The sequence below is a fragment of the Pseudomonas sp. A-B-19 genome (assembly GCF_019947515.1).
Classification (GTDB): Bacteria; Pseudomonadota; Gammaproteobacteria; order Pseudomonadales; family Pseudomonadaceae; genus Aquipseudomonas.
In genome coordinates, this window is record NZ_JAGYGN010000032.1 from 1 (window position 1) to 56552 (window position 56552).

Below are 56552 nucleotides of genomic sequence, written 5' to 3' on the forward strand. Positions count from 1 at the left end.
CCTCCGGCCTGCGCATCGGCACCCCGGCAGTCACCACTCGCGGCTTCAAGGTGACCCAGTGCGTCACGCTGGCCGGCTGGATCTGCGACATCCTCGACAACCTCGGCGATGCCGATGTCGAGGCCAATGTCGCACGACAATCGGCAGCCCTGTGCGCCGACTTCCCGGTCTACCGCGACTGAGCACACCACACAAAAAACCTGTGGGAAAAAACCTGTGGGAGCGAGCTTGCTCGCGATGAGGCCATGACATTCAGCATTGATGTTGAATGTAAGTCCGCCATCGCGAGCAAGCTCGCTCCCACAGGTTCCGTGCCCTGCCTGATTAGCTGTCTGCACAAGGAAAAACCATGACTGTCATTGCTGAAGCGGCGCAAAAAGGCCCGGCCAAAGTAGAAATCGGCACCAAACTGCGCGGCGCAGAAAAGGTCGCGCGGATTCCGGTGAAGATCATTCCCACGGATGAACTCCCGCGCAAACCCGACTGGATTCGCGTACGCATGCCGATCTCTCCCGAGGTCGACCGCATTAAGCAACTGCTGCGCAAGCACAAGCTGCACAGCGTCTGCGAAGAAGCCTCGTGCCCGAACCTCGGTGAGTGTTTTTCCGGTGGCACCGCAACCTTCATGATCATGGGCGACATCTGCACACGCCGTTGCCCGTTCTGCGATGTCGGCCATGGCCGGCCCAAACCACTGGACGCCAACGAGCCGATGAACCTGGCCGTGGCCATTGCCGAACTGCGCCTGAAGTACGTGGTGATCACCTCGGTGGACCGCGACGATTTGCGCGACGGCGGCGCCCGGCATTTTGTCGATTGCCTGCGGGAAATCCGCAGGCTGTCGCCCGGCATTCAATTGGAAACCCTGGTGCCGGATTATCGCGGGCGCATGGATGTCGCTTTGGCGATCACCGCCTCTGAACCGCCGGATGTATTCAACCACAACCTGGAAACCGTACCGCGCCTGTACAAGGCCGCGCGGCCGGGTTCGGACTTCGAGTGGTCGCTGGACTTGCTGCAGAAATTCAAGCAAGCGGTGCCCCATGTGCCGACCAAATCCGGCCTGATGCTGGGCCTTGGCGAAACCGACGAAGAAGTCATCGAGGTCATGCAACGCATGCGCGAGCACGATATCGACATGCTGACCCTCGGCCAATACCTGCAACCTTCGCGCAGTCACTTGCCGGTGCAGCGTTTTGTGCATCCCGACACCTTTGCCTGGTTCGCCGAGGAAGGCACGCGTCTGGGCTTCAAGAACGTGGCGTCCGGGCCGCTGGTGCGTTCGTCCTATCACGCCGATCAACAACTGCATGGAGGTACGGACGGTTTCAAGCCATGATGGGATGACTGGTCATGCATGGAGCCGTTTCCGATGTCGCGTTCACCCTGTCTGTTGTTGCTGTGCCTGAGCCTTGCTACACCGTGCCTGGCCGACGAGCCGAAACCCGGGCACATGGTGTATGTGCGCAGCGTCGATCCGGGCATTGAGCAGGACATCCGCTACGCCAGCGCGCACAATTTCACCGGGCATCCGCTCGATGGCTACCAGGCAGCGGAGTGCCTGCTGTCGGTGGATGCTGCGAAGGCGTTAGCCAGAGTGCAAAGCTCACTGAAGGCCGAAGGCTATGGCTTGAAGGTGTTCGACTGCTATCGCCCGACCCGCGCGGTGGCGGACATGGGTCGTTTCGCCAGCGAACCCGGCGACCCACTCAAGACCGAGTTCTATCCACGGGTCGACAAGCAAGACTTCTGGCGCCTGGGTTATGTGGCCCGGGTGTCCAATCATTCCCGGGGCAACACTGTCGACCTGACGCTGACCGGCCCCGACGCCCTGCCTGCCGATACCTGGACGCCTTCCGTCAAACCGGTGGATTGCACGGCGCCTTATGGCGAGCGCTGGCACGACGGCGCGCTCGACATGGGCACCGGTTTCGATTGCTTCGATGAGCGGGCGCATACCGACTCGGCGTTGATCAATGCCACGGCCAAAACCAATCGTCAGCGCCTCAACCGCGCCATGGAGAAAGAAGGTTTCACCGGTTACTCGGCCGAGTGGTGGCACTTCACATACAGCGGGAATCCGCCGAAGCCGGACGTCATGGACTTCCCCATCACGCCGCTTGCACCATGAACATTCTGCTCAAGACCCTGTTGGTGGCGTTTTTTCCGCTGGCCGCAATGGCCCAGGGACTCGACGGCAGCGATCAACTGATCGTGGTCACCAGTAAAGGCTGGGACGACATCCAGGGCACTGCCCAGCGCTATGAACGGCAGGGGCAGAGTTTCCAGAAATTCGAAGCGCCCTTTGCAGTGGTGCTCGGCAAGAACGGCATGGGCTGGGGCAAGGGGCTGCTCGATATCGGGCAGCCTGAAGGGCCGGTCAAACAGGAAGGCGACGGCAAGGCGCCGGCTGGCATGTTCAAGCTGGGTACCGCGTTCGGCTACGAGCCTTCGGCCGACACCCGCCTGCCCTATCTGTCGCTGACGCCGACCATCGAATGCGTGGATGACAGTCAATCCACGCGTTACAACGAACTGGTCGACGTAGCGGTCGTCGAAAAGGACTGGAGCAGCTCCGAACGGATGCGCCGCTCGGATGAGCTGTACCGCCAGGGCATCGTCATCCAGCACAACACCCCGGCCACTCCCGCCGCCGGCTCGTGCATTTTCTTCCACATCTGGCGCGGCCCCACGACGCCGACCCGTGGCTGTACGGCCATGGACCCGGCGAACATCGCACGGCTGTTCAACTGGCTGGACCCGAGCAAATCCCCGGTGCTGGTGCAGTTGCCTGAAGCGCAGTACGGATGGTTGCGCGAGCGCTGGAAGCTTCCCGAACGCCAGTAAACACTGGACTCTGTGGCGAGGGAGCTTGCTCCCGCTGGGGCGCGAAGCGGCCCTAAAATATGGGACTGCTGCGCAGTCCAGCGGGAGCAAGCTCCCTCGCCACAAAAACTCGCTCGCCACACGTGCGGGTATTACCCCCGCTCAACCACCACGCCACTCATCGACGGCTTGGCCAGCGCGTAATAGATCACACCCGGCACCAGCAGCCCGACGATCCAGGAGATGTCCACCCCGCCCAGTTGCGCAACCATCGGCCCGGAGTAGAAATGGGTGTCGACAAAAGGCAGCTGGATCAACACGCCGATCACATAGACGCTGATCCCCAGCACGTTCCAGCGACCGTAGCGCCCGTTCGGGTCAGACAGCGCCGGGATGTCGTAGCGCTCCTTGTTGATGAAGTAGTAATCCACCAGGTTGATCGCGCTCCAGGGGGTGAAGAACGTCAACAAAAACAGGATGAAGTACTTGAACGAGTTGAGGAACGAGTACTGCCCCAGCAATGCCAGCGCGGTGGACGCCGCGACGATCAGCAGCACAAACAGCATGCGCTGGCGGGCGGTGATTTCCAGGCGCCGACGAAAGCCGCTGATGATGGTGGCGATGCACATGAAGCTGCCATAGGCGTTGAGGGTGGACACGGTGACCTTGCCAAAGACAATGCTCAGGTACAGCAAGGACGCGATCACCCCGGTGCTGCCCAGGCCGACAATGGTCGCCACTTCGTGCCCACGGAAATTCGCCCCGGCCAGTGCGGCGGCGAACACCCCCAGCACCATCGAAGTCTGAGCGCCCAACACCGTGCCGAGACCGACAGCGGCGAAGGTTTTCCACGATGAGGTCTTGCTCGGCAGGTAGCGCGAGTAGTCCGCCACGTAGGGGCCGAAGGCGATCTGCCAGGACGCCGAGAGCGACACCGCCAGCAGGAAGGTGCTCCAGCCGAAATGACGATTGTCGAGCAACAGGCCGATGTCGTTGAGGGTCATCAACCGGGTGAACAGGTAGGCGAAGGCGATGATGCCCAGCACGCTGGCCACCCGCCCGACCAGGTGAATCACCCGATAACCGAAGATCGTCAGGAACGCGATGCACGTGGCGAAAATCAGGATGCCGGTGCTGTCGCTGACACTGATCAACTGCGCGATCGCCTGCCCCGACAACACCGCGCCGGTGGCGCTGAAACCCAGGTACATCAGGCACACCAGGACAATCGGGATCGCCGCGCCATACACCCCGAACTGCACTCGGCTGGAGATCATCTGCGGCAGCCCGAGCTTCGGCCCTTGCGCCGCATGCAACGCCACCACGGCGCCGCCGAGCACTTGCCCGATCAGCAAGCCGATCAGCGACCAGAACACATCGCCGCCCAGCACCACGGCCAGGGCGCCGGTGACGATGGCGGTGATCTGCAGGTTGGCGCCGAGCCACAGGGTGAACTGGCTGTAGAGACTGCCGTGGCGCTCAGCCTCGGGAATGAAATCGATCGAGCGAGCCTCGATCAGGGGACTGCGTTGCGCACTCATGACGGTGTTTCCTTTGTGGAACTGTTTTTATTGTCAGGGACGGAAATTAAAAGGTCTTGGTTGCGCTGGCTACAACTGTTGCCGAGCAAAGGTCGTCATAGCCGTACCAACTGCTGCACTCGCTTTTCGACAAGTCGGTGTCGACATAGCTCAGCCCCCAGGTCACACCGACGAAGTCGCGGGTCAGCTTGGCTTCCCACTCGTAGTAAGACTCACGGCTATCGCCATTGGCGGACCAGAACGCAGGGTCATTCACATCATTGCGCCCAAAGCGCAAATCCAGACCGACTTCGGCCGGCAAATCGATTTTGTAGCCCAGGTAGGTGTAAAGGGTGTCCTGGTCCTCGCCGAAGAAGTTCGGCGTGTCCTTGGAGTAATAGGCACCCAGCTTCACGCCGTACAGATCGAGGACGGCGTAGATTTCGCTCAGGTTGAATTCGGAGTTTTTCGGGTAGTCGTATTTGATGTAGCCCAGATCCAGGCTGATCGCGTCCGTGGCCTGCCAGTAGTAACCGGCGTAGTACTCACGCTCCTGGCGGGTGTCGAAGCCGCCGCCGAAATCGACGTTGGAGGTCCAGGCGCCGATGTACAGCCCGCTGCTATGCAGCAGCGTCGCGCCGCCCTGCACCGCCGGATCGCCCTGGGTCTGTGAAATGCCCCGGGTGCGGTAGTCGCTGACGACGCCCAGGGTCATGTCCAGGCTGAAGTCATCGTTGAGGGTCAGGGCCTGGCTGGTCAGGGGGGCCAGTGCGAGTGCGGCGAGGGTCAATGCTGAAAGTGCGTTCATACAGTTCTCTTGTTGTTATGGCGTACGGGGAATTTCAGGCATGGCGATGCCAGGCCCCTCGCGCTACGAGGGGCTGGCGGTTTGTTGCCGGTGCTGGGTGTACGCAGGTCAGGACGCGGGGGCGTAGACCTGTTTGCCGGCGAAGAAGGTGTTCAGGACTTTGGTTTCGAACAGCTCGTCATCGCTGACCTTGAACACATCGCGGTCGAGGATGATCAGGTCAGCCTGCTTGCCCGGTGCCAGCGAACCGATCTGCTTGTCCAGGCGCAGGGTTTTCGCCGCGTTGAGGGTGTAGGCGTAGAACATGGTCTGGCGGTCGATGCTTTCCTTGGCATTGAGCACACCCAACGGCCCTTTGCGCGTACTGGCCTGGGCAATGGCGTTGAACGGATTGGCGCTCGACACCGGCCAGTCGCTGCCGCCGGCAATCGTCGCGCCGGCGTTATGCAGGGACCGCGCGGGATACTGGTAACCATAGGCGAAGGCACTGATGTAAGGCTTGACCAGTTCGACGGTATAGGACTCGCCGGTGGCCCACAGCAGTTGCATCGAGGCGATCACGCCCAGTTGCTTGAAGCGTGGAAACTCCTTGGGGTTGACCAGTTGCAGGTGCGCGATGCTGTGGGGCACCGGCGTCGGGCTGAGTTTACGTGCATAGGCCACGCCATTGAGCGCTTCACGCACCGCGCGGTCGCCGACGGCGTGCATGTGCACGATCCAGCCGCGTTTTTCCGCCGCCACCACCAGTTCGCCGAAGTGCGCCGGGTCAGTCAGCAGTTGACCGTCCTTGTGGCTGTTCTTGTACGGCACCACGACCGCTGCGGTTTGCCCCGGAAACTCGAGAATACCGTCGACAAACACCTTGATGCCGGGGAACGTCAGGTTAGGCACGCCCTCGAATTGCTTCATCACCGTGGCGATCACTTCCAGATCGACAGGTTTGCTCTTCGGGTTGGTGACCATCAACGCGGCGACGTGGGCACTGAGTTCGCCGTTCTGCGCCAGCTCCTTGTACAGTGGCAGTACGCCGACACTGTCGGCGGTGGCATGGAAATCGAACAGCGAATCTTCACTGCCGCCGTTCGCCGCCGCGTCCATCCAGGCGGTGACGCCGAATTGATTGTTGATCTTCACCGCCTCGCGAGCGGCCTTGAGCATGGCCTCCGGGGTGGGCGCGGGAATACCATTGCGCACCACATCCCAGCGGGATTCGGCAAAGTAGCCGTTCGGCGTGAAGTCCGCTTCATGGCCGATGTAACCGCGTTCTTTTTCCGGCAGGCTTTTCACCAGTGCCGCATCGATCTTCAGACGCTTGAGCATCGCGGTGTTGGCCCAACCGGTGTGCCCGTCGATGCCGCTGAAGACGATCGGCTGATCGGCCCAGCGTCCCTGGTTGAACACCTTGCCCAGTTCACGGCTCTTCTCCCAGTAAGCCGAACTGACCCCGGCCACGCTGATAACATCACCGGACCGGGCACGTCCGGCCTTGTCTTCTTCGATCAACCATTGCTCCAGCTCCGGCAAAGCTTTGACCTCGTCCAGCAGGTTGGCCTTCATGCTGTCGAACGCCGCCACCACCGGGTGGCTGTGGGTGTCGATCATGCCCGGCATCAACACCTTGCCCGCCAGGTCTATGCGCTGGGTCTTGGCATCGGCCAGGGCATTGATTTGGGCATCGCTGCCCACTTTCAGAATCTTGCCGTCTTGCACCGCAACAGCCTGCACCAGTGCCTGGCCGGGTTCGGCGGTAAAGACCTTGCCGTTGAACAACACCAGGTCAGCGGCGGCCATGGCCTGCACAGACGACAGGGCCAGCGCGGCGGCCAACAGGTTTGGAATCAATCGCATCGGAACGCTCTCTGGTTTTTATGGGGCGGATCGGGAAGTAACTGCTTGGGAAGCCACGTGTGGCGCAAGCCCGAGGAATGGTGCCTTGGCCCACACGACCTTGCCGCCGACCAGCGTCAGCAGCACGTCGTTGCGGCCCAGTTCCTCCTCGGGCACCTGCATGAAGTTCTTGTCGAGCACGATCAGGTCAGCGAATTTGCCGACTTCGACCGAACCCAGCACCGCCTCCAGCTTCAGCTGTTCGGCGGAACCGAGGGTGATGCTGCGCAGCGCTTCGGCTCGCGACAGCGCAGGGTCAGCGTTGAGTCGCCCGGCATATTTGGGGCCATAGCTGTGCGGATTGGTCGGGTCGCCGGAACGGGTGACACCGACTTTCAGCGCCAGGAACTCATCCAGTGGATCGACCGGCCAATCGCTGCCAAACGCCACTCGGCCGCCGGCATGGGCGATGCTGCCCGAGGGTTCCATGCGCTCGAATCGCTCGGCGCCAAGGTGATCACGGGTGCCATCGACCGTGGAAGGTGCCTGTTGTGCCCACTGGAACGACATGGTGGCGGTGACGTCCAGCGCCTTGAAGCGCGAATAGTCGGCAGGGTCGACCGACTCGGCGTGAGCGATGGCCGGGCGGAAATCAGTACCGGGCAGCTCCTTGCGCACATAGGCGACGCTGTCCAGAGCATCCCGTACCGCGCGCTCGCCGGTGGCGTGCAGGTGCGGGTCGAAACCGGCCTTGATCGCTTGCAGCAACAACGGATTGAGCACTTGCGGCGGGAAGTACAGTTCGCCCAGGTTCTTGCCTGGCGTCCACTTCGGCGCCTGGTCGGTACCGCTGTTGTGCAGGTACGGGGTCAGCATGGCGCCGGTGTCCGCCGGGGCATTGATGATGCCGTCCATGAACAGTTTGACGTGACGCATGTTCACGCCCGGCGCGACGTTCACGTCGCCCTGGTCGTAGGTGCTGGCCAGAGCCTTGGCCTCAGCGATGGTTTTCACCGGGTCGGCGGCAGCGGCGGCCGGGTCCAGTTTTATCGCCAGCAAGGCCCGGGCGGTCAGCTCGCCGGACTTTTGCAGGCGGGTGAAGGCCTTGCCGTTTTCAGGTCCCGACAGCGCATCCATGAAACTGGTGATGCCTTGCTGGCGCATGGCGTCGAGGGCTGCGCGAACCTGATTGAGTTTTTCCGCATCGGTGGCAGGCGGCACCACGGCGGCCAACGATTCGGCGGCGCCGTCTTCACAGATGCCGTTCGGGTTGCCGGTGCTGTCGCGGCGGTATTTGCCGTCCTCCGGGTCGGCGGTGTTCTTGCTGATGCCGGCCAGTTCCAGGCCGCGAGAGTTGGTCAGCACGGTGTGGAAGTCGGTGGAGCGCACCTGGATCGGACGCTTGGTCTTGAGCGCGTCCAGGGTCGATTTGTCAGCGTCGCCGTCGAGCCCGGTCATGCCCATGCGGTCCCAGCTGCCGACTTCCAGCCACACGTCCGGGCCCTTGTCCTTGTCGGCATCGAGGCAGGCCTGGATGTTCGCCTGAAACTGCGCGCGGGTCATGGTCTGGTATTTCAGATCGCACAAGGTCATGGCGCGACCGCCATCCCCCGGGTGCATGTGCGCATCGACGAAGCCCGGCATCAGCATGCGCCCGGCCAGATCGATCAGTTGGGTTTGCTTGCCGATGTAACCGTCGACCCCGGCATCGCTGCCGACATAGACGATCTTGCCGCCCGAAATGGCAATGGCCTGCTGCACGGAATTCTGGCCATCGACGGTGTAGACGTAGCCATTGCGCATGACCGTGTCGGCGGGTGTCGCCGCCAGCGCCATGCCGGAAAATGCCGTCGTCGCCGCAATGGCGACAAAAAGCCTGGAAAGTCTCAAATGCCTCACCCCTGTTCTTATTGTTTTGAAGCGGCCCGAAGCGACTGCGCCAGCCCCTGATAGACAGGGCCTACCCTATAGGGCGCAGCGCGCGAATGGACCTCTGCAAATGAGGAGGGGTCAGGCAAATAGTTGAAACGGCTGGGGTTAATCCCGGCGCACGGACTCCGCCAGCGCACCCGGCGAACGCAGGACCGAACCCAGCTCCACCTTGCTTTTCACACCGAGCTGCAAGTAGCAATTGCGCAAATAGGTGCGCACGGTTGCCGGGCTCAGGGCGAGCATTTTGGCGATCTCCTTGTAGGAGTGGCCGGCGGCGAACAGCATCGCCGCCGTGCGCTCGCGAGGTGCCAGGCCATCTCCGCCTGATGGCGCATCGAGGGAAAGGATGACGTGTCCGGCGTTGGGAGTGAGGGTCAGGGCGCAGCGGCCCAGACGAATCACACAGGGCGCCTTTGGCAATTGCGCGATCACCTCGCCCGGCAGCATTGAACCGCTCCAGCCGGGCAGTTCGCGTTGAATGGCGGTGCACAACCTGGCCCCGATATACAGCAGACTGCCGTCCATGCGCGCGACGCCAAAATCACTCGCGCCGTTTTCGCTGTCGAAGCGAATCATGTCCTGCACCTGAAACCGCCACAGCTGGAACAGGTGGTCGCAGAATGCCGAAAACAGCTCGGCTTCGTTCTCCTCGAACGCCCGTTCATCCTGGCCACGGTAGAGGCAGACGAAAAACATCAAGCCGCTTTCGGGCAACTCATAGGTGATGCTCATCAAGTGGTAGAGATCGTAACGCCGGGCGAAATCGTTGACCGCCTCGCACGGGTCGTTGAAACCGTTGTCGCGCACCACCTCACCGGGACGGTTGAGCGTGGTGTGGGAGAACTGATCGTTGGCCGCCACCGGATGCCATTCGGCGGCAAAGGATTCGGGGAGATTGATGCTGCCGTGCATCCAGCTCTGGGGAGGAACATCAGGGCCAGGCGTCGACATCTCGCCCCACCAGGCAGACGCGAAGGGCACCAGTTGACCGAATGCCAGCAGGCCATCGGCGATGAATCGCGACGCCCCGCTCTCCCGCGCCAGCCGGCCAAGGTGCAATACGCAGTGATTGAACGCCTTGAGCGTGACCGCCGTTGCGTCACCGTCGACTTTATTTCCCTCCCCCATCATGGCGATCCTGTTCACAGCATGGTCTGTTGCTTCGACGATGCCATAGGGCCGGGAATGGCGTCCAGCTCGCTGTGACATCAGCAGTTACAAACAGCCGCTCAACCGTACAACTGCGGCCTGCGGTCCCGATGCAGGTCATTACGCGCACTGATGCGTTTGTTGCGCGCCTCGCCGAGGTTCAGCGTGGCCAGCAACATCTGCTCGCCCCCCTGCTCCGCCGGCCCGGCCAGCGGGTAGCCGTCGGCATCGACGATGACCGAGCCCTGGACCCAGCCGACACCCCGTTCATGGCCATAGCGATCACAGGCGGCGATGAACATGCGGTTGACCGAGGCATTGGCCTGTACCCGCAGCACTTCGGCCGGGCGCTCGGTCTGCGGCCGCGGACCGTCGGGCCAGTTGACCGGCGCGCACAGCAGATCGGCCCCGGCCAGCGCCGGCAGACGCACCCACTCGGGGAATTCCAGGTCGTAGCAAATCAGCATGCCGAGCCGTCCATGCACCGTTTCGACCACCGGCGGTGGCGCATCGCCGGCCGTGAAGATGTCCTTCTCGGCATCCCACAGATGCGCCTTGCGGTACACCGCGCGCAGGCCGTTGGCGTCGATCATTGCCGCGCTGTTGGCTAGTTCATCACTGGGCAGGCGCTCGCAGAATCCGCCGACGATCACCAGGTTCAGCTCACGGGCCAGCACCTGCCAAAGCTGCACTATCGGGCCTTCAGTGGTCTCCGCAAGCGACAGCGCCTCAATGCGGTCGGCGAACAGATAACCGCTCTGCACCAGTTCCGGCAGCACCACCACTTGCGCGCCCTGTAAGGCTGCCTGGCGAATCGCGCGTTCGGTGAGCGTGCGGTTGTAGGCCAGGTCGCCGATTTTCGGTGCCAGTTGGCAACAGGCGACCACGGTATTTTTTACGCTGTTCAACGCCCTGCCTCCGCAGATGAATGGGTCATGGCGACGATGTCGTTTTCACTCAGCGCATCGATCACCCGGCGTTCGGCGGCCAGATCAAGCGAACGACTGAGCAGGTAATAGGTCAGCCCCGAGACCACCAGGCCCACCAGCCAGGCGATGTCCACGCCTTCCAGCACCCGTGCCAGCGGGCCGACGAAAACTTCTTTGCCGGCGGCCGCATCGAAGATGTAGAAGAACGGCACCATGGCGGCGAAACCGATCAGGTACGAGACGATGCCGCGAAATTGCCAGGCGCCGTAGATGCCTTTTGGCGTGAAGAAATGCGGGATCGCATAACGGCCCTTGCGCACGAAGAAGTAGTCCACCAGGTTGACCGCGGTCCACGGCACGAGGAAGTACAGCAACAGCACCAGGAAGGTGTTCAACAGTGCGATGCCGTCACCTTTGATCGACAGCACGCAGGTCAACAGAATGACACTGATCACACTGATCGACAGCACACGGGCGCGGGGTGTCGGGGTGATTTTTTTGATCGAGTCGACACCGGTCAGCAGCGTCAGCATGGCGCTGTAGGTGTTGAGCGCGATGATCGGCAGGAAGCCCGCCACCGAGACGATCACCAGCAGATTGCCCAGCCCCGGCACCATCGAGGAGCCGACCTGATTCAACGCCACCAGCGCGTCTGCGGCTTTCAGCTCCTGCGCCAGCCAGGCACCGAGGCCGATCATCCAGCTGCCAGACAACGAGGCGCCGATGAACACCGCCGCGATCAGTTTCGCCCGGCTGGTGTTTTTCGGCAGGTAGCGGGAATAGTCAGACACGTAGGGTGCGTAGGAGATGTTGTAGCTGGCGCCGATGGCGAACAGTGTGGCGAAGGCCACCCAGTTGAAGCCCAGGTCGGCGGCCGGTGTGATGCCTTCCTGGCCCGCACCGAACATCAGGGCAATGGTCACCAGTGCGTACAACGGCAAGGTCGCCAGCAAGGCCCACTTGAAGGCCTTGTGCATCAGGTCGTGGCCGTAGATCGACAACAGCGCGCCGATCAGCACCACGGCCACGGCGACGAGGGTCGGGTCAATGCCAAACACATGTTCAAGGCCGTTCATGATCAGCGAGATGTTCACCACGTTGAAACCGACGAACACGAACATCGTCGCCATCAACGCCAGGATCACCCCGCGATAGCCGAACTGGGCGCGGGACTGGATCATCTGCGGCAGGCCCATTTCCGGGCCCTGGGAGCCGTGGAACGCCATGAAAATGGTGCCGAACATGATGCCCAGGGCACCGGCGAGCATGGTCCACAGTGCGGACAAGCCGAGGCTGGGGCCGACAAAGCCGATGGAAATGGTGAAGAAGTGGAAATTGCCGAGAAACCAGAATGGCCCCTGGCTGCTGAGCTTGGCGTGACGTTCGTTTTCCGGAATGTAATCGATGGAGTGGCCTTCGATGGCCAACCCGCCGCTCGCCTCGGTGGCGTGCGCAGACACTGGGGAACCTGACATACGATTGTTCCTATGCTGTTGATTGTTGTTTTTGTGGGTACAGCGCTCGCTACGACGTCCAGATCAGGTGAAACTCCAGAATAAGCTGACGATGGCGCTGGTTTCACAGCAATGTAGGGCGTGAGTTCCGGCAATAAAATATCGCAGGCACACTGTTCACATAGATCAGAATCTATGTAAGCGAGAATCGGGAGCCCCCATGCTGGGAACTGTAACGGAGCTGGATCTGCGTCTGATCCGGGTATTTCTGACCGTCGTCGAGGCGGGCGGCATCTCGGCGGCGCAAACCGCCCTCAACACCACACAACCCACGATCAGCGCGCAGTTGGCGACGCTGGAAGCCCGGGTTGGTTTCCGTCTGTGCGAACGCGGGCGCGGCGGGTTTTCGGTAACGCCCAAAGGCACTCAGTTCATCGAGGCGGCCCGGCGCTTGCTGGCGGCAGCCGAAGGTTTCCGGGTCGAGGTGCAGCACATCAACCGCAAAGTCTCGGGCAGCATCAACATCGGACTGCTGGGGCAAATCGATCCCGTGGCGAACAGGAAAATCGGCCAGGCCATTGCCCGTTTACGGGCGCGGCACGAGGGGCTGTACTTCCATTTCACCGAGCTGTCATCGTCCCTGCTGGAAGAGAAAATCATCAACGGCCATATCGACCTGGCCATCGGTTACTTCTGGCATCGCTTGCCCGGCATCGATTATTTCCCGTTGTTCCCGGAAACCCAGATTGCCTACTGCGCGCCTTCGCATCCGCTGTTCGACAAGGTCGGCGCACTGACTCGGGAAGATGTCAGCGGGTTCGACTGGGTCTGGCCGAGCCATCCGCTGCCGGAAATGCCGGCCCCCACGTCCATCGAACGCCTGACAGTGCTCACCGACAGCATGGACGGCGCGGCCCTGCTGATCCTGTCCGGCCAGCACCTGGGGTTTCTGCCGCAGCACTACGCGACCCGCCATGAACAACTGGGGCAGTTGCACCCGCTGAACCCGGATCTGTTGCGCTATGAGGTGAGCTTCCATGCGGCCGTGCGGCATTCATCGCGGCAGCGGGACCTGGTGAGTGCGTTTCTCAATGAGCTGATGGAGATTTTCGGAGCGCCGTAGGTCCTGTGGGAGTGGTGGGTCAGTCAACGTCAATGCTGGCTGTAATGACGCCATCGCGAGCAAGCTCGCTCCCACAGGGTTAGTGGGTGTACGCAAAATCTGCCAGCAACCGGGATTACTGTGGGAGCGAGCTTGCTCGCGATAGCGGTGGGTCAGCCGATATCAATGTTGAATGTGCTGACCTCATCGCGGGCAAGCCCGCTCCCACAGGGTTGGTGGGTGTACGCAAAGTCTGTGCTCGACCGAAATTACTGTGGGAGCGAGCTTGCTCGCGATGGCGGTGGGTCAGCCGACACCGATGCTGGCGGTAATGACGCCTTCGCGAGCAAGCTCGCTCCTACAGGGGGATGTTGTGGTTTCAGAAGTGGATGTCTTTGGCCGGTATCACATCGATCCGTGCCACGGAACCGGTCAGGTGCGCCAGGTCCTTGTTGTGCTCGGCAATGATGTCTTCGGCGCTGAGGTTGCCGTTGTCGACGGTGGAATGGGCGTCGCCCGCCAGCACCACGTCATAGCCCAGTTTCAGCGCCTGGCGCACGGTGGCATTGACGCAATAGTCGGTCTGCAGGCCGCAGATGACCAGGCGCTCGATGTCCTCTTTCGCCAACAGTTTTTGCAGATTGGTCTGGTAGAACGAATCCCCGGTGGTCTTGCGCACGCGATGGTCCTTGGGCGAGGTTTGCAGCCCTTCGGCCAGTTGCCAGCCGGCAGCGCCATGCGCCAGCGGGCTGCCGGTTTCTTCGTGCTGGATCAGCACCACGGGAACGCCAGCCTTGCGCGCCCGGGCAGACAGGTCATTGATGGTGTTGATGACCCGTCCAATCTCGAAGCACTCGTACTCACCGGAACACAAAGCCTGTTGAACGTCGATGATTAGCAACGCAGTGGTCATGATTTCCTTCCTTGATATGCCGAGTGATCAGGGGACGAACATAAGCCCGTCCCCCTCCGGACACAACCCTCAATAACCCAGCGACAACCCGGTGTTACGCCGTGGGTCGTTCGCCCCGTAGAAACGGTTCTTGCCGACCGGTTTGCCGCCCAGGGATGGCGCACCGACCAGGATCGCCGCCAGGTGGTTGGGATCCTGGGGACCGGCGAACTTGTGACCCCAGCTCTCGAGGATTTTCACCGTGTCCGGGCTGGTGGTGAAAGCTTCCAGGTTGGTTTCCTCCGGCAGCCACTGCTGATGGAACCGCGGTGCATCCACCGCTTCCTGGATGTTCATGCCATAGTCGATCACGTTGAGCATGGTCAGCAAGGTCGCTGTGATGATGCGGCTGCCACCCGGCGTACCGACCACCATCACCACTTTGCCGTCCTTGGTGACGATGGTCGGGCTCATGGACGACAGCGGCGCCTTGCCGGGCGCGATCGCGTTGGCCTCGCCCTGCACCAGGCCGTACATGTTCGGCACGCCGATTTTCGAGGTGAAGTCGTCCATTTCATCGTTGAGGATGACCCCGGTCTTGCTCGCCATCACGCCAGCACCGAACCAGTCGTTGAGGGTGTAGGTCACCGACACCGCGTTGCCCCACTTGTCGACGATGGAGTAATGGGTGGTGTTGCTGCCTTCATGGGGCGCTACACCAGGCTTGAGTTCGCTGGATACCGCGGCTTTTTGTGGCTTGATCGCTTCGCGCAGCTTGGTCGCGTAGTTTTTATCCAGCAGGTGGGCAATCGGGTTCTTCACGAAGTCCGGGTCGCCCAGGTAGCTGTTGCGGTCCACATAGGCGTGGCGCATCGCCTCGATCTGATAGTGCATGCCCTGGGCCGAGTGATAACCCAAATCCTTCATCGGATAACCTTCGAGGATATTCATGATCTCGCAGATCACCACGCCACCGGAGCTCGGTGGCGGTGCGGAAACCACGTGGTAGCCACGGTAGTCGCACTCGATGGGTGCCAGTTCGCGGGTCTTGTATTTGTCGAGGTCGGCCTGGGTGATGATGCCCTTGTTGGCCTGGCTGGAGGTGACGATGGCGTCGGCCACCCAACCTTTATAGAAACCGTCGGCGCCTTTCTCGGAGATCTCCCGCAGGGTCTTGCTCAGGTCCTTTTGCACCAGTTTCTGGCCGACCTGCATCGGTTCGCCTTTGCTCAAGAAGATCGAGCCGGAATCCTTCATGTCCTTTTTGAACATGTCGGTGGCGTAGTCCAGCAGATCGACATCGCCCTGCTCCAGCACGAAACCGTCTTCAGCCAGCTTGATGGCCGGGGCCATGATTTCCTTGCGCGGCTTGGTGCCGTATTTGGACAGCGCCAGCTCCATGCCCGAAACGGTGCCCGGCACACCCACGGCCAGGTGGCCACGGGTACTCAGATCGGGGACGACGTTGCCCTCCTTGTCCAGGTACATGTTGGCGGTTGCGGCCAGTGGGGCTTTTTCACGGAAGTCGAGGAAGGTCTTGCGCCCGTCCGCCAGTTGAATGGTCATGAAACCGCCACCGCCGAGGTTGCCTGCCGCGGGATACACCACCGCCAGCGCATAGCCGACCGCGACCGCCGCATCAACGGCATTGCCGCCTTTCTTCAGTACATCCACACCCACATGGCTGGCCAGGTGCTGGGCCGTGACCACCATGCCGTTTTCCCCGGTAGCCGGGGCCACAGATGCTGCGTGAGCTGTCAGGCAGCTGAGCACCAACGAGGTCGCAATCAGCGATTTGGCAAAAGGTTCGTACTTCATCAGTCGGTCTCTTCTTGTTATTAAACAGGGAAACATTTCAAAAGCCGTTGCCAAGTATGGTCGGGATTACGTATTGCGCCTCCCCGTCGAGACAGTATCCTTAACGCCTGTTCAGCAATTTTGCGCGAGCCCTGGCATGACCTATACCTGCACCACCGTGGCTTCACCCGTGGGCCAGTTGAAGCTGGTGGCGAACGGTTCGCGACTGGCGGCCATCCTCTGGGAAAACGACAAACCGGGCCGGGTGCGCCTCGGCCCGATGAGCGAAGCGCCGGACAACCCGATCCTGGTGCGCACGGCTGCGCAGTTGCGCGAATATTTTTCCGGCACTCGCGATCGCTTCGAACTGGAACTGGATTTTGCCGGTACGCAATTTCAGAAAAAGGTCTGGACGGCGCTGCTGACCATCCCGTTCGGCGAGACCCGCAGCTACAGCCAGATCGCCGAACAGATCGGCAACCCGGCGGCGGTCAGGGCGGTGGGGGCGGCGAATGGCAAGAACCCGATTTCAATCGTGGCGCCGTGTCACCGGGTGATTGGTGCGTCGGGCAAGTTGACCGGGTTCGCCGGTGGGCTGGAGGCGAAGGCGTTGTTGCTGACGCTGGAGGGTGGGCAATGGCCCGGCACGGCACGCCTGCCAGGCTTTTAACCCTGTAGGAGCTGGCTTGCCAGCGAAGGCGGTCTTTGAGTGCAGCATCGCAATTGAGGACGCCATCGCTGGCAAGCCAGCTCCTTCAGGCCGCCTTCGCCGGCAAGCCGGCTCCTACAGGTTCGGGTCTATCGGGATCGGGCGAAGAGGTTTTTCATCGCGGCATACTGCAACAGCATGATGGTTTTGGCGTCGCAGATTTCGCCACGGTAAAACGCTTCGAGCGCGTCCTCGAACGCCCACTCCAGCACTTCCAGCTCTTCGGTTTCCGCCTCCAGTCCACCACCGTCGCTGACTTTCGACTTCGCATCGTACTCGGCAATGAAAAAGTGCAGCTTTTCCGTCACCGAACCCGGGCTCATGTACGCCTCGAACACCTTCTGCACATGGTGCACGCGGTAACCCGTCTCTTCCTCGGCTTCATCGCGGATGCGGTCTTCAGGCGCCGCGCCTTCCAGCAGCCCCGCCGCCACTTCGATCAACAGGCCATCGTGGCCATTGACGAACACCGGCAAGCGAAATTGCCGGGTCAGTATCACGGTTCTCTTTTCGCGGTTGTACAACAGAATCGCCGCGCCATTGCCCCGGTCGTAGACCTCTCGCGTCTGGCGTTGCCACTCGCCGTTGTTGCGTTGGTAATCGAAGGTGATTTTCCTGAGCAGGTACCAGTCGTGGGACAACACCTGAGACTCAAGGATGTTGACCCGCTCGGCTGTGTTCGACATGACAACGTGTCCTGTTTTTTTGTCAGAGGGTGCACATGTTAAGTGAAAACAGACAGCCTTTGCCCCCTCAGGCAAGCTGCGCGTTGGCGACGGTTCAACTTTTCCGGGGATGGAACAATCGCTGCGACCGGGATAGGCTGCGGTTTCACTGCCATAAGGATATAGCCATGAACCTGCGTATTGAACTGTCGCAAAACCCCACGGAAGAACAACGCCTGGCCATCCTCAAGCCATTGCGCGCGTACAACGGCTCGAAGGCCGAAGGTAACGTGCCTGAGCACATCGCCTTGCTGGTGCGCGACGACAACGACGAGATCCTCGGCGGCCTGCATGGCCGATTGTTTTACCAGTGGCTGTACATTGACTTGTTGGTGGTGCCGGAACAGGCGCGGGGACAGGGCCTGGGTTCGAAACTGATGCAGATGGCCGAAGACCTGGCGCGGGAACGGCGCTGCGTCGGACTGTGGCTCGACACCTTTGAATTCCAGGCCCCTGAGTTCTACAAGAAATGCGGCTACAGCGAGATCGGCCACATTGCCGATTACCCGCCGGGGCACAAGCACTTCTTCTTCCAGAAGCGCCTGAATTACTGACTCGACACAAAACCTGTGGGAGCGAGCTTGCTCCGGGCGGCGATCCGACGATGGCGTCAGGTCAGTCGACATCTATGTTGAAGACAATCCGCTATCGCGAGCAAGCTCGCTCCCACAGGGGACTTGAGCTAGCCATCAGATCAGAGGCAGGTCGCCAACGCCGCCAACCGGCGCTTGGCCACGAAATCATCCTTCTGGGCGTAGTAGCTCAACGCCGTGCCAGAGGCATCGGTGGTCACGTCCACAAACGACTCTGCCGAACGTGTATAAACGGTCGTGCCGCCCTTCTCGCCAGGCTCCAGATACGCAGCGGCATCGACACCGAACACGGCCTCGTCCTGCCAGGAAAACTGTACGCACTGGGCAACGTCTTTGGCCGGTTTTTCCGAGTTCAGGGTCTTGTACGGGGCCTTGGTGCGGGCATCGTTCATCGCCGAACCCACGCATCCCGCCAGCAACGTCACGGCCAGCGCCACCATCAGAATTCGCATTGCATTCACTCATCGGGAAAAAGCGGACTTTATCACCCTGGCAGGCCGTATCGTTCTGCTTTACTGCATTTATACCGCGACAGCGCGCGACGATTCGCGCACCCTGTCGCGCCAATAACGCCGCATCGCGCCCATGACTGGAAATCTGATGACACCTAATGCCGAGTTCTACAAACCGAGCACTGAATATGCCGACAAGCTGATCAGCCAGATCGGTCAGACGCCTTCCTGGATCGCCAAGCGAATCGGCGTCACCGACAAGCGGATTCGTTACATCCTCGACGGCGAAAGAACCGTCAAAGGCGAAACCACGCCGATCCAGATGACCTACACCGAACAGTTTGCCCTCGAATGCCTGGCGGCAGCGGCCAAGGCCAGCAAGAAGCAGTCTTCGTAATCCCCACTCAAGGAGCGACCATGGCGGCAACCGAGCAGCAACATGAGCAGGCATTGAAGCGTTTTCTCGACGAACGCCCCCAGTTGCGCCACGACCTCGACCATCTCAACCCGTTGCTGGCCCAGGCCAAGGGCGAAACCCCGGCGCAGTATCGTGACGAACGTTTGCATGAGGCCTTCGAAGCCGAGGCAGAACGGCAAGGATTGTTCGCCTGGGAGCTGACTCTGCAACTGACGGCTGCCACGGCCGAAGACTACGAAACGCAGCGCCGGGAAGTGCACCGGGAAGTGGCGGAGATGGCCGGGATGGATTGGCTGGAGTATTGCGACTTGTATGGGATAGAGCCGTAGGCAGATTATCCCTGCCGGGCTTTGTGTTGTTGTATCGGGCGCCTTCGCGGGCAAGTCGAATCGCCGCCCCGCCGATAAAGCATTATCATGGCCGCAGTTTCGCTGATCGAGTGCACCATGAAGTTCGCCATCGCCGTGTTTTGCGCCGCCCATGCGCCCTCCTCGCGCCGCGCCCTGCTGTTCGCCCAGGCCGCGCTGGCCGGCGGGCATGAGATTGTCCGGCTGTTTTTCTACCAGGACGGCGTCTACAACGCGTCTGCCAGCGTGGTCACGCCCCAGGATGAACTGGACTTGCCCAGGCAATGGCGCACCTTTGTCAGCGACCATCAGCTAGATGGCGTGGTGTGCATCGCCGCCGCGCTGCGTCGTGGCGTGTTGAACGAGGAAGAAGCCAGGCGCTATCAGCGCGAGGCGATTGCTGTCGGTGCGCCGTGGGAGTTGTCCGGCCTGGGCCAATTGCATGACGCGGCGCAGGATGCCGACCGCCTGATCTGTTTCGGAGGCGCATGACATGGCCAAATCCTTGTTGATCATCAGCCGCCAGTCGCCCTGGTCCGGCCCGGGCGCGCGGGAAGCACTGGATATCGTGCTGGCCGGGGGTGCCTTCGATCTGCCGATCGGCCTGTTGTTTCTCGATGACGGCGTGTTCCAGTTGGCCGCCGGCCAGAACGCCAAGGCACTGCAACAGAAAGACCTGAGCGCCAATCTGCAAGCCCTGCCGATGTTCGGTGTCGAGGAACTGTTTGCCTGTGGCGACAGTATCGCCCAGCGTGGCCTGGATCCGGACGGCCTGTCGCTGGAAGAAGCCCAAGTGTTGGCCGCCCACGAAATCACCGCCCTCATTGACCGTTACGACCAGGTGATCACCCTCTGATGTCGACTTTGCATGTGTTGTCTCATTCCCCGTTCGGCGACGAACGCCTGACCAGTTGCCTGCGCGTGATCGGCGCCAACGACGGGTTGCTGCTGTCCGGAGATGCCGCCTATGCGCTGCAGCCAGGCACCGCACCGTTCACGGCGCTCAGTGCACGCGGCCTGAAGTTGTTCGTCCTGGCCGAAGATGCCCAGGCCCGTGCGCTTGCGGTTCCAGACTGGGCTCGCGCCATCGATTACCCGGCCTTCGTCGAACTGTCGACTCACTACGACAAGGTCAACAGTTGGCTATGAATGCATTGACGGTCGGCGCCCGAGCCATCGAACTGGACAAGGACGGTTTCCTGGTCGAACTGAGTGACTGGTCAGCCGATGTGGCCAGTGCCCTGGCGGCTGCCGAAGACATTGAGTTGACACCCGAACACTGGGAAGTCCTCGAACTGTTGCGCAGTTTCTACGCCGAATTCCAGCTGTCGCCGGCCACCCGCCCTTTGATCAAGTACACCGCCCTGAAACTCGGCCCGGAAAAAGGCAACAGCCTGCACCTGAACCGACTGTTCAAAGGCACTCCCGCCAAACTCGCCGCGAAACTGGCGGGCCTGCCCAAACCGACGAATTGCTTATGACCGATTACCCAGCACTGACACTCGAAACGCCCGCCGAGCATCCGTTCGCCCAATTCGTGCGGATCCTTGGCAAAGGCAAGCGCGGCGCCCGTGACCTGACCCGGGTCGAGGCCCGTGAGGCCATGGGCATGGTGCTCGATGAAAAGATCGAGCAAACCCAGCTCGGCGCGTTTCTGATGTTGTTGCGACACAAAGAAGAAAGCGCCGAGGAAATGGCCGGGTTCACTGAAGCCTTGCGTGAGCGCCTGAATCCTCCGGCGCTGGCAGTGGATCTGGACTGGCCGACCTACGCCGGCAAGAAACGGCACCTGCCGTGGTATCTGTTGGCGGCCAAGTGCCTGGCGCAAAACGGCGTGCGGATTTTCATGCATGGCGGCGGTGCCCACACGGCCGGCCGGCTGTACAGCGAGCAATTGTTGGGCGAGTTGAACATCCCGCTGTGCCGCAATTGGCAGCAGGTTGGCGAGGCGTTGGATAACGGCGGGCTGGCGTTCATGCCATTGATGGACTGGGCGCCACAGCTGCAACGCATGATCGACCTGCGCAACACCCTGGGCCTGCGCTCGCCAATCCACTCGCTGGCGCGGATCCTCAATCCGCTGGGCGCCCGTTGCGGCCTGCAGAGTATTTTCCACCCGGGTTATCAGGCCGTACATCGCGACGCCAGCGGACTGCTCGGCGATACCGCCATCGTGATCAAGGGCGATGGCGGCGAAATCGAGATCAACCCGGACGCCGACAGCCACCTGTACGGCACCACCGGCGGCGAGAGCTGGGACGAGGAATGGCCGCAGTTGTCCGCGCAGCGTCACGTCAAACCCGCATCGCTTGATCCCGAGCACTTGAAAGCGGTGTGGCGTGGTGATGTGGTCGACAGCTACCCGCAAATGGCCCTGATCTCGACCATGGCCCTGGCCCTGCGTGGCCTGGGCCAGAGCCGCGAACAGGCCTTCGAAACCGCTGAAAAATACTGGGCGGCGCGGGACAAATCGATTTAATCGATCATTTGCGCCCGATCTTTGCGCTTTTTGTTCGAACTCATCGGAATAGACTCAACCCCAACGATTATGGGTTTCTGGAGTCTTGAACATGGGATTGTTAGTTGATGGCCGCTGGCAGGACAAGTGGTACGAAAGCAGCAAGGACGGCGCTTTCCAGCGTGAACAGGCGCAGCGTCGCCACTGGCTGACCGCTGATGGTAAACCGGGACCCACCGGCGTCGGTGGTTTTGCGGCCGAACCCGGGCGCTATCACCTGTACGTGTCCCTGGCCTGTCCGTGGGCTCATCGCACACTGATCCTGCGCAAACTCAAAGGCCTGGAAAACCTGATCGACGTTTCGGTGGTCAGTTGGCTGATGCTGGAAAACGGCTGGACCTTCGACCAGAACCTGGGCTCTACCGGCGACAAGCTCGATCACTTCGACTTCATGCACCAGCGCTACACTGCCGACACCGCCGACTACACCGGCCGCGTCACTGTGCCGGTGCTGTGGGACAAACGGCAAAAACGCATCGTCAGCAATGAATCATCGGAAATCATCCGCATGTTCAATGGTGCCTTCGATGATTTGACCGGTAACGACCTGGACTTCTACCCGGCGCCGCTACGCGGTGAGATCGATGCATTGAACGAGCGGATTTATCCGGCGGTGAACAATGGCGTGTACCGCGCCGGCTTTGCCACCTCGCAACAGGCTTATGAACAAGCCTTCGATGATGTGTTTGCCGAACTGGACCGCCTGGAGTTGCTACTGGGCGCCAACCGCTATCTGGCCGGCGAGTACCTGACCGAGGCGGACATCCGCCTGTTCACCACGCTGATTCGCTTCGATGCGGTGTACTACGGACACTTCAAGTGCAATCTGCGGCGGATCGCCGATTATCCGAATCTGTCGAACTGGCTGCGGGAAATCTATCAGTGGCCGGGGGTTGCCGAGACGGTGGACTTCACCCACATCAAGCACCACTACTACGCCAGCCACCGCACCATCAACCCGACGGGTGTGGTGCCCAAAGGGCCGGCGCAGGACTTCACCGCGCCCCATGACCGGGAGCGGTTGAGCGGGAAAGGGGTTTGGCGCAGAGCCTGAGATTTGTGCAGGTTTTGAAGGCCCCATCGCGAGCAAGCTCGCTCCCACATTGGATCTGTGTCGTTCACAAATCCCCTGTGGGAGCGAGCTTGCTCGCGATGGGCCGGGGTCGCGCTCGACCGACTCGGTCTCTAGACCTGCCCCTGAGCCCCTTCGAACCACGCCAGTTTCTCGCGCAGTTGCACCACTTCACCCACGATCACCAATGTCGGCGCATGCACTTCATGCTCCGCCACCAGCCGTGGCAGGTCCGCCAGGGTGCCGGTAAACACCCGCTGGTTGACCGTGGTGCCCTGCTGGATCAACGCTGCCGGGGTATCGGCACCGCGACCATGCTTGATCAACTGCTCGCAAATGATCGGCAAGCCCACCAGCCCCATGTAGAACACCAGGGTTTGCGCCGGGGCCACCAGATCGGCCCAGGGCAAATCGGTGGAACCGTCCTTCAGGTGCCCGGTGACAAAGCGTACCGACTGCGCATAATCGCGGTGGGTCAGCGGAATCCCGGCGTAGGCCGCGCAACCGCTGGCCGCCGTGATCCCCGGCACGACCTGGAACGGGATGCCCTGTGCCGCCAGTTCTTCGATCTCTTCACCACCACGACCGAAGATGAACGGATCACCGCCCTTCAATCGCACCACACGTTTGCCTTGCCTGGCCAGATCCACCAATTGCTGGTTGATCTGATCCTGTGGCACCGCGTGATCGGCACGGCGCTTGCCGACGTAAACCCGCTCGGCGTCGCGACGGCACAGTTCGATAATCGCTGGCGCCACCAGGCGGTCGTATAGCACTACGTCGGCCTGCTGCATCAAACGCAATGCCTTGAACGTCAGCAGATCGGGATCACCTGGCCCTGCGCCCACCAGATAGACTTCGCCGGTCGCCACTGGTGCCTGGCCATCGATCTTCGCCTGCAACAAGCGCTCGGCTTCAGCGCCCTGCCCGGCCAGTTGCCGGTCGGCAATCGGGCCCTGGAAAACATCTTCCCAGAACGCCCGACGCTGCTGCACATCCGGAAACAGGCCTTTGACCTGATGACGGAAACGCGCCGCCAAACCGGCCAGGTGACCGTAGGTGGAAGGAATCCAGGTTTCGATCTTGGCGCGGATCAAACGTGCCAGCACCGGCGCATCGCCGCCGCTGGACACCGCGATGATCAGTGGCGAACGGTCGACGATGGCCGGGAAGATCACGCTGCACAGGGCCGGCGCGTCCACCACGTTGACCGGCACGCAACGCCGATGGGCATCAGCGGAGACTTGTGCGTTCAGCGCTTCGTCGTCGGTGGCGGCAATGATCAGCCCGCAACCGTCCAGGTCCGTTTCGGCGTAGCCACGCAACAGGCACTCGCCACCGCTGCCGACAACCAGTTCGCGCAGTTGGGCTTCGATTTCAGGTGCAACCACCCGCAGCAGCGCACCGGCATCGGCCAGCAAGCGGGATTTGCGCAAGGCAATCTCCCCCCCGCCGACAACCAACACACGACTGCCGCGAAGGTTATGGAACAGCGGCAGATAGTTCATTTAGCCGATGACCTCGAGGCCACCCATGTACGGCTTGAGGACTTCAGGCACGCGGATCGAACCGTCGGCCTGCTGATAGTTCTCGAGCACCGCGACCAGGGTACGACCCACCGCCAGGCCGGAGCCGTTCAGGGTGTGCACCAGTTCCGGCTTGCCGGTTTCCGGGTTGCGGAAACGCGCTTGCATGCGACGGGCCTGGAAGTCGCCGCAGTTGGAGCACGACGAGATTTCGCGGTACTTGTCCTGGCTCGGGATCCACACTTCCAGGTCGTAAGTCTTGACCGCGCTGAAGCCCATGTCGCCGGTGCACAGGGCCAGGGTGCGGTAAGGCAGTTCCAGCAGTTGCAGGACTTTCTCGGCGTTGGCGGTCAGGCCTTCCAGCGCTTCCATGGATTTCGCTGGCTCGACGATCTGCACCATTTCAACCTTGTCGAACTGGTGCTGGCGGATCATGCCGCGGGTGTCGCGGCCCGAAGCGCCGGCTTCGCTGCGAAAGCACGGCGTGTGGGCAACGAATTTGATCGGCAGCAGTTTCGAATCGACGATTTCGCCGGCGACGATGTTGGTCAGCGACACTTCGGCGGTCGGGATCAGATACAGGTCGGCTTCGCCTTCGCGCGCAATCTTGAACAGGTCTTCTTCGAACTTCGGCAGTTGACCGGTGCCTTGCAGCGCCGGCGCCTGGACCAGATAAGGCGTATAGGCCTCTTCGTAGCCATGCTCGGTGACGTGCAGGTTGATCATGAACTGCGCCAGGGCGCGGTGCAGACGGGCGATCGGGCCGCGCAACAGGGCGAAACGGGCGCCGGACAGCTTGGCGGCGGTTTCGAAGTCCAGCCAGCCGAACTTCTCGCCCAGGGCCACATGGTCCTGAACCGGGAAATCGAACGCAGTCGGCGTGCCCCAGCGGCGCACTTCGACGTTGCCGTCTTCGTCATCGCCAACCGGCACCGATTCGTGGGGCAAATTAGGAATACCCAGCAAGATCGAGTCCAGTTCGCTCTGGATCGAGTCCAGTTCGACTTTACCGGCACTCAATTCGCCCGCCATGCGCTCGACGTCCGCCATCAGCGGCGCGATGTCTTCGCCGCGCTGCTTGGCCTGACCGATGGATTTGGAACGTGCATTACGTTCAGCCTGCAGTGCTTCGGTGCGGGTCTGGACGGTCTTGCGCTGTTCTTCCAGCGCTTCGATGCGCGCGACGTCCAGGGCATAGCCACGGGATGCCAGGCGGTCCGCTACGTCCTGAAGGTGGCTACGTAACAGTTTGGAATCGAGCATGTCGGTTTCTCGTTTATCAAAGTTTGGTCAAGGACAGGCCGGCCCAGGTGGCAAGTAGCCCGCCGAATACGCTGAGCGCCGCATAGCCCAGGGCCAGCGGCACCTGCCCGCTTTCCAGCAGGCGCACCGTATCCAGTGAAAAGGATGAAAAAGTCGTCAGCCCCCCGAGGAAGCCAACGATCAACCCGGCGCGAATCTCGAAAGACACCTCCGGACGTATCAAAAACAGACCGTATAGAACACCGATCAGCAAACAGCCCACGATATTAACGGCCAGCGTCGCGGTATAGAAGTGCCGTGGACAATTCGCGTTGATCCAGTTGCCCGCGGCAAAGCGCAACAGAGTGCCGGCCATCCCGCCGACGGAAACCGCAATGATCGCTGGAAGCACTATTTTCTCCGCTGCCGGGGGCTTGAACGGTCGAGTTTCGCCAGGTGATTGAGCTTTTCGCCGATCTTCAATTCCAGGCCACGGGGCACGGGCTGATAGAACGGGATCGGATCGAGTTCTTCCGGGAAATAGTCTTCTCCGGCGGCGTAGGCGTCCGGCTCATCGTGGGCATAACGATATTCATCGCCGTAGCCCAATTGCTTCATAAGCTTGGTCGGCGCGTTACGCAGGTGCAGCGGCACTTCCAGCGAACCGTGCTCGGCGGCGGCACGCAGTGCAGTCTTGAAGCCCATGTACACCGCGTTGCTTTTCGGCGCGCAGGCCAGATAGGTGATGGCCTGGGCCACCGCCAGTTCGCCTTCGGGGCTGCCGAGGCGTTCCTGCACTTCCCAGGCCGCCAGGCACAGGCTCAGGGCGCGCGGGTCGGCATTGCCGATGTCTTCGCTGGCCATGCGCACCACGCGCCGGGCCAGGTACAGTGGATCGCAACCACCGTCGATCATCCGGGCGAACCAGTACAAGGCGCCGTCCGGGTTGGAACCGCGGACCGACTTGTGCAACGCGGAGATCTGGTCGTAGAACGCTTCGCCGCCCTTGTCGAACCGCCGGCGGGTATCGCCGAGCAGACTTTGCAGCAGATCGGTGCCGATTTCGCTGTTGTCTTCAGCCAGGTCCGAGGCGTTTTCCAGCAGGTTGAGCAGGCGCCGGCCATCGCCATCGGCGGCCGACAGCAGCATCTGGAAGCCTTCGTCGCTGAGGGTCAGGTTGCGCTTGCCCAGGCCACGCTCTTCGGTCAGTGCGCGCTGCACCAGTTTGCGCAGGGCCGCTTCGTCGAGGCTTTTGAGCACATAGACGCGCGCCCGCGACAGCAAGGCGTTATTGAGCTCGAACGAGGGGTTTTCCGTGGTCGCACCGATGAAAATCAGCGTGCCGTCTTCGACATAGGGCAGGAACGCGTCCTGCTGGGACTTGTTGAAGCGATGCACTTCGTCGACGAACAGAATCGTGCGGCGGCCGTACTGCGCGGCCTGCTGCTTGGCGATTTCCACCGCCTGACGGATCTCCTTGACCCCGGCCAGCACCGCCGAGACCGTTTCGAAGTGCGCGTCCGAAACTTCCGCGAGCAACCGCGCCAGGGTGGTTTTGCCCACGCCCGGCGGGCCCCAGAAAATCATCGAATGCAGGGCACCCTGCTCCAGCGCTTCGCGCAGGGGCTTGCCACGAGCGAGCACGTGTTCCTGGCCGACGTACTCGTCCAGATTGGCCGCGCGCAGGCGGGCGGCCAAGGGCTGAGCGATGGGGGTGCTGCGAAACAGATCCATCACTACCTCTGAAACCTCAATTGAACATCGCTCCTACAGGTACAGGGTTCTGCGTTTTATTCCTGAATTACGTCGGCACCTTTAGGGATGTCGAACTTGAACCTGGACGCTGGCACTGCTTCGTTGGCCTTCACCCCGGTGAACAGGATGTTGGTGCGTTGGCCGACGCTGTCGATCAGTTGCATGTCGTTGAGCAGACCGTTGCGGAACGACAGACGCAGGTTGTCGAACAGAGTGTCCTTGGTTTTCGGCTTCAAGGTGAAGTCGATCACGCCACCCGCTTCTTTCGCGGTGATGTCGAAACTCTGGCTGATCTTCGACACGTCACCGGACAACAGCAGAGCCGGGGTCTGGGTCAGACGCTCGTCCAGCTTCTTGATCGTCGCCTGCTCCAGATCCGGATCCCACAGAGTGACTTTCTTGCCGTCGGATACCATGGTCTGCTCGGCCGGCGCATTAGTGTGCCAGTAGAACAGGCCCGGGCGCTGCAGCGTCATGTCGCCGCTGGTTTCCTGCAACTGGGTGCCGCTGCCGTCGAGGGTCAGCTGCGAAAAGTTGGCCGTCAACGTCTTGGATTTTTCCAGCAGTTGGGTCAAGCGCGCCACGTCCTTCTCATCGGCGTTAGCCTGGAGCGTGGTCAAAGCCAGTACCGGCAGCAACAGCATGCGGATCAGACGCATGGGAGTCCTCATAACATTCGTGGGAGTGCGGGCGGCGCCAATGGGCGCCACCCCTTTCATGCTCGGGTCAGTCGCGCACCGGGCCCGGGGCCAGGACTTCGCGCGAACCGTTGGTGTTCATGGACGTCACGACCCCGGCCATTTCCATGGCTTCGATCATGCGCGCGGCGCGGTTGTAGCCGATCTTCAGCTTGCGCTGAACCGCGGAAATGGAGGCGCGACGGCTTTCCAGCACGAACTGCACGGCTTCATCGTACAGCGCGTCGGCCTCGGGATCGTCACCGTCGCCGCCACCGCTGCTGCCTTCGAAGCCGCTGCCCGCCTCTTCGACGCCATTGAGAATGTCGTCGTTGTATTCCGGCGCGCCCCGCAGCTTCCAGGCTTCCACCACGCGGTGAACCTCATCGTCGGACACGAAAGCACCGTGGACACGAATCGGCAGGCTGGTACCCGGCGGCATGTACAACATGTCACCGTGGCCCAGCAGTTGTTCGGCACCGCCCTGGTCGATGATGGTCCGCGAGTCAATCTTGCTCGATACCTGGAACGCCATACGGGTCGGGATGTTGGCCTTGATCAGACCGGTGATCACGTCTACCGACGGACGCTGGGTCGCAAGAATCAGGTGGATACCGGCCGCCCGCGCCTTCTGGGCGATACGGGCGATCAGTTCCTCAACCTTTTTGCCGACGATCATCATCATGTCGGCGAATTCGTCGACCACCACCACGATGGTCGGCAGCTTTTGCAGCAGCGGCGCTTCGTCGTGGATGCTTTCGCGCTTGTACAGCGGGTCGCTCAACGGCTCGCCGGCGTCCTGTGCCTCCTTGACCTTGGCGTTGAAGCCCGCCAGGTTTCGCACGCCCATCTTGGCCATCAGCTTGTAGCGCCGCTCCATTTCGGCGACGCTCCAGCGCAGGGCGTTGGCGGCGTCCTTCATGTCGGTGACCACCGGGCACAGCAGGTGCGGAATGCCTTCATAGATCGACAGTTCGAGCATTTTCGGGTCGATCATGATCAGCTTGGCGTCTTCCGGGCCGGACTTGAACAGGATCGACAGGATCATCGCGTTCACACCCACCGACTTACCGGAACCGGTGGTACCGGCCACCAGCAAGTGCGGCATTTTCGCCAGGTCGGTGATGACCGGCTTGCCGCCGATGTCGTGACCCAGGGCCAGGGTGACCGGGGATTTGAAGTTGTCGTACTCGGGGGTCGACAACACCTCGGAGAAACGCACGATCTGCCGGTCTTCGTTGGGAATTTCGATACCGACGGTGGTCTTGCCCGGTATCACTTCCACCACGCGCACGCTGGTCACGGCCAGGGAGCGGGCCAGGTCTTTGGCCAGGTTGGAAATACGGCTGACCTTGACGCCGGCCGCCGGCTGGATTTCGTAACGGGTAATCACCGGCCCCGGGTGAATCGAGTCCACTGCAACTTCAACGCCGAATTCCTTGAGCTTGATTTCCAGCAGGTGGCCAACCGCCGCCAGGGATTCAGGCGAGTAATTGAGCTGCTTCTTTTCCGCCGGATCGAGAATCGAGATCGGCGGCAAGGTGCCTTCCACGGCGCTGTCGACGAACAGCGGCGCCTGTTTCTCTTTTTCGACGCGTTTGCTCGGTGCGGCCGGCTTGGGTGGCGCGGGCGCAATCACCGGCGGCACCTGTTTCTCGCGCTCGGACATGTGCTTGCTCAGGGCTTGCTCACGCTCGATCAGGCGTTCCTTGACCTTGGCCTGCTCGCGTTTGTCGGTGACGGTCGGCGCAACCACTACATCCATGCGGTCGTCGACTTCACGCAACTGGGCGACCAGCTGTTTGCGTTCGGTACGGGCCGCCCACCAGCGATTGGCCGCGCCCTGGAACAGCTCAAACAGATCGAGGGTGATCTTGCCGGTGATGTCCATCACCTTGAACCACGACAGGTCGGTAAACACCGTCAGGCCGAACAGGAACAACGCAATGAACAACAGCGTGCTGCCCTGGATATTCAGGGCATTCCTGGCCAGGTCGCCGAGGCTTTCGCCCAGCGCACCGCCTGCGCCGGCCGGCAGACCGGTCGCGGCATGGAAATGGATATGGGCCAGAGCGGCGCCCGACAGCACCAGGAACACCAGGCCGATCAGACGCCAGGAGAACAGCCAGCCGCTCCACTGCCACGGTTCGTGACGCTGGCGGAAGATCTGGTACGCCTTGATGGCCAGCAGCAACGGGAAGATGTAGGCGAAGTAACCCAGCACCATGAACAGGATATCGGCGCTGTAGGAGCCCGCTGGCCCGCCGAAGTTCTGCACGTCGTCGATCTTGCTGTTATGACTCCAGCCCGGATCATCCTTGCCATAGGTCAACAAGGCCATCATCAGGAACAGGCACAAGGCACCGATGGCGATCAGCGCACCTTCCTTGAGTCGGTAGTGCAAGTGCTGGCGCCAGAGCGGAACGACGGCTGGTTTAGGTGCTGCGGTGGATTTCTTCAAAACGCTTCTATTCCTGCGCCATGGGCGCGTCCATCTGGTGAATGTCTATAAAAACTGCCAAAAAACCGCCCAATCCAGGCAGGTAAAAAAGTTAACACGTGTAACCGGGACTACTTTTAACACTGCGCCCCGGTTTTTATAAATATGGCACGCACTGAATATATCCAGCACGCAGGGCATTGTACGGGTTTGTACGCACGACGCCATGCTTGAGCCCCTTGGGTGTAGCATAGTCAACAGCGCATGACATGCCGTTCAATTTGAGCATGCATTCTCTTTTGTGACAAAGGCTTATGAGGTGTTTTTATGAGCGAAGCGAAGCATTCACGCCTGATTATCCTGGGCTCCGGCCCCGCAGGTTACAGCGCAGCCGTTTATGCCGCCCGCGCCAACCTCAAGCCCGTTGTCATTACCGGCATACAGGCAGGTGGCCAGCTCACTACCACCGTCGAGGTGGATAACTGGCCAGGCGACGTCGAAGGCCTGACCGGACCGGTCCTGATGGACCGTATGCAAAAACACGCCGAGCGCTTTGCCACCGAGATCATTTACGACCACATCCATACCGCCAAGTTGCAACAACGGCCGTTCGAACTGATCGGCGATGGCGCGACCTACACCTGCGACGCACTGATCATTGCCACCGGCGCTTCTGCGCAATACCTGGGTCTGCCGTCGGAAGAAAGGTTTGCTGGCAAAGGGGTTTCAGCATGCGCGACCTGTGATGGATTTTTCTATCGCGATCAGGTGGTTGCGGTGGTCGGTGGCGGTAACACCGCGGTCGAGGAAGCTTTGTACCTGTCGAACATCGCCAAGGAAGTGCACCTGATCCATCGGCGCGACAAGCTGCGCTCGGAGAAGATCCTCCAGGACAAACTCTTCGAAAAGGCCGCCAACGGCAATGTCCGCCTGCACTGGAACCAGAATCTGGATGAAGTGCTCGGCGATGCCAGCGGCGTGACCGGCGCCCGCCTGCGGGACAGCCATACCGGCGAAACCAGGGAACTGCCACTGGCCGGGGTATTTATCGCCATCGGCCATAAACCCAACACCGACCTGTTCACGGGCCAACTGGAGATGCGCGACGGGTATCTGCTGGTCAAGGGTGGCAGCGAAGGCGATGCCACCGCTACGGCGATTGCAGGTGTGTTCGCCGCCGGTGACGTGGCTGACCACGTTTATCGCCAGGCCGTTACGTCTGCCGGGGCCGGTTGCATGGCGGCGCTGGACGCCGAAAAATACCTCGACGACATTCCTGCCGTTTAAAGGCAAACTTTATGGCGGGCCAAAGCCCGCCACTGCCCTCCCCTTCTGCAAGCCCGGATGCCATGCTGACTTGGTTACAACGCAATACCTTGCAGTTCCCACCGCTGGAAAAGGCCATGCGCGACCCCAACGGGCTTCTGGCTGCCGGTGGCGATCTGTCCGCCGATCGGCTGATCTCGGCTTATCGCCACGGCTGTTTCCCGTGGTTTTCCGAAGGCCAGCCGATTCTCTGGTGGTCGCCGGATCCGCGCACGGTTTTGTTTCCCGACGAATTGCACGTCTCGCGCAGCCTGAACAAACTGCTGCGCCAGCAACGCTATCAAGTGACCTTTGACGAGGACTTCGCCGCCGTCATCCGCGCCTGTGCCGCGCCCCGGGATTACGCCGACGGCACCTGGATCACCGAGGCCATGCAGGACGCCTATATCGAGTTGCACAGGCGCGGGCATGCGCACTCGGTGGAAGTGTGGGACGGGGATGAACTGGTCGGCGGCTTGTACGGGCTGGCGATGGGCCAGTTGTTTTTCGGCGAGTCCATGTTCAGCCTCGCTGACAACGCCTCGAAATTCGGTTTTGCCACACTGGTGCGGCATCTGAAAGACTCGGGCTTCGTGCTGATCGATTGCCAGATGCCTACCGACCACCTGCACAGCCTGGGCGCCCGAGCCATTCCCCGCCGTGAATTTGCGATCTATCTGGCCAGGCACCTGGACCAACCCAACACCGCCACCTGGGTTTGCTGAGCGACTTTCGCGCAGGTGGCTTACACTTAGGGGGCGTTCTCAGTTGATTTCACCGCCGCGCCGGGTCTGCTGTTGTGCAGGGCAAGGCGCGAGAAGCGTGGTTTGGTCATTCCAAATAAGCTTCGAGCAACGCAGCCCTGCACAACAGCAGGCCCGGCCCTTCGGGTTGTGCCTTAAAGCGAGCCAGGCTGCGTTGCACGCCTTGGAAAGGGAACAACCATTCCCAGCGGCCTGCGCCTTGCCTGGCTCGCTTTAAGGCGACAACGCGGCGGTGAAATCAACTGAGAACGCCCCCTATCAAAAGCATTATCCCGAGGGTTGATCATGACCGAGTTGGCGCGTTTGAAGTTCTATGCCACTCAGCCGCACTCTTGCAGTTATCTGCCCGAGGAGCAGGCCACAACCCTGTTCCTCGACCCTAGTCAGCCCATGGATGTGCATGTCTATGCAGACCTGTCGGAGATGGGGTTTCGTCGCAGTGGCGACCATCTCTACCGACCGCATTGCCAGAATTGCAATGCATGCGTTCCGGCGCGTATTCCCGTGGGACAGTTCACGCCCAACCGGCAACAGAAACGCATCTTCAAGCGCAACGCGGATTTGCAGGTGCGCCCCGCCAAGCCCCGCTTCAACGAAGAGTACTTCGACCTTTACCAGCGCTATATCGAACAGCGTCACGCCGATGGCGACATGTACCCACCAAGTCGCGACCAGTTTTCGACATTCCTGGTGCGGGACCTGCCGTTTTCACGCTTTTATGAGTTTCGCCTGAACGGCCGACTGCTGGCCGTCGCCGTCACCGATTTACTGCCGAACGGTCTTTCGGCGGTCTACACCTTCTACGAACCCGCCGAAGAGCGTCGCAGCCTTGGGCGCTACGCAATCCTCTGGCAAATCGCCGAGGCCAGGCGACTGGGGCTGGAGGCGGTCTACCTCGGCTACTGGATCAAAAACTGCAAAAAGATGAGCTACAAGACTCAATATCGCCCCATTGAGTTGCTGATTAATCAGCGCTGGGTGGTTCTAAACTAGAGCCAGCCCTAAACCCCTTGGCTTAAACCCCACTTTTCGGGCACAATGCACGCCGCTTTTGCCTGGCGCAGTTGCACCGGGCCATTCATTGGACACCGAGGGCTTTACTGCATGTCGAAAGAAGACAGCTTCGAAATGGAAGGCACTGTCGTCGACACCCTGCCCAACACCATGTTTCGTGTGGAGTTGGAAAATGGGCACGTCGTAACCGCGCATATCTCCGGCAAGATGCGCAAGAACTACATCCGTATTCTTACCGGCGACAAAGTGCGCGTCGAGCTGACGCCCTATGACTTGAGCAAAGGGCGCATCACTTACCGCGCTCGCTAATCAGGTCAATACAAGACGCCCGGCTCATGCCGGGCGTTTTTGTTTGTCTGCGATTTAACGGCTACACCACAAAACCTGTGGGAACCGTGGTGATTTCGACAGACAGCAAAAAGGCGCCTTTCGGCGCCCCTCTGTTTTGCTTCTGAACCTCAGGCCATCTCGGCCGTGGTCTCGAACTCGAAGGTCAGCTCGCCATCCTTGATGTCGATGTGCACCACACCGCCATGTTCGGCCAGTTCGCCAAAGAGAATCTCCTCCGCCAGCGGACGCTTGATCTTGTCCTGGATCAGGCGAGCCATTGGGCGAGCACCCATCGCCGCATCGTAACCACCTTCGGCCAGCCAGTTGCGGGCTGCATCGGTGACTTCCAGCAATACCCGCTTGTCCTCCAGCTGCGCCTGAAGCTCGGTAAGGAACTTGTCCACCACGCTCTTGATGACCTCATGGCTGAGGCGACCAAACTGGATGATAGTGTCCAGACGGTTGCGGAATTCCGGCGTGAAGCTCTTCTTGATCACTTCCATCGCATCGGACGAGTGATCCTGATAGGCGAAACCGATCGAAGCGCGGGCTGCGGTCTCGGCACCGGCGTTGGTCGTCATGATAACGATCACGTTACGGAAATCCGCCTTGCGCCCGTTGTTATCGGTCAGCGTACCGTGGTCCATCACCTGCAGCAGCAGGTTGAAGACTTCCGGATGCGCCTTCTCGATCTCATCGAGCAACAGCACGCAGTGTGGCTGCTTGGTGATGGCTTCGGTCAACAGACCACCCTGATCGAACCCGACATACCCTGGAGGCGCACCGATCAGACGCGATACGGTGTGGCGCTCCATGTATTCGGACATGTCGAAGCGAATCAGCTCGACACCCAACGCCTTGGCCAACTGACGTGCCGCTTCGGTTTTACCGACACCGGTCGGCCCTGCGAACAGGAACGAACCGACAGGCTTGTCAGGGGATTTGAGGCCGGCGCGGGACAGCTTGATCGCGGTCGCCAGAGAGTCGATTGCGGCATCCTGACCGAACACGGTCAACTTCAGGTCACGCTCGAGGTTACGCAGCAGCTCTTTATCGGAGCTGGTGACGTGTTTTGGCGGAATCCGCGCAATTTTCGCAACGATGTCCTCGACCTGAGGCACTTCGATGCGTTTAACGCGCATTTCCACCGGCTGCAGGCGCTGGTAGGCACCCGCCTCGTCGATGACGTCGATGGCCTTGTCCGGCATGTGACGATCATTGATGTAACGCGAAGCCAGCTCGGCAGCCGCGCGCAGGGCTTCATCACTGTATTCGATATTGTGATGAGTCTCGAAACGCCCCTTCAGACCGCGCAGAATGCCGATGGTGTCTTCCACGGAAGGCTCCGACACATCGACCTTCTGGAAGCGCCGGGCCAAGGCACGGTCCTTCTCGAAAATGCCGCGAAACTCCTGGAAGGTGGTCGAACCGATGCAACGGATATCACCGGACGACAGCAGCGGCTTGAGCAGGTTCGAGGCATCCATGACACCACCGGACGCGGCACCCGCACCAATGATGGTGTGGATCTCGTCGATGAACAGGATCGCCTGTGGACGCTTTTTCAGCTCATTGAGCAACGCCTTGAAGCGCTTCTCGAAATCGCCACGGTATTTGGTACCAGCCAGCAAGGCACCCAGGTCAAGGGAGTAAACCACGCTGTTGGCCAGCAGGTCCGGCACCTGGTTGTCGACAATGCGCTTGGCCAGGCCTTCGGCAATCGCGGTTTTACCCACGCCCGCCTCGCCCACCAGCAGCGGATTGTTTTTGCGCCGGCGCGCCAGGATCTGCGCGACACGCTCGACCTCCAGCTCACGCCCCACCAACGGATCGATACGACCCTGGCGCGCCAGCTCATTGAGGTTGCTGGCATAAGCATCCAGGGGATTGCCCGAGGAAGAAGACTCACCGCCCTCGTCGTCTTGCATATCTTGCTCACCTTCAGAATGATCGCCGTGCCCCGGCACCTTGGAAATGCCATGGGCGATGTAGTTGACGACATCTATACGGGCAACGCTCTGCTGTTTCAGCAGGAACACTGCCTGACTCTCTTGCTCACTGAAGATCGCAACCAGCACGTTGGCACCGGTCACTTCGCGTTTGCCCGAGCTCTGTACGTGAAACACAGCACGCTGCAGGACACGCTGGAAGCCCAGGGTTGGCTGGGTTTCGCGATCCTCGTCATGCACGGGGATCAATGGCGTGGTGGAGTCGATGAACTCCTGCAGGTCATGCTTGAGTTTGTCGAGGTTTGCGCCGCACGCACGCAAAACGGTGGCGGCAGCCTCATTATCCAATAGGGCCAGCAAGAGGTGTTCGACGGTCATGAACTCATGACGCTTCGAACGGGCTTCCTTGAAGGCAAGATTGAGGGTGACTTCGAGCTCGCGGTTTAACATAGCTTCACCTCATACCCAAGTGGTCGGCGATTAACCGTCCTTCTCGATTTCACAGAGTAGCGGATGCTGGCTTTCCCTGGCGTACTGGTTGACCTGCATGGCCTTGGTCTCGGCGATGTCACGGGTAAACACTCCACATACTGCCCGCCCTTCTGTGTGGACGGCCAGCATGACCTTGGTCGCCAGCTCGCGATTCAGGTTAAAAAACACCTCGAGCACTTCGACGACGAAATCCATCGGTGTGTAGTCATCGTTGAACAAAACCACCTTGTACATCGGCGGCGCCTGCAGTGCAGGCTTTGCCTCCTGAACAGCAATGCCTGTGGAATCGTCGTCGTGTAAATCAGGGCGATCCTGATTGAATGTTAGTCGAATCTGGCTGATTGCATGCATGGAAAGAAAGGTTCGTCAGTTGTTCAAATACAGTGGTGGGGGCGGCTATCAGCGTTTTCAACTCCGACTGCCTGGTCAGCTTGACTATCGGCAAAACGGTGTTACAACCAATAGAGCCCACAGTGGGTAAAAAAGGTCCGCGGAGTCAATCTTATTTACAGATTCGACTGCGGATGTACTGGATGATACTCCAGTGATGGAGTCTGTTGCAGAGGGAGTTGGGTATGTCAGGCGGTAAGGTCAGTGGCAAGGTCAAATGGTTCAACAACGCCAAGGGTTACGGTTTCATCATCGAGGACGGCAAGACAGAAGATCTGTTTGCCCACTACTCCGCCATCCAGATGGAAGGTTATAAAACCCTGAAAGCCGGGCAAGCTGTCGCATTCGATATCATCCAGGGCCCCAAGGGCCTGCACGCGGTCAACATCGGCAATCCGGTGGATACTTCGAAAGCCACGACGCCCACAGCTGAACAGACCGCCTCGGTTTAACACCGCACCGTCAACCGGCCATGAAAAAACCGCCTGACTCAACTTATTGAATCAGGCGGTTTTTTGTGTACCTGCGTTTTCTTACATGTGCGAGATCAGCGCATCGCCGAAACCGGAAGACGACACCAGTTTCGCCCCCTCCATCAGGCGTTCGAAGTCATAGGTCACGGTCTTGGCGGAAATCGCGCCGTTGGTGCCCTTGATGATCAGATCGGCCGCTTCGGTCCAGCCCATGTGGCGCAGCATCATCTCGGCGGAGAGGATCAGCGAGCCGGGGTTGACCTGGTCCTTGCCGGCGTACTTCGGTGCCGTACCGTGGGTGGCTTCGAACATGGCCACGGTGTCGGACAGGTTGGCACCCGGCGCGATACCGATACCGCCCACTTCCGCAGCGAGAGCGTCGGAGAGGTAGTCGCCGTTGAGGTTCAGGGTGGCGATCACATCGTACTCGGCCGGGCGCAGCAGGATCTGCTGGAGCATGGCATCGGCGATCGCGTCCTTGACGATAACGTTCTTGCCGGTTTTCGGGTTTTTGAATTGCATCCACGGACCGCCGTCGAGCAGGGTCGCGCCGAACTCTTCAGCCGCCACTTCATAGGCCCATTCCTTGAAGGCACCTTCGGTGAACTTCATGATGTTGCCTTTGTGCACGATGGTCAGCGAATCGCGGTCGTTGTCGACCACATATTGCAGGGCCTTGCGCGCCAGACGCTTGGTGCCCTGCAGGGATACCGGCTTGACGCCGATGCCGCAGTTCTCGTCGAAGCGGATCTTGGTCACGCCCATTTCTTCTTTGAGGAACTTGATGATCTTGGTGGCTTCCGGCGTACCGGCCTTCCACTCGATGCCGGCGTAGATGTCTTCGGAGTTCTCGCGAAAGATGGTCATGTCGACATCGCCTGGCTTCTTGACCGGGCTGGGCACGCCTTCGAACCAGCGCACCGGGCGCAGGCAAACGTACAGGTCGAGCTGCTGGCGCAGGGCCACGTTCAGGGAACGGATGCCGCCACCGACCGGGGTGGTCAGCGGACCCTTGATGGAAACCACGTAGTCCTTGACCGCATCCAGGGTTTCCTGAGGCAGCCAGGTGTCCTGATCGTAAACCTGAGTCGCTTTCTCCCCTGCGTACACTTCCATCCAGGAAATCTTGCGCTCGCCACCGTAGGCCTTCTTAACAGCAGCATCGACAACCTTGATCATGACCGGGCTGATGTCGACGCCAATGCCGTCGCCTTCGATGAAGGGGATGATCGGGTTATTAGGAACATTGAGAGAATGGTCTGCATTGACGGTGATTTTGTCGCCGACGGCTGGAACCTGAATCTTCTTGTAACCCATGCTGAACTCCATTGATTGGATTGAACATCTGGCTTGGTTCGAGCGTAACCCAGTTGAATCGGCGCGCAAACCCTATGTTCCATCGATCTGCCGCAAAGCCTTGCAACTCGCGCGCTACAAGCCTGAAAGCAAAGGGAAAAGCGCCAAAACCAAGCACGACGAATGACTCTACGCTCGACCTGCCCCTGCGACCTTTAGACCAATGGACGACATTCGTTGCGTATGAACCATCGGCAGATTGCCAGCTACCTATGTATAATGCCGCCGCTGACCAAAGGGTCACGACGGGTAAAACAGCCTGCCGCTTGATGAAAAGCGACGAGCGTTTGCGCCCAAAGCCGGCCTGTTATCGCAGTCCGGCCACTTGACGCCCTACTGATGCACCCAACATCACAGCAACGAAACCTCGATATTCGGCTCATGGATGACTTTGAACGAACGCGCTTACCCGGCGCCCTCGAGTTTCTGCGCACGCTTTAGCAAAGAAGAGAGAGTTAATCCGAATATGCCCACCCGCTCGAAGATCATCTATACCTTCACCGACGAAGCTCCTGCCCTCGCCACCTATTCACTGTTGCCTATCGTAGAGGCGTTCACCGCCTCGGCTGATATCGCCGTTGAAACCCGCGATATCTCTCTTGCAGGGCGCATCCTGGCCAGCTTCCCCGAGCAACTGGGCGACAAAGCCGTAGCCGACCACCTCGCCGAACTGGGCGCCCTGGCCGTTACGCCTGAAGCCAACATCATCAAGCTGCCGAACGTCAGCGCTTCGGCTCCACAACTGCAGGCGGCGATCAAAGAGCTGCAAGCCCAGGGCTACGCACTGCCGGACTACCCTGAAACCGTCACCAGCGACGCCGACAAAGAAGCCAAGGCGCGCTACGACAAGATCAAGGGCAGCGCCGTGAACCCGGTTCTGCGTGAAGGCAACTCCGACCGCCGCGCGCCGCTGTCGGTCAAGAATTACGCACGCAAGCACCCGCACAAAATGGGTGCCTGGGCCAAGGACTCCAAGTCCCACATCGCGCACATGAGCACCGGCGATTTCTACGGCAGCGAAAAAGCCGCCCTGATCGACGCCGCTGACGCCGTGAAAATCGAACTGATCGCTCAAGACGGCACCGCCACCGTCCTGAAAGAAAAGACCAGCGTACAAGCCGGCGAGATCCTCGATTGCGCAGTACTGAGCAAAAACGCCCTGCGCAGCTTCATCGCGGCCGAAATCGAAGACGCCAAGGCACAAGGCGTGCTGCTGTCGGTTCACTTGAAAGCCACCATGATGAAGGTCTCCGACCCGATCATGTTCGGCCAGATCGTTGCCGAGTTCTATAAAGACGCACTGACCAAGCACGCTGAAGTGCTGGCACAGATCGGCTTTAACCTGAACAACGGCATCGGCGACCTGTACGCTCGCATCAAGGCGTTGCCTGCCGAGCAGCAAGCGCAGATCGAAGCTGACATCCAGGCGGTCTACGCCGTTCGCCCTTCCCTGGCGATGGTCAACTCCGACAAAGGCATCACCAACCTGCACGTGCCGAGCGACGTGATCGTCGACGCCTCGATGCCGGCGATGATCCGTGACTCCGGCAAGATGTGGGGCACCGACGGCCAGCTGCACGACACCAAGGCCGTGATCCCGGATCGCTGCTACGCCACCATCTACCAGGCTGTGATCGAAGATTGCAAAGCCAACGGTGCGTTCGATCCGACCACCATGGGCAGCGTGCCGAACGTTGGCCTGATGGCGAAGAAAGCCGAAGAGTACGGCTCCCACGACAAGACTTTCCAGATCAAGGCTGACGGCGTGGTTCGCGTCACCGACAGCAAGGGCACCCTGCTGATGGAACAGGCTGTTGAAGCCGGCGACATCTTCCGCATGTGCCAGACCAAAGACGCGCCGATCCAGGACTGGGTCAAACTGGCCGTCAACCGTGCTCGCGCAAGTGCGACCCCGGCGATCTTCTGGCTGGACCCGATGCGCGCCCACGACGGCGTGGTGATCGAGAAAGTTCAGGCTTACCTGAAGGATTACGACACTGCCGGTCTGGACATCCAGATCATGGCCCCGGTCGACGCCATGAAGTACACCCTGCAGCGCACCCGCGAAGGCAAGGACACCATCTCGGTCACCGGTAACGTACTGCGCGACTACCTGACCGACCTGTTCCCGATCATGGAACTGGGCACCAGCGCCAAGATGCTGTCGATCGTGCCGCTGATGAACGGCGGTGGCCTGTTCGAAACCGGCGCCGGCGGTTCGGCTCCAAAGCACGTCCAGCAATTGCTGGAAGAGAACTTCCTGCGCTGGGATTCGCTGGGTGAGTTCCTGGCCCTGGCCGCGTCCCTGGAACACCTGGGCGTGACCTACAACAATCCAAAGGCGCTGGTACTGGCCAAGACCCTGGACCAGGCTACCGGCCAGTTCCTGGACAACAACAAGTCGCCATCGCGCAAAGTCGGCAACATCGACAACCGCGGCAGCCACTTCTACCTGGCGCTGTACTGGGCTCAGGCCCTGGCCGCCCAGACCGAAGACACTGCACTGCAAGCGCAGTTCGCGACCCTGGCCAAGACCCTGACCGAGAACGAGGCGACCATCGTTGCCGAACTCAACGCCGTTCAGGGCAAGCCAGTGGACATCGGCGGTTACTACCACGCCGACGCCGAGCTGATCAGCAAGGCCATGCGCCCAAGCGCAACCTTCAACGCGGCTGTCGCTGCGCTGGTGTAAGGTTGTAAGGGAACATCACAAACCCCGGCCTTGTGCCGGGGTTTGTGTTTCTGGCTGAAGCACGCAACCCTGTAGGAGCTGGCTTGCCAGCGAAGGCGGTCTATCATTCGACATTTTTATCGACTGACCCGCCGCATTCGCTGGCAAGCCAGCTCCTACAGGGGCAGCATTTCAACATCAAGGACATCTCATGGACTGGAAACCCCACATCACCGTCGCCACCATCGTCGAAGACAACGGCCGCTTCCTGATGGTCGAAGAACTCAAGCACGGACGCGTGGTGCTCAATCAGCCCGCCGGTCATCTGGATCCCAATGAAACCCTGACCGAAGCCGCCGTGCGCGAAACCCTCGAGGAAACCGGCTGGGACGTCGAGCCGACCGGCGTACTGGGCATTTACCTGTACACCGCCCCGAGCAACGGCGTGACGTACCAGCGGGTCTGCTTCATCGCCAAACCACTGAAACACCACGCGGATTATCAACTGGATGACGGCATCGTCGGCGCCAAGTGGTTGACCCGCGAGGAGTTAATCGAGCAGCGCGACAACTGGCGCAGCGAGCTGATCATCCGCTGCATCGACGACTATCTGGCAGGCCAGAACTTCGGCCTCGAATTGATCCGTCCTTCTCTTTAGCCATGCGGGCTCCAGCCTGATAGAATCGCGTCCTTTTTCAAGACACTCATTGAATCCCTATGCGTGATCCAGCCCCTTCTGACACACAAAAGAAGCGCGTCATTGTCGGCATGTCCGGCGGCGTGGACTCTTCCGTTTCCGCCCTCCTGCTGATCGAGCAGGGCTATGAGGTGGAAGGCCTGTTCATGAAGAACTGGGAAGAAGACGATGGAACGGAATACTGCACCGCCATGGATGACCTGGCGGATGCTCAAGCCGTGTGCGACAAAATTGGCATCAAGCTGCACACCGCCAACTTCGCCGCCGAGTACTGGGACAACGTGTTCGAGCATTTCCTGGCCGAATACAAGGCCGGACGCACGCCGAACCCGGACATCCTGTGCAACCGTGAAATCAAGTTCAAGGCGTTCCTCGACTACGCCATGGTGCTTGGCGCCGACCTGATCGCTACCGGTCACTACGTGCGTCGCCGCGACATCGACGGCCGCACCGAACTGCTCAAGGGCCTGGATCCGAACAAGGACCAGAGCTACTTCCTGCACGCCGTCGGCGGTGAACAGATCGCCAAGACCCTGTTCCCGGTCGGCGAGCTGGAAAAACCGCAAGTACGCGCCATCGCCGAGAAATACGAGCTGGCGACTGCGAAGAAGAAGGACTCCACCGGGATCTGCTTTATCGGCGAGCGCCGCTTCAGCGACTTCCTCAAGCAGTACCTGCCGGCACAACCGGGCGACATCAAGACCACCGAAGGTGAAGTCATCGGCCGTCATCACGGCCTGATGTACCACACCATCGGCCAGCGCCAGGGCCTGGGCATTGGCGGGCTGAAAGATGCCAGCGATGAGCCGTGGTACGTGCTGATCAAGGACCTGGAACACAACGAGCTGATCGTTGGCCAGGGCAATGATCACCCGTGGCTGTTCTCCCGCGCCCTGCTCGCTTCCGATATCTACTGGGTCAACCCGATCGATCTGAGCCAGCCACGCAAGCTGACCGCCAAGGTTCGTTATCGCCAGAGCGACCAGCCGTGCACCCTGGAAAAAACCGCCACGGGTTATCGCGCAACCTTCGATGATCCGCAACGCGCGGTCACCCCAGGCCAGTCCGTGGTGTTCTACGACGGTGAAATCTGCCTCGGCGGCGGCGTGATTGAAGTAGCCGAGCCGTGGACGAGCAAGGGCCAGGCCCTATGAACCCGATTCAGGAGCAACTGACAGCACTGGGCGGCGTATTTCTCGCCGCCGTGCTGGTGGACAGGATTGCCAAGTCCGGCCAGACCAACGAAGCCGGACTGACTTGCATGCTCGGTAGCCTGCTGATCCGCGACCCCAAGGACACTCTGGAAGTCTATGGCGGCGACGACATCAACCTGCGCGAAGGCTACCGCGCGCTGATCGGCGCCCTCGAACGCGACCCGAGCGCCCTGCAGCGCGAACCGCTGCGTTATGCCTTGGCCATGCTTGGCCTTGAGCGTCAGCTGGCCAAGCGCACCGACATGCTCGACGTGATCGGCAAGCGTCTGCCGCAGATTCAGTCCCAGGTCGAACACTTCGGCCCGGCCCACGAAAACGTGATCGCCGCCTGCGGCGCGCTGTATCAGGACACCCTGAGCACCCTGCGCCAACGCATCCAGGTGCACGGCGACATGCGCAACCTGCAACAACCGAGCAATGCCTCGAAAATTCGCGCCCTGCTGCTGGCCGGTATCCGTTCGGCACGCCTGTGGCGGCAATTGGGCGGTCATCGCTGGCAGCTGGTGATCAGCCGCCGCAAATTGCTCAAAGAGCTTTACCCGTTGATGCGTAACGAATAACCCGCATCGACAGCACCGAACATAGCAATACGCGTAATACGCCGGTCAGTTGGCGACGGACCGGCGGATTTTTTCATGTATGATACGCGCCCCATTTCGTTGCCCGACTGTCCGAGAACACCCCATGCAGCTCTCTTCGCTCACTGCGGTTTCCCCTGTTGACGGCCGCTACGCCGGCAAAACCCAGGCCCTGCGCCCGATTTTCAGCGAATACGGCCTGATCCGTGCCCGCGTTCTGGTTGAAGTGCGCTGGCTCCAGCGCCTGGCCGCTCACCCTGCCATCAGTGAAGTGCCGGCGTTCTCCGCGCAAGCCAACGCTGTGCTCAACACCCTGGCGGAAAACTTCTCTCTGGAGCACGCCGAGCGCGTCAAAGAGATCGAGCGCACCACCAACCACGACGTCAAGGCCATCGAATACCTGCTCAAAGAGCAGGCGGCCAAGCTGCCGGAACTGGCCAAGGTCAGTGAATTCATCCACTTCGCCTGCACCAGTGAGGACATCAACAACCTGTCCCACGCCCTGATGCTGCGCGAAGGCCGTGATGACGTGATGCTGCCGCTGATGCGCCAGACCGCCAACGCCATCCGCGAACTGGCGATCCGCTTCGCCGACGTACCGATGCTGTCGCGCACCCACGGTCAACCGGCCTCGCCGACCACCCTGGGCAAAGAACTGGCGAACGTGGTTTACCGCCTGGAGCGCCAGATCGCTCAAGTCGCTGCCGTTCCACTGCTGGGCAAGATCAACGGCGCTGTCGGCAACTACAACGCCCACCTGTCGGCCTACCCCGAGATCGACTGGGAAGCCAACGCCCGCGCCTTCATCGAAGACGAGCTGGGCCTGGGCTTCAACCCGTACACCACGCAGATCGAACCGCACGACTACATTGCCGAGCTGTTCGACGCGATCGCGCGTTTCAACACCATCCTGATCGACTTCGACCGCGACATCTGGGGCTATATCTCCCTGGGTTATTTCAAACAGCGCACCATCGCTGGTGAAATCGGTTCGTCGACCATGCCGCACAAGGTCAACCCGATCGACTTCGAAAACTCCGAAGGCAACCTGGGTATCGCCAACGCACTGTTCCAGCACCTGGCGAGCAAACTGCCAATCTCCCGCTGGCAGCGCGACCTGACCGACTCCACCGTACTGCGCAACCTCGGTGTCGGCTTCGCCCACAGCGTGATCGCCTACGAAGCCAGCCTGAAAGGCATCAGCAAACTGGAGCTCAACGAGCAGAAGATTGCCGCTGACCTGAACGCCTGCTGGGAAGTGTTGGCCGAGCCGATCCAGACCGTGATGCGTCGCTACAACATCGAAAACCCGTACGAAAAGCTGAAAGAACTGACCCGCGGCAAGGGCATCAGCCCAGAAGCGCTGCAGACTTTCATCGACGGCCTGGACATGCCAGCCGCCGCCAAGGCCGAGCTGAAATTGCTCACCCCGGCGAACTACATCGGCAACGCTGTAGAACAAGCCAAGCGCATCTGATCGACCGCTAGACCCCTTTAAGACGCCCGGCCGCGCCGGGCGTTTTTATTCCCGTCTGAAAAGTGCAATTTTTCAATAGGTTACACATGAATCCTGATATTCCTCTTCAACTTCTGGGCGGCATCACGGCACGGGAATTCCTGCGCGACTACTGGCAGAAAAAGCCGCTGCTGATCCGTCAGGCCATTCCTGATTTCGAAAGCCCGATCGACGCCGACGAACTGGCCGGCCTGGCGCTGGAAGAAGAAGTCGAATCGCGACTGATCATCGAGAATGGCGAGCGCCCATGGGAACTGCGTCGCGGCCCGTTCGCCGAAGATGAATTCAGCAAGCTGCCTGAAACTGACTGGACCCTGCTGGTGCAAGCCGTGGATCAGTTCGTCCCGGAAGTCAGTGAACTGCTGGGAAACTTCCGCTTTCTGCCGAGCTGGCGCATCGACGACGTGATGATCAGCTACGCCGCGCCGGGTGGCAGCGTTGGTCCGCACTTCGACAACTACGACGTGTTCCTGCTGCAAGGCCACGGCAAGCGCAACTGGAAGATCGGCCAGATGTGCAGCACCGAGAGCCCGATGCTGGCTCACGCCGACCTGCGCATTCTCTCCGAATTCGAAGCCACCGATGAATGGGTGCTGGAACCGGGCGACATGCTCTACCTCCCGCCGCGCCTGGCCCACTGCGGCGTTGCCGTCGATGAATGCATGACCTACTCGGTGGGCTTTCGCGCACCGAGCGCCGCCGAAGTGCTGACCCACTTCACCGACTTCCTCAGCCAGTTCCTGTCGGACGAAGAACGCTACACCGACGCCGACGCCGTGCCGACTGCCGACCCTCACCAGATCCAGCGCGACGCACTCGACCGCCTGAAAAGCCTGCTGGCCGAGCACATGAGTGACGAGCGCCTGCTGCTGACCTGGTTCGGCCAGTTCATGACCGAGCCACGCTACCCGGAACTGGTGGTGGGCCCGGAAGACGTCGAAGAAGAGGACTTCATGTCCGCCCTGGAGCAAGGCGCGATCCTGATTCGCAACCCGAGCGCACGCCTGGCGTGGTCCGAAGTCGATGACGACCTGCTGCTGTTCGCCAGCGGCCAGAGCCGCTACCTGCCGGGCAAACTGCGCGAACTGCTGAAAATGATCTGCGCCGCCGACGCGCTGCACGCCGACAACCTCGGCGAATGGCTGAGCGACGAAGACGGCCGCGGCCTGCTGTGCGAGCTGGTCAAGCAAGGAAGCCTGGGGTTTGCCGATGAATAAGATTCGCGTACGTGTCGCAGACTGGCAAAAGGACAACGCCGAGATCCGGCGCATTCGTGAAGCGGTGTTCGTTGCCGAGCAGTCAGTTCCGCCTGAACTGGAATGGGATGCCGATGACATTGACGCAGTGCATTTCCTCGCTTATGAAGGCGACTTTCCAATCGGTACCGCCCGCCTGCTGCCCGATGGGCACGTCGGCCGGGTGTCAGTACTCAAGGACTGGCGCGGCCTGAAAGTCGGCGATGCGCTGATGCAAGCGGTGATTGGCGAAGCCGAAGAGCGCGGACTCAAGCAGCAGATGCTCAGCGCCCAGGTACAAGCCACGGCGTTCTATGAGCGCCTGGGCTTTCACATGGTCAGTGAGGAGTTCCTGGAAGCCGGGATTCCGCATGTGGACATGGTTCGGCATTCGGCCTGATACCTTGTGGCGAGGGGGCTTGTCGGAATGCCGCACCACCCCGTTGGGCTGCGCAGCAGCCCTAAAATCTTGGGGCCGCTTCGCGACCCAACGGGGGCAAGCCCCCTCGCCACAAAAGCTGCATGCAAACACCACAAAACGCCCCGCCATCAACCGATGCCGGGGCGTTTTGCTGTCTACCATTCAACTTGCCCCATCCCGGGCCGACAAACTGACAATATCAACACTTGTAGGAGCGAGCTTGCTCCGGGCGGCGTTCCGACGATGGTCGTCAACGGTAATGCGTGAAGTCTGACACCCCGCGGCGCTCTCAAGTCCATCGCGAGCAAGCTCGCTCCTACACACACACCACAAAGCCGGAGATAACGGACATGTCCCTACGCACCCTGCTCACCACACTGCTGGTGACCTGCAGTTTTTCGGTCTTGGCAGCCACCGAAATCGTGCCGCTGAACTACCATACCAGCGCCGACATGCTGCCCGTGGCGCAGGATTTCATCGGCAAGGACGGCCAGGTCAGTGCCTACGGCAGTCAACTGATCGTCAACGCCGATCAGCGCAAAATCGACGAACTTAAAGCCCTTCTTTCCCAACTCGATACAGCACCCAAGCGCCTGCTGATCACTGTCGACACCAGCGACAACAACTTCCAGGGCGACCAGAATTACTCGGTGAATGGTGCCAAACCCAGCCAGACACACACCATCAACTACAGCACCGACAGTCGCGACGGCGGCATTCAGCAAGTGCAGGCCAGCGAAGGCGCGCCAGCACTGATCCAGGTCGGCCAGAGCGTGCCGATCACCAGCAGCCAGAGCGACGCCTATGGCGGTTACCGCAACCAGACTGAATACCGCAACGTCACCCAGGGTTTCTACGTCACGGCAAACGTCACCGGCGACATCGTTCACCTGTCGATCAGTACCAACCGTGACCGTATGAGCCAGGAGCGTCCCGATGTAGTGAACGTACAAAGCACCGACACAACCGTCACCGGCCACCTCGGTGAGTGGATCCTGCTGGCCGGGGTCAACGGCCAGACCCAGGCCGACAAACAAGGCCAGACCCGCAGTTACTCGACCCAGAGCCGCAACGACATGACCTTGCGGGTGAAAGTCGACACCCTGGACTAAAGCACCAAAAACTGACTGACGAGTCGTATTAGACTAAAGATGTAGTGCCAGAAAAAAAGCACTACAAAACGTTTGACGAGCCAAAAAAGCGAAGGCATGATGGCCTCGCTCCCGCTAATCAGAGGCCCTGGCAAGGGCCTTCGAAGCGATGTTCGCACCTACCCCGCGAACCGCTTCGTGTCTGTACCGCCCACAAGGTGTGTTTGACGAGGTTGTCGACTGGAACGAAGTTGTCCCGAGGGACGGAAGCGTTATAGGTAACCCGGCACCACACTGATGTTCGCACCAAGGCCCACGACGCCCGAATGCGCCCGCAGTTCGCCTTTACCTGCTCACTTCCCCTCGAGCCGATCGTTCATCCCGTCGCCCTCCCCGCCGAATCCGACTTGACCGCTCAAGCTTCTGGTCAGCGAGCGCAGGAATTTTCCACCGCAGAACAACTTTTCATAAAGACGCGACGAGGTTTATCTCCCATGGCACTGACACGCGAACAGCAAATTGCAGCCCTCGAAAAAGACTGGGCTGAAAACCCGCGCTGGAAAGGCGTGACACGCACTTACTCCGCTGCTGACGTCGTCCGCCTGCGTGGCTCGGTTCAACCTGAGCACACCTTTGCAAAAATGGGCGCCGAGAAGCTGTGGAACCTGGTCACCCAGGGTGCCAAGCCGGCCTTCCGTCCTGAGAAAGATTTCGTCAACTGCATGGGCGCCCTGACCGGCGGCCAGGCCGTACAACAGGTCAAGGCCGGTATCCAGGCGATCTACCTGTCGGGCTGGCAAGTGGCTGCGGACAACAACTCCGCCGAATCGATGTACCCGGACCAGTCGCTGTACCCGGTGGACTCGGTTCCAACCGTGGTCAAGCGCATCAACAACTCGTTCCGTCGCGCCGACCAGATCCAGTGGAAAGCCGGCAAGAACCCGGGCGACGATGGCTACATCGACTACTTCGCACCCATCGTGGCTGACGCTGAAGCCGGCTTCGGCGGCGTACTGAACGCTTACGAGCTGATGAAGAGCATGATCGAAGCAGGCGCCGCCGGCGTTCACTTCGAAGACCAACTGGCTTCCGTGAAAAAATGCGGCCACATGGGCGGCAAGGTACTGGTTCCTACCCAGGAAGCCGTACAGAAGCTGACCGCTGCCCGTCTGGCGGCCGACGTTGCCGGTACTCCGACCATCATCCTGGCCCGTACCGACGCCAACGCCGCTGACCTGCTGACCTCCGACTGCGACCCGTACGACAAGCCATTCGTGACCGGCGAGCGTACTCAGGAAGGTTTCTACAAGGTTCGCGCCGGTCTGGACCAGGCCATCGCTCGCGGCCTGGCCTACGCGCCGTACGCCGACCTGATCTGGTGCGAAACCGCCAAGCCGGACCTGGAAGAAGCCCGTCGCTTCGCCGAAGCGATCAAGAAGGAATACCCGGACCAACTGCTGTCGTACAACTGCTCGCCTTCCTTCAACTGGAAGAAAAACCTGGACGACGCGACCATCGCCAAGTTCCAGCGCGAACTGTCCGCCATGGGCTACAAGCACCAGTTCATCACCCTGGCCGGCATTCACAACATGTGGCACAGCATGTTCAACCTGGCGCACGACTACGCCCGCAACGACATGACTGCCTACGTGAAGCTGCAAGAGCAGGAATTCGCTGACGCCGCCAAGGGCTACACCTTCGTCGCGCACCAGCAGGAAGTGGGCACCGGCTACTTCGACGACATGACCACCGTGATCCAGGGTGGCTCGTCCTCGGTAACCGCACTGACCGGTTCGACTGAAGAAGAACAGTTCCACTGATCTGCTTCGCCTGAGCAAACGGCCGTTGCGGACCCACTAGAAACCGCAACGCCGCAAATCTGACGCCCCGACTGGTTCGGGGCGTTTTTTTTGCCTGCGATTTCACCCATCCTTGTAGGAGCTGGCTTGCCAGCGAAGAGGACCGAAAGCCATGCATTGAATGAACGGACGCCTTCGCTGGCAAGCCAGCTCCTACGGGTTTCGCGTCACAATCACTGCCCGGGTGAAACATTGATCCAGAGCGCCATCACTGTCAGAAAAATCCGCTAAAACGCACTCCGCCGCTACTTGCTGTAACGCTCATATAAGGCAACTTCCCGAGTATCCGAAGGCCAAGCAGTTTAAAAACCACTACAAATAATACTGATTATCATTTATAGGCAACAATGTTCGTTACATTCCTTACAAAACATAATTGACGAAATTCCGGCTAATGCCCGAGCCGCAAGGCCTGTGGGCGTTTTAAGGCTCGCTATGTCCTTATTCCTATAATAAATTTCGCTACAGGAATTTTACTTGCCGGGTGTTTAGCCATAAAATCAGCGGGATTGATTGCTGCGACATATCGTCACTGCTTTTGTTTCTTTTCAAGCTCAGAGACCTTTGCTCTCTGTTAAGGATTACCAGCATGCCCGAAGCGACAGGACTCATGGCCCATAACTGGGGCTTTGCCATTTTCCTTCTAGGCGTCGTCGGCCTCTGCGCCTTCATGCTGGGCGTCTCCAGCCTCCTTGGGTCAAAAGCCTGGGGCCGCAGCAAAAACGAACCGTTCGAGTCCGGCATGCTACCTACAGGTGGCGCCCGCTTGCGGCTCTCAGCCAAATTCTATCTGGTCGCGATGCTCTTCGTGATCTTCGATATCGAAGCCCTCTTTCTCTTTGCCTGGTCTGTGTCCGTCCGCGAAAGCGGCTGGACCGGATTCGTCGAAGCTCTCGTTTTCATAGCAATTCTGTTGGCAGGCCTTGTCTACCTATTCCGAGTGGGCGCCCTTGACTGGGCTCCGGAAGCTCGGCGCAAGCGGCAAGCGAAGCTGAAACAATGAGGCTTTGGCAATGCAATACAATCTCACCAGGATCGACCCCGATGCTCCTAACGAGCAGTATCCGATTGGCCAGCGGGAAACCGTTTCCGATCCGTTAGAAGATCAAGTCCACAAAAACATTTTCATGGGCAAGCTCGAAGACGTGCTTAACGGCACGATCAACTGGGGGCGCAAGAACTCCCTGTGGCCGTACAACTTCGGTCTTTCGTGCTGCTACGTGGAAATGACCACCGCCTTCACGGCGCCCCACGACATCGCGCGCTTTGGCGCCGAGGTTATCCGGGCATCGCCGCGTCAGGCGGATTTCATGGTTATCGCCGGTACCTGCTTCATCAAGATGGCGCCGATCATTCAGCGTCTCTACGAGCAAATGCTCGAGCCTAAATGGGTCATCTCCATGGGTTCGTGCGCCAACTCCGGTGGCATGTACGACATCTACTCAGTCGTTCAAGGGGTGGACAAGTTCCTGCCCGTGGACGTCTACGTGCCTGGCTGCCCGCCCCGCCCTGAAGCTTTCCTGCAAGGCCTGATGCTGTTGCAGGAGTCGATTGGACAGGAGCGTCGCCCACTTTCCTGGGTCGTTGGCGATCAAGGCGTGTACCGCGCCGAGATGCCTTCCGAAAAGGAAAAGCGCCGCGAACAGCGTATTCAGGTAACCAACCTGCGCAGCCCCGACGAAGTCTGATCCAGATCTGCCTCTTTCCATGGAACGAGAACCTGGCTTCATTCTTTACGTTGACCGAAAGCGATAAATAACCATGACTACAGGCAGTGCTCTGTACATCCCGCCTTACAAGGCAGACGACCAGGATGTGGTCGTCGAACTGAACAACCGTTTTGGCTCGGAGGCGTTCACCGCCCAGCCTACCCGCACCGGCATGCCGGTGCTTTGGGTTGCCCGCGCCAAACTCGTCGAAGTCCTGACTTTCCTGCGCAACCTGCCCAAGCCGTACGTCATGCTCTATGACCTGCATGGCGTGGACGAGCGTCTGCGCACCAAGCGTCAAGGGCTGCCGAACGGCGTCGACTTCTCCGTGTTCTATCACCTGATGTCGATCGAACGTAATAGTGACGTGATGATCAAGGTCGCCTTGTCCGAGAGCGACCTCAACCTGCCTTCCGTCACCAGCATCTGGCCGAACGCCAACTGGTACGAGCGTGAAGTCTGGGACATGTACGGCATCCACTTCACCGGCCACCCGCACCTGTCGCGTATCATGATGCCGCCGACCTGGGAAGGTCACCCGCTGCGCAAGGACTTCCCGGCCCGTGCCACCGAGTTCGACCCGTTCACCCTGAACCTGGCCAAGCAACAGCTCGAGGAAGAATCCGCGCGTTTCAAGCCGGAAGACTGGGGCATGAAGCGTTCCGGCCCGAACGAGGACTACATGTTCCTCAACCTTGGCCCGAACCACCCTTCCGCCCACGGTGCGTTCCGCATCATCCTGCAGCTGGACGGCGAAGAGATCGTCGACTGCGTGCCGGACGTCGGTTACCACCACCGTGGTGCCGAGAAAATGGCCGAGCGTCAGTCCTGGCACAGCTTCATCCCGTACACCGACCGTATCGACTACCTCGGCGGCGTGATGAACAACCTGCCGTACGTGCTCTCGGTCGAGAAGCTGGCCGGCATCAAGGTGCCGGAGAAGGTCGACGTCATCCGCATCATGATGGCCGAGTTCTTCCGGATCACCAGCCACCTGCTGTTCCTGGGTACCTACATCCAGGACGTCGGCGCCATGACCCCGGTGTTCTTCACCTTCACCGACCGTCAGCGCGCGTACACGGTGATCGAAGCCATTACCGGTTTCCGCCTGCACCCGGCCTGGTACCGCATCGGTGGCGTCGCCCACGACCTGCCGCGGGGCTGGGAAAAACTGGTCAAGGATTTCGTCGAGTGGATGCCCAAGCGCCTGGACGAATACCAGAAAGCCGCACTGGACAACAGCATCCTGCGTGGCCGGACCATCGGCGTCGCCGACTACAACACCAAAGAGGCCCTGGAATGGGGTGTCACCGGTGCCGGCCTGCGTTCGACCGGTTGCGATTTCGACCTGCGTAAAGCGCGCCCGTACTCGGGCTACGAGAACTTCGAATTCGAAGTGCCGCTGGCCGCCAATGGCGATGCCTACGACCGCTGCATCGTGCGTGTCGAGGAGATGCGCCAGAGCATCAGGATCATCGACCAGTGCCTGCGCAACATGCCGGAAGGCCCGTACAAGGCGGATCACCCGCTGACCACGCCGCCGCCGAAAGAGCGCACCCTGCAGCACATCGAAACCTTGATCACGCACTTCCTGCAAGTTTCGTGGGGCCCGGTCATGCCGGCCAACGAATCCTTCCAGATGATCGAAGCGACCAAGGGCATCAACAGTTATTACCTGACGAGCGATGGCGGCACCATGAGCTACCGCACCCGGATTCGCACCCCAAGCTTCCCGCACCTGCAGCAGATCCCTTCGGTGATCAAAGGCAGCATGGTCGCGGACTTGATTGCGTACCTGGGTAGTATCGATTTCGTTATGGCCGACGTGGACCGCTAAGCATGAATAGCACGCTTATCCAGACAGACCGTTTCACCTTGAGTGAAACCGAGCGCTCGGCCATCGAGCACGAGCTGCATCACTACGAAGACCCGCGCGCGGCGTCGATCGAAGCCCTGAAGATCGTCCAGAAGGAACGCGGCTGGGTGCCGGACGGCGCCTTGTACGCCATCGGCGAGATCCTCGGCATCCCGGCCAGCGACGTTGAAGGTGTGGCCACGTTCTATAGCCAGATCTTCCGTCAGCCAGTGGGCCGTCACATCATTCGCGTCTGCGACAGCATGGTCTGCTACATCGGCGGCCACGAGTCCGTGGTCAGCGAAATCCAGAGCAAGCTGGGCATCGGCCTGGGTCAGACCACCGCCGACGGTCGTTTCACCCTGCTGCCAGTCTGCTGCCTCGGCAACTGCGACAAGGCGCCGGCACTGATGATCGACGACGACACTTTCGGTGATGTGCAGCCAGCCGGCGTTGCCAAATTGCTCGAGGGCTACGTATGACCCTGACTTCCTTCGGTCCTGCCAACCGCATCAAGCGTTCGGCCGAGACTCACCCGCTCACCTGGCGTTTGCGTGACGACGGCGAAGCCGTCTGGCTCGACGAATACCAGGCCAAGAACGGTTACGCCGCTGCGCGCAAGGCCTTCGCCGACATGGCCCAGGACGACATCGTCCAGACCGTGAAAGATTCCGGCCTCAAGGGTCGCGGCGGTGCAGGTTTCCCCACTGGCGTGAAGTGGGGCCTGATGCCCAAGGACGAATCCATCAACATCCGCTACCTGCTATGCAACGCGGATGAAATGGAGCCGAACACCTGGAAAGACCGCATGCTGATGGAGCAATTGCCCCATCTGCTGATCGAAGGCATGCTGATCAGCGCCCGCGCCCTGAAAACCTACCGTGGCTACATCTTCCTGCGTGGCGAGTACACCACCGCCGCCAAGCACTTGAACCGTGCCGTGGAAGAAGCCAAGGCTGCTGGCCTGCTGGGCAAGAACATCCTGGGTTCGGGTTTTGATTTCGAGCTGTTCGTCCACACCGGCGCCGGGCGTTACATCTGCGGTGAAGAAACCGCATTGATCAACTCCCTCGAAGGCCGCCGCGCCAACCCGCGCTCCAAGCCGCCGTTCCCGGCTGCCGTTGGCGTGTGGGGCAAGCCGACTTGCGTGAACAACGTCGAGACCCTGTGCAACGTGCCGGCGATCATTGCCGACGGCGTGGACTGGTACAAGTCCCTGGCTCGCGAAGGCAGCGAAGACATGGGCACCAAGCTCATGGGCTTCTCCGGCAAGGTCAAGAACCCTGGCCTGTGGGAACTGCCGTTCGGCGTCACCGGTCGCGAACTGTTCGAAGACTACGCCGGCGGCATGCGCGACGGTTACAAGCTCAAGTGCTGGCAGCCTGGCGGCGCCGGTACCGGCTTCCTGTTGCCGGAACACCTGGACGCACAAATGTACGCCGGCGGCATCGCCAAAGTCGGCACCCGTATGGGTACCGGCCTGGCCATGGCGGTGGACGACAGCGTCAACATGGTGTCTTTGCTGCGCAACATGGAAGAGTTCTTCTCCCGCGAATCCTGCGGCTTCTGCACCCCGTGCCGTGACGGTCTGCCGTGGAGCGTCAAGCTGCTGCGCGCGATCGAGAACGGTGAAGGGCAAGCCGGCGACATCGAGACCCTGCTGGGTCTGGTCGGTTTCCTCGGTCCGGGCAAGACCTTCTGTGCTCACGCACCGGGTGCCGTGGAGCCGTTGGGCAGCGCAATCAAATACTTCCGTCCAGAGTTCGAAGCCGGTATCGCGCCTGCCAGCGCCGCCGTCCCGCCTCTGGCAAAGCCGATCCTGGTCGGCGCGTAAACGCTTAAAAAAGGCGAAGGGTCCGTGCCCTTCGCTTTTCGTGTGATGACGCCTTTAACGGCTGTGTTGATTCACGCGGATAACAAGATTCCATTAGCCACGCCCGCTGACACCGGGCCAACGAAGAACTTTGAACCATGGCCACTATCCACGTAGACGGCAAAGAGCTCGAAGTCGATGGGGCAGACAACCTGTTACAGGCATGTCTGTCGCTAGGCCTCGATATCCCTTATTTCTGCTGGCACCCTGCCCTTGGCAGCGTTGGCGCTTGCCGCCAGTGCGCGGTCAAGCAGTACACCGACGAGAACGACACCCGTGGTCGTATCGTCATGTCCTGCATGACCCCTGCCACCGACGGCACCTGGATCTCCATCGAAGATGAAGAGTCCAAGGCCTTCCGCGCCAGTGTTGTCGAATGGCTGATGACCAACCACCCTCACGACTGCCCGGTCTGTGAGGAAGGCGGTCACTGCCACCTGCAAGACATGACGGTAATGACCGGCCACAACGAGCGCCGTTACCGCTTCACCAAGCGTACTCACCAGAACCAGCAACTGGGCCCGTTCATTTCCCACGAAATGAACCGCTGCATCGCTTGCTATCGCTGCGTGCGCTTCTATAAGGACTACGCCGGCGGCACCGACCTCGGCGTGTTCGGCGCCCACGACAACGTGTACTTCGGTCGTGTTGAAGACGGCGTGCTGGAAAGCGAATTCTCCGGCAACCTCACCGAGGTCTGCCCGACCGGTGTGTTCACTGACAAGACTCACTCCGAGCGCTACAACCGCAAGTGGGACATGCAGTTCTCGCCGAGCATCTGCCATGGCTGCTCCAGCGGTTGCAACATCTCCCCGGGCGAGCGTTACGGCGAGCTGCGTCGCATCGAAAACCGCTACAACGGTTCGGTGAACCAGTACTTCCTTTGCGACCGTGGCCGTTTCGGCTATGGCTACGTCAACCGCGAAGACCGCCCGCGTCAGCCATTGCTGGCCAACGGCGCCAAGCTGAGCCTCGACGAAGCGCTGGATAAAGCCGCCGACCTGCTGCGCGGTCGCAACATCGTCGGTATCGGTTCGCCCCGCGCCAGCC

General features: G+C 60.5%; 55 protein-coding genes and 1 pseudogene (1 of these 56 running past the window's edge). 36 read left to right on the plus strand and 20 right to left on the minus strand.

Features of this window, described 5'->3' with window-relative positions:
* From glyA to KGA81_RS25730, 4 genes and pseudogenes are all read left to right on the plus strand, one after another.
* Positions 1-182: pseudogene (glyA, locus tag KGA81_RS25715) on the plus strand (serine hydroxymethyltransferase); the annotation flags it as partial.
* Positions 183-349: 167 nt separating this feature from the next.
* Complete coding sequence (gene lipA / locus KGA81_RS25720; RefSeq protein ID WP_223549728.1) at positions 350-1339, plus strand: lipoyl synthase; 990 nt, start codon at positions 350-352, stop codon at positions 1337-1339.
* Positions 1340-1372: 33 nt separating this feature from the next.
* A complete protein-coding gene (locus KGA81_RS25725) occupies positions 1373-2131 on the plus strand; it encodes a M15 family metallopeptidase (RefSeq protein ID WP_223549730.1) in 759 nt (252 codons plus the stop codon).
* A complete protein-coding gene (locus tag KGA81_RS25730; RefSeq protein WP_223549732.1) occupies positions 2128-2847 on the plus strand; it encodes a L,D-transpeptidase in 720 nt (239 codons plus the stop codon). The genes KGA81_RS25725 and KGA81_RS25730 overlap by 4 nt, the downstream gene beginning before the upstream one ends.
* 131 nt (positions 2848-2978) lie before the next feature.
* On the opposite strand, the gene KGA81_RS25735 is transcribed toward KGA81_RS25730, so the two are convergent.
* From KGA81_RS25735 to KGA81_RS25765, 7 genes are all read right to left on the minus strand, one after another.
* Positions 2979-4367, minus strand: a complete 1389-nt coding sequence (locus KGA81_RS25735) for a purine-cytosine permease family protein (RefSeq protein ID WP_223549734.1) — start codon at positions 4365-4367, stop codon at positions 2979-2981.
* A 46-nt stretch (positions 4368-4413) separates the two neighbouring features.
* Positions 4414-5154 (minus strand): TorF family putative porin, encoded by a 741-nt coding sequence (locus KGA81_RS25740; protein ID WP_223549736.1) that lies wholly within the window; start codon positions 5152-5154, stop codon positions 4414-4416.
* 108 nt (positions 5155-5262) lie between these two features.
* A complete protein-coding gene (locus tag KGA81_RS25745; protein WP_223549738.1) occupies positions 5263-7002 on the minus strand; it encodes an amidohydrolase in 1740 nt (579 codons plus the stop codon).
* An 18-nt stretch (positions 7003-7020) separates the two neighbouring features.
* The gene (locus KGA81_RS25750) at positions 7021-8817 is read right to left on the minus strand and encodes an amidohydrolase (protein WP_223549827.1); all 1797 of its coding nucleotides are present in this window, start codon (positions 8815-8817) and stop codon (positions 7021-7023) included.
* Between the two features lie 201 nt (positions 8818-9018).
* Entirely contained in the window at positions 9019-10041 is a 1023-nt protein-coding gene (locus tag KGA81_RS25755; protein ID WP_223549740.1) for a helix-turn-helix transcriptional regulator, read from the minus strand.
* A gap of 101 nt (positions 10042-10142) precedes the next feature.
* The gene (locus KGA81_RS25760) at positions 10143-10970 is read right to left on the minus strand and encodes a nitrilase family protein (RefSeq protein ID WP_223549743.1); all 828 of its coding nucleotides are present in this window, start codon (positions 10968-10970) and stop codon (positions 10143-10145) included.
* Positions 10967-12466: a purine-cytosine permease family protein gene (locus tag KGA81_RS25765; protein WP_223549745.1), complete on the minus strand. Its 1500-nt coding sequence runs from the start codon at positions 12464-12466 to the stop codon at positions 10967-10969. Before KGA81_RS25765 ends, KGA81_RS25760 begins: the two co-directional genes overlap by 4 nt.
* 199 nt (positions 12467-12665) lie before the next feature.
* Between KGA81_RS25765 and KGA81_RS25770 the strand changes: the two genes are divergently transcribed.
* Complete coding sequence (locus KGA81_RS25770; RefSeq protein ID WP_223549747.1) at positions 12666-13568, plus strand: LysR family transcriptional regulator; 903 nt, start codon at positions 12666-12668, stop codon at positions 13566-13568.
* A 358-nt stretch (positions 13569-13926) separates the two neighbouring features.
* On the opposite strand, the gene KGA81_RS25775 is transcribed toward KGA81_RS25770, so the two are convergent.
* Together KGA81_RS25775 and ggt are read right to left on the minus strand one after the other, a co-directional pair.
* The gene (locus KGA81_RS25775; RefSeq protein ID WP_223549749.1) at positions 13927-14460 is read right to left on the minus strand and encodes a cysteine hydrolase family protein; all 534 of its coding nucleotides are present in this window, start codon (positions 14458-14460) and stop codon (positions 13927-13929) included.
* Between the two features lie 69 nt (positions 14461-14529).
* A complete protein-coding gene (ggt, locus tag KGA81_RS25780) occupies positions 14530-16257 on the minus strand; it encodes a gamma-glutamyltransferase (protein WP_223549751.1) in 1728 nt (575 codons plus the stop codon).
* A gap of 136 nt (positions 16258-16393) precedes the next feature.
* On the opposite strand from ggt, the gene KGA81_RS25785 reads away from it, so the two are divergent.
* Positions 16394-16906, plus strand: coding sequence for a methylated-DNA--[protein]-cysteine S-methyltransferase (locus KGA81_RS25785; protein WP_223549753.1), 513 nt, complete (start codon positions 16394-16396; stop codon positions 16904-16906).
* A gap of 128 nt (positions 16907-17034) precedes the next feature.
* On the opposite strand, the gene KGA81_RS25790 is transcribed toward KGA81_RS25785, so the two are convergent.
* Entirely contained in the window at positions 17035-17631 is a 597-nt protein-coding gene (locus KGA81_RS25790) for an NUDIX domain-containing protein (RefSeq protein ID WP_223549755.1), read from the minus strand.
* Positions 17632-17798: 167 nt separating this feature from the next.
* On the opposite strand from KGA81_RS25790, the gene KGA81_RS25795 reads away from it, so the two are divergent.
* Complete coding sequence (locus KGA81_RS25795) at positions 17799-18224, plus strand: GNAT family N-acetyltransferase (protein WP_223549757.1); 426 nt, start codon at positions 17799-17801, stop codon at positions 18222-18224.
* Positions 18225-18364: 140 nt separating this feature from the next.
* Here the strand turns inward: KGA81_RS25795 and KGA81_RS25800 are convergent, their stop codons facing one another.
* The gene (locus tag KGA81_RS25800; RefSeq protein WP_223549759.1) at positions 18365-18715 is read right to left on the minus strand and encodes a hypothetical protein; all 351 of its coding nucleotides are present in this window, start codon (positions 18713-18715) and stop codon (positions 18365-18367) included.
* Positions 18716-18863: 148 nt separating this feature from the next.
* Here KGA81_RS25800 and KGA81_RS25805 point away from each other — a divergent pair, with 148 nt between their 5' ends.
* The 8 genes from KGA81_RS25805 (at position 18864) to KGA81_RS25840 (ending at position 23052) form a co-directional block, all read left to right on the plus strand.
* Positions 18864-19112 (plus strand): hypothetical protein, encoded by a 249-nt coding sequence (locus tag KGA81_RS25805; protein ID WP_008015571.1) that lies wholly within the window; start codon positions 18864-18866, stop codon positions 19110-19112.
* Positions 19113-19132: 20 nt separating this feature from the next.
* Positions 19133-19462, plus strand: coding sequence for a DUF6388 family protein (locus KGA81_RS25810; RefSeq protein WP_223549761.1), 330 nt, complete (start codon positions 19133-19135; stop codon positions 19460-19462).
* 117 nt (positions 19463-19579) lie between these two features.
* Complete coding sequence (gene tusD / locus KGA81_RS25815) at positions 19580-19972, plus strand: sulfurtransferase complex subunit TusD (protein WP_223549829.1); 393 nt, start codon at positions 19580-19582, stop codon at positions 19970-19972.
* A 1-nt stretch (position 19973) separates the two neighbouring features.
* Positions 19974-20336: a sulfurtransferase complex subunit TusC gene (gene tusC / locus KGA81_RS25820; protein WP_223549764.1), complete on the plus strand. Its 363-nt coding sequence runs from the start codon at positions 19974-19976 to the stop codon at positions 20334-20336.
* Positions 20336-20629, plus strand: a complete 294-nt coding sequence (gene tusB, locus KGA81_RS25825; RefSeq protein ID WP_223549766.1) for a sulfurtransferase complex subunit TusB — start codon at positions 20336-20338, stop codon at positions 20627-20629. Before tusC ends, tusB begins: the two co-directional genes overlap by 1 nt.
* Positions 20626-20961 carry a TusE/DsrC/DsvC family sulfur relay protein gene (locus KGA81_RS25830; protein ID WP_046037873.1) on the plus strand — a complete coding sequence of 112 codons (336 nt, stop codon included), beginning with the start codon at positions 20626-20628 and terminating at the stop codon, positions 20959-20961. The genes tusB and KGA81_RS25830 overlap by 4 nt, the downstream gene beginning before the upstream one ends.
* Positions 20958-21959: a glycosyl transferase family protein gene (locus KGA81_RS25835; protein ID WP_223549768.1), complete on the plus strand. Its 1002-nt coding sequence runs from the start codon at positions 20958-20960 to the stop codon at positions 21957-21959. The genes KGA81_RS25830 and KGA81_RS25835 overlap by 4 nt, the downstream gene beginning before the upstream one ends.
* A 91-nt stretch (positions 21960-22050) precedes the next feature.
* Positions 22051-23052 carry a glutathione S-transferase family protein gene (locus KGA81_RS25840; RefSeq protein WP_223549770.1) on the plus strand — a complete coding sequence of 334 codons (1002 nt, stop codon included), beginning with the start codon at positions 22051-22053 and terminating at the stop codon, positions 23050-23052.
* A 131-nt stretch (positions 23053-23183) separates the two neighbouring features.
* Here KGA81_RS25840 and cysG read toward each other — a convergent pair whose 3' ends face one another.
* The 6 genes from cysG to KGA81_RS25870 all read right to left on the minus strand — a co-directional run bounded on the left by cysG (position 23184) and on the right by KGA81_RS25870 (position 30731).
* A complete protein-coding gene (cysG, locus tag KGA81_RS25845) occupies positions 23184-24578 on the minus strand; it encodes a siroheme synthase CysG (RefSeq protein WP_223549771.1) in 1395 nt (464 codons plus the stop codon).
* On the minus strand, positions 24579-25859 hold the full coding sequence (serS, locus tag KGA81_RS25850) for a serine--tRNA ligase (protein ID WP_223549773.1): 1281 nt from the start codon (positions 25857-25859) through the stop codon (positions 24579-24581).
* Positions 25860-25875: 16 nt separating this feature from the next.
* Positions 25876-26250 carry a fluoride efflux transporter CrcB gene (gene crcB, locus KGA81_RS25855; protein WP_223549775.1) on the minus strand — a complete coding sequence of 125 codons (375 nt, stop codon included), beginning with the start codon at positions 26248-26250 and terminating at the stop codon, positions 25876-25878.
* On the minus strand, positions 26250-27572 hold the full coding sequence (locus KGA81_RS25860; protein WP_223549777.1) for a replication-associated recombination protein A: 1323 nt from the start codon (positions 27570-27572) through the stop codon (positions 26250-26252). Before KGA81_RS25860 ends, crcB begins: the two co-directional genes overlap by 1 nt.
* A gap of 56 nt (positions 27573-27628) precedes the next feature.
* Positions 27629-28252, minus strand: a complete 624-nt coding sequence (gene lolA / locus KGA81_RS25865) for an outer membrane lipoprotein chaperone LolA (protein WP_223549779.1) — start codon at positions 28250-28252, stop codon at positions 27629-27631.
* 67 nt (positions 28253-28319) lie between these two features.
* Positions 28320-30731, minus strand: a complete 2412-nt coding sequence (locus tag KGA81_RS25870; protein ID WP_223549781.1) for a DNA translocase FtsK — start codon at positions 30729-30731, stop codon at positions 28320-28322.
* Between the two features lie 306 nt (positions 30732-31037).
* On the opposite strand from KGA81_RS25870, the gene trxB reads away from it, so the two are divergent.
* From trxB to infA, 4 genes are all read left to right on the plus strand, one after another.
* A complete protein-coding gene (gene trxB / locus KGA81_RS25875) occupies positions 31038-31997 on the plus strand; it encodes a thioredoxin-disulfide reductase (protein WP_223549783.1) in 960 nt (319 codons plus the stop codon).
* A 62-nt stretch (positions 31998-32059) separates the two neighbouring features.
* Positions 32060-32740: a leucyl/phenylalanyl-tRNA--protein transferase gene (gene aat, locus KGA81_RS25880; RefSeq protein WP_223549785.1), complete on the plus strand. Its 681-nt coding sequence runs from the start codon at positions 32060-32062 to the stop codon at positions 32738-32740.
* 324 nt (positions 32741-33064) lie between these two features.
* Complete coding sequence (locus tag KGA81_RS25885) at positions 33065-33772, plus strand: arginyltransferase (protein ID WP_223549787.1); 708 nt, start codon at positions 33065-33067, stop codon at positions 33770-33772.
* Between the two features lie 111 nt (positions 33773-33883).
* The gene (infA, locus tag KGA81_RS25890) at positions 33884-34102 is read left to right on the plus strand and encodes a translation initiation factor IF-1 (protein WP_002553999.1); all 219 of its coding nucleotides are present in this window, start codon (positions 33884-33886) and stop codon (positions 34100-34102) included.
* A gap of 149 nt (positions 34103-34251) precedes the next feature.
* On the opposite strand, the gene clpA is transcribed toward infA, so the two are convergent.
* Positions 34252-36522, minus strand: coding sequence for an ATP-dependent Clp protease ATP-binding subunit ClpA (clpA, locus tag KGA81_RS25895; protein ID WP_223549789.1), 2271 nt, complete (start codon positions 36520-36522; stop codon positions 34252-34254).
* A 30-nt stretch (positions 36523-36552) separates the two neighbouring features.
* Positions 36553-36915 (minus strand): ATP-dependent Clp protease adapter ClpS, encoded by a 363-nt coding sequence (gene clpS / locus KGA81_RS25900; RefSeq protein WP_032829596.1) that lies wholly within the window; start codon positions 36913-36915, stop codon positions 36553-36555.
* A 224-nt stretch (positions 36916-37139) separates the two neighbouring features.
* Between clpS and cspD the strand changes: the two genes are divergently transcribed.
* Positions 37140-37406 (plus strand): cold shock domain-containing protein CspD, encoded by a 267-nt coding sequence (gene cspD, locus KGA81_RS25905; RefSeq protein ID WP_223549791.1) that lies wholly within the window; start codon positions 37140-37142, stop codon positions 37404-37406.
* Between the two features lie 81 nt (positions 37407-37487).
* On the opposite strand, the gene icd is transcribed toward cspD, so the two are convergent.
* Entirely contained in the window at positions 37488-38744 is a 1257-nt protein-coding gene (gene icd / locus KGA81_RS25910; protein ID WP_223531875.1) for an NADP-dependent isocitrate dehydrogenase, read from the minus strand.
* Here icd and KGA81_RS25915 point away from each other — a divergent pair.
* The 16 genes from KGA81_RS25915 to nuoG all read left to right on the plus strand — a co-directional run.
* Complete coding sequence (locus KGA81_RS25915) at positions 38743-38910, plus strand: hypothetical protein (protein WP_223549794.1); 168 nt, start codon at positions 38743-38745, stop codon at positions 38908-38910. The two genes, icd and KGA81_RS25915, sit on opposite strands and share 2 nt — an antisense overlap.
* 339 nt (positions 38911-39249) lie before the next feature.
* Positions 39250-41475: an NADP-dependent isocitrate dehydrogenase gene (locus KGA81_RS25920; RefSeq protein ID WP_223549796.1), complete on the plus strand. Its 2226-nt coding sequence runs from the start codon at positions 39250-39252 to the stop codon at positions 41473-41475.
* A gap of 190 nt (positions 41476-41665) precedes the next feature.
* Complete coding sequence (locus KGA81_RS25925; protein ID WP_223549798.1) at positions 41666-42112, plus strand: NUDIX hydrolase; 447 nt, start codon at positions 41666-41668, stop codon at positions 42110-42112.
* A 59-nt stretch (positions 42113-42171) separates the two neighbouring features.
* On the plus strand, positions 42172-43305 hold the full coding sequence (gene mnmA / locus KGA81_RS25930) for a tRNA 2-thiouridine(34) synthase MnmA (protein ID WP_223549800.1): 1134 nt from the start codon (positions 42172-42174) through the stop codon (positions 43303-43305).
* The gene (gene hflD, locus KGA81_RS25935; RefSeq protein ID WP_223549801.1) at positions 43302-43925 is read left to right on the plus strand and encodes a high frequency lysogenization protein HflD; all 624 of its coding nucleotides are present in this window, start codon (positions 43302-43304) and stop codon (positions 43923-43925) included. Before mnmA ends, hflD begins: the two co-directional genes overlap by 4 nt.
* 124 nt (positions 43926-44049) lie before the next feature.
* Positions 44050-45420, plus strand: a complete 1371-nt coding sequence (purB, locus tag KGA81_RS25940; RefSeq protein WP_223549803.1) for an adenylosuccinate lyase — start codon at positions 44050-44052, stop codon at positions 45418-45420.
* Positions 45421-45506: 86 nt separating this feature from the next.
* Entirely contained in the window at positions 45507-46676 is a 1170-nt protein-coding gene (locus KGA81_RS25945) for a cupin domain-containing protein (RefSeq protein ID WP_223549805.1), read from the plus strand.
* Complete coding sequence (locus KGA81_RS25950) at positions 46669-47094, plus strand: GNAT family N-acetyltransferase (RefSeq protein ID WP_223549807.1); 426 nt, start codon at positions 46669-46671, stop codon at positions 47092-47094. Before KGA81_RS25945 ends, KGA81_RS25950 begins: the two co-directional genes overlap by 8 nt.
* Positions 47095-47465: 371 nt before the next feature.
* Positions 47466-48227, plus strand: coding sequence for a secretin N-terminal domain-containing protein (locus KGA81_RS25955; protein WP_223549809.1), 762 nt, complete (start codon positions 47466-47468; stop codon positions 48225-48227).
* 473 nt (positions 48228-48700) lie between these two features.
* Positions 48701-50026, plus strand: coding sequence for an isocitrate lyase (aceA, locus tag KGA81_RS25960; protein ID WP_223549811.1), 1326 nt, complete (start codon positions 48701-48703; stop codon positions 50024-50026).
* A gap of 628 nt (positions 50027-50654) precedes the next feature.
* Positions 50655-51068 (plus strand): NADH-quinone oxidoreductase subunit A, encoded by a 414-nt coding sequence (locus tag KGA81_RS25965; protein ID WP_003223812.1) that lies wholly within the window; start codon positions 50655-50657, stop codon positions 51066-51068.
* A gap of 10 nt (positions 51069-51078) precedes the next feature.
* Positions 51079-51753, plus strand: a complete 675-nt coding sequence (locus KGA81_RS25970; protein ID WP_007970441.1) for a NuoB/complex I 20 kDa subunit family protein — start codon at positions 51079-51081, stop codon at positions 51751-51753.
* A 73-nt stretch (positions 51754-51826) separates the two neighbouring features.
* The gene (nuoC, locus tag KGA81_RS25975) at positions 51827-53611 is read left to right on the plus strand and encodes an NADH-quinone oxidoreductase subunit C/D (protein ID WP_223549813.1); all 1785 of its coding nucleotides are present in this window, start codon (positions 51827-51829) and stop codon (positions 53609-53611) included.
* 2 nt (positions 53612-53613) lie between these two features.
* The gene (gene nuoE, locus KGA81_RS25980) at positions 53614-54111 is read left to right on the plus strand and encodes an NADH-quinone oxidoreductase subunit NuoE (protein WP_008020715.1); all 498 of its coding nucleotides are present in this window, start codon (positions 53614-53616) and stop codon (positions 54109-54111) included.
* Positions 54108-55463 (plus strand): NADH-quinone oxidoreductase subunit NuoF, encoded by a 1356-nt coding sequence (gene nuoF, locus KGA81_RS25985; protein ID WP_223549815.1) that lies wholly within the window; start codon positions 54108-54110, stop codon positions 55461-55463. Before nuoE ends, nuoF begins: the two co-directional genes overlap by 4 nt.
* A 137-nt stretch (positions 55464-55600) precedes the next feature.
* Positions 55601-56552: the 5' end (the start) of an NADH-quinone oxidoreductase subunit NuoG gene (nuoG, locus tag KGA81_RS25990; protein WP_223549817.1), read on the plus strand. The gene runs 1763 nt beyond the window's last position; only the first 952 of its 2715 coding nucleotides appear in the window; the start codon lies at positions 55601-55603; the stop codon falls past the right edge of the window.

What these genes read in the sequence shown, in the direction of transcription:
- lipA (WP_223549728.1), top strand. Translation starts at nt 350, where the DNA reads ATGACTGTCATTGCTGAAGCGGCGCAAAAAGGCCCGGCCAAAGTAGAA.
- KGA81_RS25725 (WP_223549730.1), top strand. Translation starts at nt 1,373, where the DNA reads ATGTCGCGTTCACCCTGTCTGTTGTTGCTGTGCCTGAGCCTTGCTACA.
- KGA81_RS25730 (WP_223549732.1), top strand. Translation starts at nt 2,128, where the DNA reads ATGAACATTCTGCTCAAGACCCTGTTGGTGGCGTTTTTTCCGCTGGCC.
- KGA81_RS25735 (WP_223549734.1), bottom strand. Translation starts at nt 4,367, where the DNA reads ATGAGTGCGCAACGCAGTCCCCTGATCGAGGCTCGCTCGATCGATTTC.
- KGA81_RS25740 (WP_223549736.1), bottom strand. Translation starts at nt 5,154, where the DNA reads ATGAACGCACTTTCAGCATTGACCCTCGCCGCACTCGCACTGGCCCCC.
- KGA81_RS25745 (WP_223549738.1), bottom strand. Translation starts at nt 7,002, where the DNA reads ATGCGATTGATTCCAAACCTGTTGGCCGCCGCGCTGGCCCTGTCGTCT.
- KGA81_RS25750 (WP_223549827.1), bottom strand. Translation starts at nt 8,817, where the DNA reads ATGGCGCTGGCGGCGACACCCGCCGACACGGTCATGCGCAATGGCTAC.
- KGA81_RS25755 (WP_223549740.1), bottom strand. Translation starts at nt 10,041, where the DNA reads ATGGGGGAGGGAAATAAAGTCGACGGTGACGCAACGGCGGTCACGCTC.
- KGA81_RS25765 (WP_223549745.1), bottom strand. Translation starts at nt 12,466, where the DNA reads ATGTCAGGTTCCCCAGTGTCTGCGCACGCCACCGAGGCGAGCGGCGGG.
- KGA81_RS25770 (WP_223549747.1), top strand. Translation starts at nt 12,666, where the DNA reads ATGCTGGGAACTGTAACGGAGCTGGATCTGCGTCTGATCCGGGTATTT.
- KGA81_RS25775 (WP_223549749.1), bottom strand. Translation starts at nt 14,460, where the DNA reads ATGACCACTGCGTTGCTAATCATCGACGTTCAACAGGCTTTGTGTTCC.
- ggt (WP_223549751.1), bottom strand. Translation starts at nt 16,257, where the DNA reads ATGAAGTACGAACCTTTTGCCAAATCGCTGATTGCGACCTCGTTGGTG.
- KGA81_RS25785 (WP_223549753.1), top strand. Translation starts at nt 16,394, where the DNA reads ATGACCTATACCTGCACCACCGTGGCTTCACCCGTGGGCCAGTTGAAG.
- KGA81_RS25790 (WP_223549755.1), bottom strand. Translation starts at nt 17,631, where the DNA reads ATGTCGAACACAGCCGAGCGGGTCAACATCCTTGAGTCTCAGGTGTTG.
- KGA81_RS25795 (WP_223549757.1), top strand. Translation starts at nt 17,799, where the DNA reads ATGAACCTGCGTATTGAACTGTCGCAAAACCCCACGGAAGAACAACGC.
- KGA81_RS25800 (WP_223549759.1), bottom strand. Translation starts at nt 18,715, where the DNA reads ATGCGAATTCTGATGGTGGCGCTGGCCGTGACGTTGCTGGCGGGATGC.
- KGA81_RS25805 (WP_008015571.1), top strand. Translation starts at nt 18,864, where the DNA reads ATGACACCTAATGCCGAGTTCTACAAACCGAGCACTGAATATGCCGAC.
- KGA81_RS25810 (WP_223549761.1), top strand. Translation starts at nt 19,133, where the DNA reads ATGGCGGCAACCGAGCAGCAACATGAGCAGGCATTGAAGCGTTTTCTC.
- tusD (WP_223549829.1), top strand. Translation starts at nt 19,580, where the DNA reads ATGAAGTTCGCCATCGCCGTGTTTTGCGCCGCCCATGCGCCCTCCTCG.
- tusC (WP_223549764.1), top strand. Translation starts at nt 19,974, where the DNA reads ATGGCCAAATCCTTGTTGATCATCAGCCGCCAGTCGCCCTGGTCCGGC.
- tusB (WP_223549766.1), top strand. Translation starts at nt 20,336, where the DNA reads ATGTCGACTTTGCATGTGTTGTCTCATTCCCCGTTCGGCGACGAACGC.
- KGA81_RS25830 (WP_046037873.1), top strand. Translation starts at nt 20,626, where the DNA reads ATGAATGCATTGACGGTCGGCGCCCGAGCCATCGAACTGGACAAGGAC.
- KGA81_RS25835 (WP_223549768.1), top strand. Translation starts at nt 20,958, where the DNA reads ATGACCGATTACCCAGCACTGACACTCGAAACGCCCGCCGAGCATCCG.
- KGA81_RS25840 (WP_223549770.1), top strand. Translation starts at nt 22,051, where the DNA reads ATGGGATTGTTAGTTGATGGCCGCTGGCAGGACAAGTGGTACGAAAGC.
- cysG (WP_223549771.1), bottom strand. Translation starts at nt 24,578, where the DNA reads ATGAACTATCTGCCGCTGTTCCATAACCTTCGCGGCAGTCGTGTGTTG.
- serS (WP_223549773.1), bottom strand. Translation starts at nt 25,859, where the DNA reads ATGCTCGATTCCAAACTGTTACGTAGCCACCTTCAGGACGTAGCGGAC.
- KGA81_RS25860 (WP_223549777.1), bottom strand. Translation starts at nt 27,572, where the DNA reads ATGGATCTGTTTCGCAGCACCCCCATCGCTCAGCCCTTGGCCGCCCGC.
- lolA (WP_223549779.1), bottom strand. Translation starts at nt 28,252, where the DNA reads ATGCGTCTGATCCGCATGCTGTTGCTGCCGGTACTGGCTTTGACCACG.
- trxB (WP_223549783.1), top strand. Translation starts at nt 31,038, where the DNA reads ATGAGCGAAGCGAAGCATTCACGCCTGATTATCCTGGGCTCCGGCCCC.
- aat (WP_223549785.1), top strand. Translation starts at nt 32,060, where the DNA reads ATGCTGACTTGGTTACAACGCAATACCTTGCAGTTCCCACCGCTGGAA.
- KGA81_RS25885 (WP_223549787.1), top strand. Translation starts at nt 33,065, where the DNA reads ATGACCGAGTTGGCGCGTTTGAAGTTCTATGCCACTCAGCCGCACTCT.
- infA (WP_002553999.1), top strand. Translation starts at nt 33,884, where the DNA reads ATGTCGAAAGAAGACAGCTTCGAAATGGAAGGCACTGTCGTCGACACC.
- clpA (WP_223549789.1), bottom strand. Translation starts at nt 36,522, where the DNA reads ATGTTAAACCGCGAGCTCGAAGTCACCCTCAATCTTGCCTTCAAGGAA.
- clpS (WP_032829596.1), bottom strand. Translation starts at nt 36,915, where the DNA reads ATGCATGCAATCAGCCAGATTCGACTAACATTCAATCAGGATCGCCCT.
- cspD (WP_223549791.1), top strand. Translation starts at nt 37,140, where the DNA reads ATGTCAGGCGGTAAGGTCAGTGGCAAGGTCAAATGGTTCAACAACGCC.
- KGA81_RS25915 (WP_223549794.1), top strand. Translation starts at nt 38,743, where the DNA reads ATGCTGAACTCCATTGATTGGATTGAACATCTGGCTTGGTTCGAGCGT.
- icd (WP_223531875.1), bottom strand. Translation starts at nt 38,744, where the DNA reads ATGGGTTACAAGAAGATTCAGGTTCCAGCCGTCGGCGACAAAATCACC.
- KGA81_RS25920 (WP_223549796.1), top strand. Translation starts at nt 39,250, where the DNA reads ATGCCCACCCGCTCGAAGATCATCTATACCTTCACCGACGAAGCTCCT.
- KGA81_RS25925 (WP_223549798.1), top strand. Translation starts at nt 41,666, where the DNA reads ATGGACTGGAAACCCCACATCACCGTCGCCACCATCGTCGAAGACAAC.
- mnmA (WP_223549800.1), top strand. Translation starts at nt 42,172, where the DNA reads ATGCGTGATCCAGCCCCTTCTGACACACAAAAGAAGCGCGTCATTGTC.
- hflD (WP_223549801.1), top strand. Translation starts at nt 43,302, where the DNA reads ATGAACCCGATTCAGGAGCAACTGACAGCACTGGGCGGCGTATTTCTC.
- purB (WP_223549803.1), top strand. Translation starts at nt 44,050, where the DNA reads ATGCAGCTCTCTTCGCTCACTGCGGTTTCCCCTGTTGACGGCCGCTAC.
- KGA81_RS25945 (WP_223549805.1), top strand. Translation starts at nt 45,507, where the DNA reads ATGAATCCTGATATTCCTCTTCAACTTCTGGGCGGCATCACGGCACGG.
- KGA81_RS25950 (WP_223549807.1), top strand. Translation starts at nt 46,669, where the DNA reads ATGAATAAGATTCGCGTACGTGTCGCAGACTGGCAAAAGGACAACGCC.
- KGA81_RS25955 (WP_223549809.1), top strand. Translation starts at nt 47,466, where the DNA reads ATGTCCCTACGCACCCTGCTCACCACACTGCTGGTGACCTGCAGTTTT.
- aceA (WP_223549811.1), top strand. Translation starts at nt 48,701, where the DNA reads ATGGCACTGACACGCGAACAGCAAATTGCAGCCCTCGAAAAAGACTGG.
- KGA81_RS25965 (WP_003223812.1), top strand. Translation starts at nt 50,655, where the DNA reads ATGCCCGAAGCGACAGGACTCATGGCCCATAACTGGGGCTTTGCCATT.
- KGA81_RS25970 (WP_007970441.1), top strand. Translation starts at nt 51,079, where the DNA reads ATGCAATACAATCTCACCAGGATCGACCCCGATGCTCCTAACGAGCAG.
- nuoC (WP_223549813.1), top strand. Translation starts at nt 51,827, where the DNA reads ATGACTACAGGCAGTGCTCTGTACATCCCGCCTTACAAGGCAGACGAC.
- nuoE (WP_008020715.1), top strand. Translation starts at nt 53,614, where the DNA reads ATGAATAGCACGCTTATCCAGACAGACCGTTTCACCTTGAGTGAAACC.
- nuoF (WP_223549815.1), top strand. Translation starts at nt 54,108, where the DNA reads ATGACCCTGACTTCCTTCGGTCCTGCCAACCGCATCAAGCGTTCGGCC.